This is a genomic window from Phaeobacter italicus, assembly GCF_019801785.1.
In the GTDB taxonomy this organism is placed as follows: Bacteria; Pseudomonadota; Alphaproteobacteria; order Rhodobacterales; family Rhodobacteraceae; genus Phaeobacter; species Phaeobacter italicus.
Genome location: NZ_JAHVIJ010000004.1, coordinates 447,997 through 503,478 on the forward strand (window position 1 = coordinate 447,997; position 55,482 = coordinate 503,478).

Genomic DNA, 55,482 nt, shown 5'->3' on the forward strand with positions numbered 1-55,482 from the left:
CAATTCTTGCGCAGCGAAAAATGTGCATCGGTGCAGGGGTTTTATTTTGGCAAGCCAATGACCCGCGACGAAATGCGCCGGATTGTAGAGGCCAGCGAACAGGCAAAAATCGCCTAGCGCCCCGACGCAACCGGGCGAAAGGGCAATTGCCCTCTCCCCGCTGATCACCGATAACGGGGGCCAACGCGCAACACCCGGAGCATCGGCAATGACCACGACACCTTTTGGCAAGGGCTGCCATCTGCACCTGATCGACGGATCGGCCTTCATCTTCCGCGCCTACCATGCGCTGCCGCCCCTCACCCGCAAATCCGACGGGCTGCCTATCGGGGCGGTTGCAGGGTTCTGCAACATGCTGCACCGCTACGTCGAAGGAAACACAGGACCGGATGCACCGACCCATGTGGCCGTGATCTTTGACAAGGGCTCGCACACCTTCCGCAATGATCTCTACGATCAATACAAGGCCAACCGCGAAGCCATGCCTGAGGATCTGCGCCCGCAAATCCCGTTGACCCGCACTGCGACCGAAGCCTTCAACATTGCCTGCAAGGAGCAGGAAGGCTTTGAGGCGGACGATATTATCGCCACCCTTGCCTGCCAGGCCCGCGACGCAGGTGGGCGGGTCACTATCATTTCCTCTGACAAGGATCTGATGCAGCTCGTCGGTGGTGGCGTCGAAATGCTGGATGCGATGAAAAACAAACGCATCGACAGTGACGGCGTGTTCGAGAAATTTGGCGTTGGCCCTGACCGGGTGGTCGACGTGCAGGCGCTGGCTGGCGATTCTGTTGACAACGTCCCCGGCGCCCCCGGTATCGGCATCAAGACCGCAGCGCTGCTCATCAATGAATACGGTTCGCTGGAAGAGCTGTTAGACCGCGCCGAGGAGATCAAGCAACCCAAGCGCCGTCAGACATTGATCGAAAAGCGCGAGCAGATTGAGCTCTCGAAAAAGCTGGTACAGCTCGACAGCAACATGGAACTTGGCTTTAGCCTTGATGATCTGGGTGTGCGCGATCCAGACCCAGACACGCTGCTGTCCTTCCTCGCGGAAATGGAGTTCCGCACCCTGTCAAAGCGTGTCGCAGAACAGCTGGGCAAGGAGGCGCCGGTCATCGCAGACGCCCCCGCTGCCGCCCCTTCCGGAGGTGCGGCCCCAGCTGATGCACCGTCGGTTACGGACCTGCCGTTTGATGCCAGCGCCTATGAATGTGTCCGCGATGCAGAGGCACTGCAGGTGTGGATCAACCAGATCCGCGAACGCGGTTGGGTTGCGGTGGACACCGAAACCACCGGACTGGACGAAATGAAGGCCGATCTGGTCGGCATCTCTCTCGCAGTTGAGCCCGGCGCGGCCTGCTATATCCCCCTCGCCCACAAGGCAGAAGCAGGCAGCGATGACCTGTTTGGGTCCGACACACTGGCCGAAGGACAGATGGATTTTGCGACCGCTCTGTCCATGCTGAAACCGGTGCTTGAGGATCCTGCAATCCTCAAGATCGGGCAGAACATGAAGTATGACGCCAAGATCTTCCGTCGGCAGCATGGCGCCGGGTTCGAGGATGGCATCACCGTCGCGCCTTATGATGACACCATGCTGCTGTCTTATGCTCTGTTTGCAGGGCAGCATGGTCACGGCATGGACACGCTTTCTGAACGCTACCTGAGCCACAGCCCGATCCCAATCAAGAGCCTGCTGGGCACCGGTAAATCCGCCATCACCTTTGACCGTGTCCCGATCGCGGATGCCGTGGCCTATGCTGCTGAAGATGCCGACATCACATTGCGTCTGTGGAAGCTCTTCAAACCGCAGCTGCACCAGCAACGCGTCACCACCGTGTACGAAACCCTTGAACGCCCTCTCTCGCCGGTTCTGGCCAAGATGGAAATGGAGGGGGTCAAGGTCGACCGGGACACGCTGTCGCGCATGTCGAACGCCTTTGCCCAGAAGATGGCCGCCCTCGAAGCCGAGATTCACGAACTGGCAGGAGAGACGTTCAATGTCGGCTCTCCCAAACAGCTGGGTGAAATCCTCTTTGACAAGATGGGGCTGGAAGGTGGCAAAAAGGGCAAGACCGGCGCCTATGCGACCGGGGCCGATATCCTTGAAGATCTGGCGACCGAACACGATCTGCCAGCCCGCGTTCTGGATTGGCGGCAGCTGAGCAAGCTGAAGTCGACCTACACCGACGCCCTGCAGGACCACATTCACCCGGAGACCGGCCGGGTGCACACCTCCTATGTCCAGACCGGTGCAAATACCGGGCGCCTAGCCTCAACCGACCCGAACCTGCAGAACATCCCGATCCGTTCCGAAGAAGGTCGCCGCATCCGTGAGGCCTTCGTTGCCGAAGAAGGCAATGTTCTGCTCGCGCTGGACTACAGCCAGATCGAACTGCGCATTCTGGCCCATGTCGCTGGGATCGACACACTGAAACAGGCCTTTGCCGAAGGTCAGGACATCCACGCACTCACGGCCTCCGAAATGTTCAACGTGCCGCTGTCTGAAATGACGCCGGACATCCGCCGACAGGCCAAGGCAATCAACTTTGGCGTGATCTACGGCATTTCAGGATTTGGTCTGGCGCGCAATCTGCGGATCCCCCGCGCTGAGGCACAAGGCTTCATCGACCGCTATTTCGAGCGCTTCCCCGGTATTCGGCGCTACATGGATGACACTGTCGCCTTTGCCAAAGAGCATGGCTATGTGCAGACCCTGTTTGGTCGCAAGATCCACACCCCGGAAATCGCAGCCAAGGGCCCCCGGGCGGGCTTTGCCAAGCGCGCGGCCATTAACGCCCCGATTCAGGGAACCGCCGCTGATGTCATTCGTCGCGCGATGATCCGGATGCCTGAGGCGATTGCCCATCTGCCTGCACGCATGCTCTTGCAGGTACACGATGAACTCTTGTTCGAGGTTCCGGAATCCGCTGCCGAAGACACCATTGAAGCAGCCCGCAAGGTAATGGAAAGCGCAGCTGATCCTGCCGTGCACCTGGACGTCAAACTGGTCGCCGACGCAGGCCAGGGCAAAAACTGGGCAGAGGCGCATTGATCGGCCTCCCCTGATACAACAAACGAAACGCCCCAGCCGAACGGATGGGGCGTTTTTATTTGGCTGGAAATGTCTGGATCAGTTGGCGGGGGCTTTCACCAGCATCGCCACAAACCGCCGCACCGCAGGTGCCACCACCAGCACGACGACAAAGGCCACCGGCCAACTAAAACTCCAGGCGCCCATCCACAGCCCCGGCGCTTCCGGGCTGAACCCCACGGCTTTGAGCGTTGCAACACAGGTAACGACGCAGGACATGATCCCCGACAGGATCAGGCCAAACAATACAGGGGCGAGGCGGGCAGGCAGCATCGGGCACACTCCGGAACATCTGAGGTCGCCCCTGTTATGCGCCTACCGGCGTCACATATCAATTCACGAATGTGTTGTCACCCTGTGACCACTCAGCGCATCCAGCCCAGACTGTCCTCAGTGCGTTTGGTCGACGGCGTATACTCCGCGCTCACCCAGCCGGTGTAGCCGCTTTCGTCAATGGCCGCAAAAAGTTGCTCGAAATCCACCGGCCCGGTTCCGGGTTCGCAGCGTCCAGGCGCCGCACCGATCTGCACATGCACCGCCCGCTCACCAAAGGCATCCCAGACCTTGGCCGCATCACCGTGGATCATCTGCGCGTGATAGGCGTCATACTGCAGGCCAACGTTCTGCCGGTCGACCGCCTCCAACACTTCAACGGCCAGATTGTAGTCATCCAGAAAATACCCCGGCTGGTCGCCGCTGTTCAGCGGTTCAATGGTGAACTGCTGCCCCGGCGCATAGTCTGCAGCCCATTTCAGATTGTCGATCAGGGTCTGTTTGGCGACCTCGCCCTTGGCGTAGCCGGACATGATGTGGATCATCCGCGGCCGCAGCACATCTGCATAGCGCAGCACGCGCCGGATATCGCGCTGGAACCGATCCGTGCCCATTGGCAACGCCGCATAACCGGGCATGCCACCCGTATAATTGGGAGGGGGCGCATTGATCAGCAACAATTGCTGGCCATTCGCCAGAAGCGCACGCTGGGTCTCTTTCGCGGCAAGTTCATAGGGAAACAGGATCTCAACCGCATCAAACCCCGCTGCAGCAGCGGCGGCAAAGCGTTCGAGATAGGGCAATTCAGCAAACAGCAGCGAAATATTGGCTGCAAACTTGGGCATGTCAGACCTCCTTTGGTGCCGTCCACAAGAACGGCAAAAACGTCACATGAGGAGATTCGGATGCAGTTGCTCCATCATCCGGTTTCACCGGACCAGTCGTCCTGCGCCCCCCAGCGCGTAGGCCCAATCTGCCCCAGATCCCGCAGGTTTTTGAGCAAGTTTTCGGAAGAATTTTTGATAAATTGATGAAACATTGCGGCAAGGCGGCAACAACCCGCCCAACCCAGTCATCTCAGGCAAGCCTACGCCGATTCTGTGAACAAACACAATCAGTTCACACGATTGGCGCAGATCAATTCAGCCCTCCTCGGACAGCAGCTCTTCGGAGGGGATCACAGCAAAGAAGCTGCCGCCCGACCACAGGCCAAACCAGCCGTCATGGTGTTCGCCCAGATCGACAAGCCGATAAAAGCTCTTGCGGTCGATAAGCGCCTCCAACCCGTCCCGCACCATGATGTAGGGGGATGGCTCTCCGGATTGGGGATCCCGCATAACGCGGATCGGATGATCTGGTCCGGCATCAACCTCGTCCTCGACATGGGTGACAAACCGCAGAACCTGCTCGCGACCCTGGCCGCTTGGCTCAAAATCCACAGCAACAAAGGGGGCGTCATCGACAGTGATGCCAACCTTTTCCACCGGTGTAACCAGAAAATACTTTCCGTCCTCAAGCTTCAGGATGGATGAAAACAGCTTGACCAGTTCAAAGCGCCCAATCGGTGTACCGAGGTAGAACCACGTCCCGTCCCGCGCGATACGCATATCCAGATCGCCACAAAATGGTGGGTTCCACAGATGCACCGGCGGTTTGCCGCCCTTGCCCGCCTTTTTGGCAGCAGCGGCAAGCCCCTCGGCATTTGGTGTTGGAGATGCACCATTTGCACCATTTGTCTGGGCCGATGCTTCGGCTGTCTTCTCGGATGTCACGGGATTTTGTCCGCTCATTGCTTTTGCCATTTTCCGTCAACGCGATACACTACCATCATATATTCGCCGTAAAGGGAAAGTCATGTCCGAACCCGACGATCTACTGGCCGAAATTGAAGCCCTCGAAGACAAACTGACCCAGGCCCGCGCCTCGATTACCCGGCGTTTTATCGGGCAGGAACGGGTGGTTGATCTGACGCTCAGCACCTTGCTCTGTGGTGGGCATGGCCTGCTGATCGGCCTTCCGGGACTGGGCAAAACCCGTCTCGTTGAAACGCTGTCCACAGTCATGGGGCTGTCCGGCAACCGGGTTCAGTTCACACCGGATCTGATGCCTGCTGATATCCTTGGCTCTGAGGTACTGGAAACAGCATCGGATGGCAGTCGCGGCTTCCGCTTTATGCCCGGGCCGGTGTTTTGCCAGCTGCTGATGGCAGATGAAATCAACCGCGCCAGCCCGCGCACGCAGTCGGCGCTGCTGCAGGCCATGCAGGAACGCATGGTTACGGTTGCCGGGGCAGATCGCCCCTTGGGCACCCCGTTCCATGTGCTGGCAACGCAAAACCCGATCGAACAGGAAGGCACCTATCCGCTGCCAGAGGCGCAGCTGGATCGTTTCCTGTTCCAGATCGATGTGCCCTATCCCACACGCCAGACTGAACGTGATATCCTGCTGGCAACAACCGGCGTGGAAGAAGGCGCTGCCCATCAGGTCTTTACGGCTGAAGACCTGATCGCAGCACAAACCCTCTTGCGGCGGATGCCGGTTGGCGACGCGGTTGTAGAGATGATCCTCGATCTTGTGCGCGCCTTCCGTCCACAAGAGCCAGACGCCTCCGAGCAGGTCCGCCAGACAGTGGCCTGGGGCCCAGGTCCACGGGCGGCACAGGCGTTGATGCTTGCGGTTCGGGCCCGGGCGCTGCTGCAGGGGCGCCTTGCACCGAATGCAGATGATGTTCTGGATATGGCCCAGCCTGTCCTGAGCCATCGGATGGCGCTCAACTTTGCCGCCCGCGCCCGTGGCGAGAGCCTGGCAGATCTGATTGCAACGACTGCGCAGTCCCTGTCCCGTAGCGGAGCCGCCGCGTGAGCAGCCCCCCCGCCTCTCGGGTCACGGATCCACAAGGCGCCAGCCCGCTGACGGCAGGTGAACTGCGCCACCAATCCGAGGTCGCAGCAAGCCACCTGCCGCCCCTTCTGGTAGAGGCGCAGCATCTGGCGGGATCTGTTCTGTTGGGCGAACACGGGCGCAGGCGCGCGGGAATGGGGGATGATTTCTGGCAATATCGCCCCGTCCAACTGGGCGATAGCCGCCGCATGATCGATCATCGCAGGTCCGCCAAGGGCGATCAGCAGTTTGTCCGCGAACGGGAATGGCAAATCGCCCAGACGGTCCACCTCTGGGTCGATCAGGGGGCTTCCATGCGTTACGCGTCGGACAAGGCGCTGCCACGCAAGATTGACAGGGCCCGCCTGCTTGGGCTTGCAACCTCCATCCTCATGCTGCGCGGTGGCGAACGGGTCGGGCTGACCGGTGGGATGCTGCCACCCAGGCGGGGCAACGCACAGGTGATGCGCCTGGCCGAACACCTGAGCCAGGATCAGGCCACCGATTACACCCCACCCGAAGATCGCGCCATGATGCCCCATGCGCGCGTCCTGTTCATCTCTGATTTTCTCGGTCCATTTGACCCCATACAGCACGCGCTCGCCAAAGCCGCCGATCGCGGTGTGCAGGGGGTACTCTTGCAGGTGCTGGACCCGGCAGAAGAGGAGTTCCCGTTTCACGGGCGCACGATCTTTCACAGCGTCGCTGGCGGGCTCAGCCATGAAACACTGAAAGCAGGCGCGTTGCGGCAACGCTATCTCGACCGGCTGGCGGAACGGCGTGACGCCCTTGATCATCTCTGCCGCACGGCAGGTTGGCGGCTTGGCCAGCACCACACCGGAGACAGCGCGCAGACGGCTCTGATGTGGCTCTATCACGCGATGGAGAGGAACAACGCATGACCACGATTGCGGGCATCGGTTTTGCATCGCCCTGGCTGTTGCTGGCGCTGCTGGCGCTGCCGTTGCTGTGGCTGTTGCTGCGGGCCGTGCCACCTGCCCCCCGCAAGCGGCTGTTTCCTGCAGTGACCCTGCTCCTTGGGTTGCGCGATGACGACAGCCTGTCGGATCGCACCCCCTGGTGGCTGTTGTTGTTGCGGATGCTTGCTGTTGCGGCTGCCATTGTCGGGCTGGCCGGCCCGGTTCTGAACCCGACAACAGAACCGTCTGGGCGTGGCCCCCTGCTGGTCGTGCTTGATGGTAGCTGGGCGGGCGCACCCAACTGGGAGCGAACCCGCGATGAAATGGATCGCCTCTTGGCAGAGGCTGGACGTGCTGATCGCGCTGTCGCTCTCATGCGGCTGACAGCGCCCGAGGCCCCCGTCTTCCAAAGTGCCGCAAGCTGGCGACGAAAACTCGCGGGCGAGGCACCTTTGCCTTGGCAGCCGACAACAGAACAACTTGCCACTGCGCAGGCACAGATCGATGCGATCGAAACCGATTTTGACACCGTCTGGTTTAGCGACGGGCTCGACTATGCCGAACGCGAAGCGTTGATTTCGCAACTTGCCCAACGTGGCACTTTGATCGCCTATGAACACCCGCAGGCCACAACCGCCCTGCGCCCTGTTGGCCATGTCGATGGTATGATGGAAATCTCTGTGACAAGCAGCCAGGCCGTCCCCAATCAGGTCGTGACTGTTCTGGCCCGTGGCCCGGATCCGGGTGGGACAATGCGCACATTGGGCTCTGTCACTGTCGATTTCGACGACACCGCGACGCTTCAAGATAACGGCGCGACCGCCACCGCCCGTCTGGCCCTGCCATCTGAGCTGCGCGCCCGCATCCGGCACTTCGAAATTCAAGGCCAGAGAGGCGCGGGCGCGGTTGCCCTGTCAGATGACAGTCTGCGTCGACGTGAAGTGGCGCTCATCTCCTCACAAAGCGGCAATGAAGGGCTCGCGCTTTTGTCGCCGCTGCACTATCTGCGCAAAGCGCTTGAGCCGACAGCAGACCTTTTGGACGGCGCATTGAGCGATCTGATCCCCGCCAATCCGGATGTCATCGTTCTGGCCGACACAGCCCGTCTGCCCCCGGATCAGGAAAGCGCCGTGATCGGTTGGGTGGAAGAGGGCGGCCTGCTTCTGCGCTTTGCCGGTCCACGCCTTGCCGCAAGCGATACAGCCCGCACAGAGGAAGAACCCCTATTGCCTGTCCGCCTGCGGATTGGGGGGCGCAGCATCGGTGGCGCAATGAGTTGGGGAGAGCCAAAGACCCTGGCTCCCTTTTCGGAAACCTCGCCATTTTTTGGTCTGACCATCCCCGCGGATGTCACAGTCAGCTCTCAGGTTGTTGCCCAACCGGATCCGCAACTGGCCAGCCGCGTCATTGCTGAGCTGTCGGATGGCACGCCGCTGGTCACCCGGAAATCCCTCGGTGATGGGCAGATCATTCTCTTCCATGTCACTGCCAACGCCGAATGGAGCAGCCTGCCGCTGTCCGGCCTGTTCGTGCAGATGATGGAGCGACTGGCAATCTCGTCAGGGGCCAAACCGCCCGCTGCCGGCGATCTGGAAGGCACCACATGGGCCCCGCTGCAAGTGCTCGACGGGTTTGGCACGCTGGCGGATGCCGCTGCTCTGCCAGGGGTGTCAGGGCCAGACCTGGTGGAAAAACCTGTTGGCCCCGACCTGCGCCCCGGCCTTTATCAAAGCGGAGAGCGCAGCATTGCCCGCAACGTCTTGCGCGCCGACGAGCTGCTGACACCTGCGGAATGGCCGGCCTCCGTCGCGATCAGCCGCTACGCCACTGCGCCTGAGCGCCCTCTTGGCGGTCTTCTGATCAGCCTCGCGCTGCTGTTGATGTGTATTGACGTGGTGGCTGCACTCGCGCTCTCTGGTTTGCTGCTCAAATCAGGCGTGTCGCGCAGGCTGTCCTCGTTCCTTCTGGTGGCTACGACGGGCGCGGCCCTTGCTGTTGTGCAGGTATCCGGCGCATGGGCACAGGGGAACGCCGTCCCGATTGATACCCAGCCTGATGACATCGCGCCCCTACACGCGTCAGAGCTGACTTTGGCGCATGTTCTGACTGGCGACCGGCAGGTCGACGCCGTTGCACTGGATGGGTTGAGGGGCCTGTCGGACACACTGCGCTTTCGCACCTCGGTCGAACCCGCGCCCCCTGCCTCGGTTGATCTGGAGCAGGACGAGCTGTCGTTGTTTCCCCTGCTTTACTGGCCGGTCACCGCTGACCAGCCCATGCCCTCGGGCAACGCCTATGACAAGCTGAACGCCTATCTGCGCACCGGCGGCATGATCCTGTTTGACACCCGCGACGCCGACATCACGCGATCCGGTGCCAGCAGCCCTGCGGGCCGCAGGCTGCAACAGCTGGCTTTGCGGTTGGACGTTCCTCCACTGGAGCCCGTGCCAAACGATCATGTCCTGACCCGTGCCTTCTACCTGCTCCAGGACTTTCCCGGTCGTCACACCCGTGGAGCCGTCTGGGTCGAAGCCGCACCAGCGGACGCAGAGCAGATCGAAGGTATCCCCTTTCGCAACCTCAACGACGGGGTAACCCCGGTTGTGATTGGTGGCAACGATTGGGCTGCGGCGTGGGCCGTAGATGCAAATGGTCGCCCTCTGCTGCCCGTCGGGCGGGGTTTTGCAGGCGAACGACAGCGCGAACTGGCGCACCGTTTCGGGGTCAATCTTGTGATGCATGTTCTCACCGGCAACTACAAATCCGATCAGGTCCATGTGCCTGCACTGCTTGATCGGTTGGGGCAATAGGGGGCCGCAATGACACAGACGATCCTCTTTGATCCCTTGCTGCCCTGGACTGTGATCTGGGTGCTATCTGCCCTGTCACTTGCTGCTGTGGCGCTGGCACTCTGGAAACGGCTCTCGGGCTGGGCTCTGCGTGGCGCTGCCGCGTTTGTCCTGCTGGCCGCGCTATGCGGACCGGTTTACCAGACCGAAGACCGTGCGCCCCTCAAGGATATTGTTGTCGTGCTGGAAGATCAGACAGCGAGCCAGCAGCTGTCCAATCGCCCAGAACAGACCACCGCGACCCGCGCCACGCTGGAAGCGGCCCTTGCAGCACGCCCCAATACGGACATCCATTGGGTCACCGTCGACGGGGTCGAACCGCGCGAAGGTGCAACCGACAACAGCGGAACCACATTGATGGGCCACCTGGCCGAAGCCCTTGCCAATTTGCCGCGCGGGCGCATAGCCGGAATGATCGCAATCAGCGACGGTCAGGTCCATGACATCGACCAAAGCCCCGCTTTGCCGGCGCCGTTTCATGTTCTTCTCAGTGGACAGCCCGATGACTGGGACCGCCGCCTTATCGTGCGCAACGCCCCAAGCTTTGCCATCATCGGGGAGCCCGTCACGCTAACCCTGCGGATCGAAGATCAGGGGGCGGCACCATCGCCTGGGGGCCTTGCGGAACTGGCGATTTCCATAGGCGGGGCAGAACCGCAACGCTTTAACTTGCCGGTTGGGGTAGATTTCGATCTACCTCTCACTCTTCCGCATGGCGGTCGAAATGTGATCCAGTTTTCGGTCCCGATGGCCGAGGGTGAGCTTACTGACCGCAACAATGCAGCGCTGGTGCAAATCAACGGTGTCCGGGATCGGTTGCGCGTGCTCTTGGTATCGGGCGAACCCCATCCAGGTGGACGCACCTGGCGCAACCTTCTGAAATCGGACAGCGCGGTGGATCTGGTACATTTCACCATTCTGCGGCCACCGGAAAAGCAGGATGGGGTGCCTGTCGACGAACTTTCGTTGATTGCCTTTCCCACCCGCGAGTTGTTTCTGGAAAAGATCAATGACTTCGACCTGATCATCTTCGATCGCTACAAACGGCGCGGCATCCTGCCTGCAATCTATCTCGACAATGTTGCAGATTACGTCCAGCGCGGCGGAGCGGTTCTGGTCGCAGCTGGACCGGATTTCGCCAGCGCAGACAGCATTTACCGCTCCCCCCTGTCCAGCATTCTGCCCGCCAGCCCATCGGCACGGGTCATCGAACGCCCCTATCGCCCGACTGTCACGGATTTGGGTCAACGCCATCCCGTCACCGCCGACATGACCGACGCCGAGAGCTGGGGACGATGGTTGCGTCAAGTGGATGTGAATGTCCCCGAAGGGGATGTCCTGATGAGCGGACTGGACGACCGTCCCTTGCTGGTGCTGAACCGCGTAGGGGACGGGCGCGTGGCGCTGCTTGCATCCGATCACGCCTGGCTCTGGAGCCGCGGCTACGAAGGCGGAGGCCCTCAGCTTGAGCTGCTGCGCCGTCTGGCTCATTGGATGATGAAAGAACCTGAGCTGGAAGAAAACGTCCTGACCGCAGACGCAACGGGCCAGCGCATGCGCATCGAACGCCGCAGCCTGCAGGACGATGTCGGCGACGTCACAGTGACTGCGCCAGATGGCTCTACCGCCATCGTCAAGCTGCGCGAGATCGGGCCGGGCCGTTGGGAAGGTCGCTATGAAGGAAAAGAGCCAGGCCTCTACCGGTTGGAAGAAGGCGCGCAAAGCACAGTGATCGGCCTTGGCCCAGCCGCACCACGCGAGTTCGAGCAGACCATCGCAACAGCCGACGTGCTGGCCGAGGTCGTCAGCCAGACCCGCGGTGGCATTCGCAACATTTCGGATGGTATACCGATCCTACGCAATGTCAGGGAAGGCAGAACCGCAGCGGGCCGGGGGTGGATCGGCCTCACGCCACGCGATGCCTACCGCACCGTTTCGGTCAACCAAACGCCCCTTTTGCCGGCCTGGCTTGTGCTGCTGCTTGCCTCGGCCATGATCCTCGCTGGATGGCTGCGAGAAGGACGCCGCTAGGGACACCGGTCTGGCGCGTGATCTAGCCTCGCGTGCCCAGAGGTTGAACCGGCATGATCCTGACCCGCACCCGGTCTGACTGCCCATTGCGATCCACCACGACAAATGTCGAATACCCTTCCCCCGGTGAAGGAACCTCCAGAACGCGGCGGCGCACACCCGTTCGGACAGGCCTGTCATTGGCCATGATGACAAACGGCGCCTCACCTCCCCGCAGCTTTAGGGTCAAGGCGTCAGCGGACGAAACCAACTCTGCGCCATCCGGGGGAAACACCACCTGAAGCGGTTCAATCCGCCCGATGGCTCCCTTGCTCTCTCCCGCTGCGCTGAACCGGCGAAGCGGAAGCGGAAGCTCAGCCGTTGCCGCCACCAATGTCTGCGGCGGCGCGGCTGGCAACGGTGTAAAGCTGACGCCCATTCGGCCAAAGGCTTCAAACAGCAACGGCGCCGCCAGCTCTGCTCCAAAGGCACCCGGTACGGGCGTGCCGTCAGCGCGCCCCAGCCAGACGCCGATGACGTATCGCCCATCCCAGCCAATCGCCCAAGTATCGCGATGCCCGTATGATGTCCCGGTCTTATAGGCCAGCATTCTGGCCGGCGCGCCCGGGGGTGGCGGCAGATCCCGCAGGATATCACCCAGCTGCCAGGCTGCCACCTCTGACAAAATCCGTGCACTCCGCTCGGGCGGCTGGTCCTGCTGGTGATGCAACACAATACCCTGCCCCCCAGCGGCGATCAGCGCATAGATCTGCACGAGGTCACGCAAGCTGACACCAACACCGCCAAGCGCGACCGCCAGCCCCGGCTGGCCACCGGGCAGCACAGGTCTTGCGCCGCTCCTGCGCATTGCTGTCATCAACCGCGCGGGGCCCAGGTCCTGCAGCAGGCTGACAACCGGGGTATTCAGCGACAGCTGAAGCGCCTGACGCACCCGCAGATCCCCACGAAAGCGGCCGTCAAAATTCTGCGGTGCATAGCCATCGATATCAATCGGGCCGTCGTGGATCATGGTCTCGGGATGTGCCATGCCCTGATCAAAGGCCAACCCGTAGACCAAAGGCTTCAGGGTCGAGCCGGGCGAGCGCGCCGCGCGGGTCATGTCGACATAGCCACGCCTTCCCCCGTTGTGGTAACCGGGCGAGCCGACAGAGGCGAGGATCTCACCGCTTTGATGATCGGCCAGAACAAGCGCCGCAGACAGGTTTGCCCCGTGACGCTCCACCGTTTCCCGCAACAAACCTGCCAGCCGCCGTTGCATGCCCCCATCAATGGTAAGATCAAGTTGGCGCTGATCTGGTCGCTCTGCCAGCGCCAGATCAGCGAGATGCGGCGCCTCCAGCGGGAAGGGGTAAATTTCATCTGGAATCGGCTCTAACAAGGCGGTTTTTGCCTGCTCCGCCGTAATCACCTCTGCAGCGGCCATGCGGTTGATCACCCGGTTGCGCGCGGCCAGCGCAACACCCGGCGCCCGATCAGGCCGACGCGTTTCAGGAGACTGCGGCAAGGCGACAAGCAGCGCCGCCTGCGACGGAGTCAGCCTCCGGGGGGCCTTGCCAAACCACGCATAGCTCGCTGCGCGCACGCCCTCGATATTGCCGCCAAAGGGGGCGTGAAGCAGATAGAGCTGCAAGATCTGCGCCTTGCTCAACCGCTGTTCCAAAGCCAACGCAACACGGATCTGGCGCAGCTTCCCGGCCCATCGCCCCGTCCCGCCATTCTCAAGCAGACGCGCCACCTGCATGGTCAAAGTAGAGCCGCCAGATACAACCTCGCCGCGCCAGACCGCCTGCATTCCAGCGCGGAGCATGGCCCGCAGATCCACTCCGCTATGGCTGTAGAACCGCTTGTCTTCATAGCGTAGCAGCATGGCAAGATAGGTCGGATCGACCTGATCAGACGCCACATCCAGACGCCAAATGCCATCCGCTACCGGATAGGCCCGCAACAGCGCACCGTTGCGGTCCCGTACCTCTCGCGCGGTTTCCGCCAACACCGGCGGCAGAACAGTCCGGCTGACCCAGCCCTGCAGCCCGAGGGCCGCGATCCAGACCGCAAGGCCCATACCGAACAGAGCCCAGCAAATGGCGCCGCGTCGGTTCACCGGATCAGCAACCGTCCGGTCGCGGTGCGGGCCCGGAACTCTGGCCTGTACATATCCTCGACCGAAGCCGCAGGATGGTGGAACATCCCCGGTGTGACGGCACGGGCGACATAGGCAAGCGTAATGATGCCTGCCTTATCGCCCCGATCTCCGCGGCGCAGATCCACCGCTGCAAGGAACCGATCTGATCGAAACTCTGTATGTTGCGCAGTCGACAGCTCCAGCCAATCCAATCCGCTCAGATCTCCTGATCGCAGCAGACTTGGGTTGTCGATCTCGACTCCGGCCGCAAGCGGATCATTGATCATCAATCGCGCACCCACCGGCTCGAATGGCACAATGCGCAACACGGTCACAAACCGATCTCCGACAGCGTGCTCTGCGTACTCAATCGGCACGCCATCCAGCGTGTAATAGCTGCGCTCGATGCTGTAGCCTGTTCCGCCTACCGGGGCGGGGACTTCTGGCACGCCAATCGTGGTGAGCGTGATGTCGATCTGCCTGCCACTGGCTGCACTCAACGACAGGGGCAACGCCGCATTTCCCCCGTCGCGGACCTCGACAAAGGGGCCGTCAACGGGCTGACCATTGACCAGAAGCCCGCTGTCTTCTGCGCGGTTCACCAGCGCCTGCGCCGCCATCAATGTCCACGCGCTTTCCTGGGTCGAGAGCGACCGTCCATCCGGTGCAAGGCTCTGGGCCAGGCGATCCGTCGACAGAACGTCCGATCGTGCCTCAGTCACCAGCGCCAGAACACCGGCCCGATCACGCAAGGCACTGCCATAATCGGCACGCCACAGGGTGACATCCGGTGTCTGTGTCCGCAGCATATCACCGGCCTGCCGGAACAACCTGTCCGCACGGCGCTGATCACCGTAAGCGGCAAGCGCTGTACCCAGCTGGGCAACGGCCAACGGGGTGGCAAAAGCCTCGGCCTTGACGTCGGCGTAATAGCGCAGATCGCCCATCGCCGCCTCGCCTTCGCGTGCCAGGACCAGCAACCCATAGGCCAGGGCCTCGCCTCCGCTGTCGAAATCAGCGGCATAATTCACCCGGTTGCGCAGGTTGTCCAATGCCTGCTGCATCCGTTTTTCAGGCACGGCGTGGCCCGTGCTTCGCGCCCGACTAAGAAAGTCGGTCACATAGGCATCAAGCCAGAAATCTCCGCTTTCGGCGCGCCACAACCCAAAACCACCATTGCTGGCCTGGCGGGTCAGCACCTCTTCGATGGCCTGATCGATTTGGGTCGCAACGCTGTCACCCTGCGCCACTCCGGCGGCCTGAGCCACAGAAGACAGATACAACAACGGCAGCGCGCGGGATGTAACCTGTTCAGTGCAGCCATATGGGTAACGGTCCAAAGAGTTCAGCACCCCCGGCACATCAAAGCGCGCCAGCGGACCACTCGACAACATGGCCCGTGCAGTGCCCGGACGCAGACCGGAAAACACATCGGAGGAGAAGTCGAAACTATCCCCGCCCGCCAGCACAAACCGCCTGGTCATCGCGACCTCGGGATCATTTGCCCGCACCGGCATGCGCAGGCGCTGAACCACCGTGGCCCCATCGGGGCCGGTCAGCGCCAGCTCGATCTCCGGATTACCAACCGCGCTTGCCGCAACGGGCAGGATCAGGCTCTGGCTGCCCTGTTCTGCAAGCACCACGCGGCTGGGCAAGTTGCCCAAGGCAAGCCCGTCACCCAGAACCCGTGCCGCAACAGACACCTCACCAGAGGGGCCGTCGGCATGAGTGAGGTCAATCAGGATACGGCTCTGATCGCCGGGTGCCAAAAAGCGCGGCGCAGAGGCGCTCACAACGATTGGGTCGCGAACCAGCATATCCTGTTCTACCTGCCCGACCGCGGACTGTGTCCACGCCACAGCCATCAGCCGGACCGTGCCATTGAAAGGCGGCAGGTCAATCGGCACATCAACCGTTCCGTCAGCCGCGACCTTGAGTGGCCCGGAGAACACAGCCATCAGATCTTGGGTCGGGGGCGGAGACTGCATCTGCATGCCTGATCCGGCATCCCCACCGGAACGCACCACTCCCAACGCCCCGTTTCCAGTTTCAATCAGCCGCCCATACAAATCGCGCAACTCCACCCCCAGACGCCTTTGGCCATAGAAATACCCCACAGGGTCAGGGCTACGGAAACCGGTCAGGTTCAGGATCCCAAGGTCGACAGCTGCAACAGTCAGCCAGACGTCTTCACCTGCCTGGGCACCCTCAACAGTGACACGGGTCAATTGCGTTGTCCGCGGGCGCGCAACGTCGGGGACGTTGATCGACACGGCCAGCTTTTGTCCCGGTCGCTCAACAACGGCATGAACCACGCCCAGCGCCCGCACCGGGGTCTGATCTGCCTTGCCCTGCAAAGGTTGCACCAAGGCAGCCGTGACATAGGCACCGCTGCCCCACTCCTCTGTCACGGTGAGCGGTATCAGTGTCTCACCCGCAGATACCTCAATCAGCTGACGGCTGATAAGCCGATCTGACACCACGGATATCATCGCCATTCCGCCGTTGCGGGCATTCAGGCGCAGGCGGGCGGCATCACCTGGCTGATAGCTTTCCCGATCCAGTGACACGTCCAGTCGATCAGGCGTATCCGCGCCATCAGCGGGCACATACCAACCCGCGTGGAACAAGGAAGAGGACGCCACATAGCTTTGGCCTTCGTGCTCGACCACCAGCTCGTATTCGCCCCACTCGACCGGTTGCGCCAACTCGACAGGATCACGGCCCAGCGTGATCTCACCCGTCGCAATCCGCGTCCGTCGGGTGGTTGGTTCCCAGTTCCAGTTCCCGTAAAGCTGATACCACTGATACCGGGTTTCAATCCGATTGAGTGTCCATGTCGCCTTCAGGGGCGCAGCCTCTTCCGGCCCGGGGATCGCAATCAGCTGAAAGCGCGCGTCCTGCCCGTCTGGCACCACATCTTCAAACAGCGGCTTGATCCCAATCAAGGGCTCTGATGCAGGCACCGGCAACTCCAGGCGCCGTTCAACCGGACGGGCGCTGCCATCCGACAGGCGTGTGATAACCTCAGCCAACAGGGGCTGGCCCAGTGTCTCAAGCTGCGGCAGGCTCAGTTCAATCTCTGCCAGCCCGGCCCCGTCTGTCGTCTGTCCACTGAAAAACCGGCTTTGTGGGGGCAGGCGGTCATCGTGACGGCCAAACCGGTAACCCGGCCACCCAGCCAGACCCTCCGCAGCGCGCAGCCGGACCTCTCCCTCGATTGAAAGATCGCTTCCAGGTGCACCAAACAGATACCGGGCGTTGATCGAAAGCTGAAGAACACCTCCGGGCCGCAGCTGCCCTGCGTCCGCAACCTCCTGGGTGAAATCGATCCGCTCCGGCAGGAAATCCTCAACCAGCACCTGCTGACTGGCAAGGGGCTTGCCGTCTGGATCAGCCAAAATTGACAACCGCCAGGTGCCACGCGGCGCAGTTGCCGCGACTGGCAGGGAAAAGACATGCCCCCCGATTTGCCCCCGCTCAGAGATCTGCCGCGAATATTCCACACCGTCCGGACGACGCAGCACAGCAATCAACGGCACCTCTGGCAGGGCCTGTGCACGTGGATCGCGTGCCAACGCCGTGGCGTGAATGACCTCTCCCGCCCGATAGGCGCCCCGATCTGTAAACAGGAACACATCGACCGGGCCGGGTGCGGCCCGCCCATCGACACCTCGGTCAGACAGATCAAAGGCGGCATCCCGTAGCGAAAGGAACGCGAAATCCGCAACGCCTCCTGCTGTATCAACCTCTGGTCCGACCTCGGCCATCACCACAGCTGGCGCCGCCGCGCCGGTCCCACGGATCAAACCGGGAGCAAACCGCGCATAGCCCTGCTCATCGGTCACTGTTCTGCCCAGGATCGCATTCGCGTTCGAGACAAGCTGCACAGACACGCCAGCCCGTGGTGTGGCGTCAGACAGGCTTTGCACCTGCACATGCAACCCATCACGTCCCATCATGCTGCTGAGCCCCAGATCCGTCAGCACAAACCACTGAGTCGCCGCGGGCGTGTCATAGGGGTCGGCCCCCGGCAATTGTGCACTCAGGGCGTAGATGCCAACCGGCTGCCCATCCAGCGCCTCTCCCAGTGGCAACCGCGTTGTGACTGCCTGATTAAGATCTTGGCCAACATCGGCCGTGCCGGTCCAGATTTCCTCTGCAATATCCGCCGTGAATTGCTCTTCCTGCCACTGCGACAGGGGGCGGGCGAAATAGTCCTCTTGCAGGGTCCGCAATAGATTGCGGTCACTCACCCTGCGCAGGCGCAGGTCAAGCTGGGTGGCATTGACCGTTTCAACCGGCAGCGCCACCTGATCGCCCTTCGGCAAGACATAGGACCGCCCGGAGAAACGCACTGCTGGACTGCGGTCGCGCACGTAGTGGGTCAGCGTGACGTCCTTGTTCAGCACCTCCCCCGTTGCCGCGGGCAGACCACGACGCAAAGTCAGTTGATAGCGCGTGCCATGTACCACGCCGTCAATGCAAAGCTGGCGACCATCGGCATCCGCGACCAGGCGGGGATCCGGCAGTTTCACATAGTCATCATAGTTCACGCCCAGTTTTCGCAGCTCTTCTGAGAAGGTCACGCAGATCCTTGGCGCTGCGCTGTCACTTTCAACCGAACTGTCCGTGACCCGAAAACCATAAGCCGCAATCGCCTTGTCCAGGCGCTCTGCCAGCCGCGGGCTGGGGGCCAGGTCGTTGGCAACACGCAACACCGACACTGCCGCGCGCCCCCTCTCCAGCTGTTCCAAGGCGCGGGCTGCCACCATCAGCGCCTGCGCCTGTGCGCCATTGCCCTGAGCGCGGAAATAACTGTTCAAAGCCGCCGAAAGCGCGGCCTCTCTGGTGCGGCGCAAAGCAGTCCCTTTGCCCTCTTGGCGCATAAGACTGCGGGCATAGGCCTCCCACAGATCACCCCGGTCACTGATGGCTACCGCCTCTGCAATCCAGCGCAGGGCAACCGCAGGCGAGGCCTCTGCCGCTGCTGCCGCCAGATCCTCTACTGTTGCGCCCCCGGCCGGGAACCGCAGCCCCAGCCCAGCCGCCTGCTGACGCGCCGCCGTGAAATCAGCAGGATCCAGACCGGTCAGCTGCGCTGCGCGCTGTTCGGCCTGCCGCTGTTCGGCCTTGCCCGCCCGGATCAGCTGCGCCGAAAACGCCCCTTCGAAGGGCGCAGATTCGGTCATCGAGGATTTGGGAAAACAAGCATCCGAGCGACTGTTGAAAACAAACCCGACACAGGCCTGCTGTCCACTGCAGGCGCGGGCACAGCTGGCCATATCCGTATCAAATAAAGGCCCCAGATCAGCGCCGAAATGATCGGTGTCGCGCTGCAGAACAAACCGCCCCTCGGGCAAGGGTGAGTCGGCCAAAACCGCGGACGACGCAGAAACAAAGCTGAAGAAAAGAAGAAGATAAGTCAAAAACATGCGCACTGGAAAACCCTCCGAAACTGTTCAGAGGCTGGCACGCGGTTAACGCCATAGCAAGACCTCCCGCCGTAACACCAACGCTAATCTCAATTTAATATCTCAGCCTCATTTTGAATCGGGCTGATGCGCTGGTTGCAATGTGGAGTTTGCAGGGATGAGCCTTGCCGACAGATTGAAAGAAGAAAGACGTGCCCGCCTCGCGGCGGAGCGCCTGCTTGAGCTGAAGCAGGCCGAACTTTCTGCAGCCAACCGCAAGCTGGGCCGCCATGCTCTTGCTTTGACTAGAGAAATTGGCGCAACGAAAGCCGAAGTCGAAAAAACCAAGGACGAAAATGCCAAGGTCAAACTTGACCTGTCCACCGCCAATGAAAAGGTGGAGCGCGCCGAACAGCGACTGTGGGATTCGATTCAGGCGATTCAGGATGGATTCGCCTTTTTTGATTCTGACGGCAAACTGATCAGCGCAAACGCCGCCTATCTTGAGCTGTTTGACGGCCTTGAAGAGGTGGAGCCGGGTGTTTCCTATGTCCGGCTGCTGCAAATTCTTACCGACGAAGGTCTCATCAACACAGGCGAGCGCGACCCGGATGACTGGCGCGCGGAGATGACCGAACGTTGGCTGCATCCCACCCCCGAACCGGTTGTGGTGCGCATGTGGGATGATCGCTATCTGCGTCTCGTCGATCAACGGGGCAACTCCGGCGATATGGTCAGTATGGCCCTCGATATCACTGCCTCTGTCCAATATGAGGAAGAGCTGGAAGCCGCCCGCGAACGCGCAGAGGCGGCCAACCGCGCCAAATCGGCCTTCCTTGCCAACATGAGCCATGAAATCCGCACTCCCATGAACGGGGTGGTGGGGATGGCAGAATTGCTGAGCGACACAAACCTCAGCGAGGAACAGCGCCTTTACGCCAATACGATCAAAAACTCTGGCGAGGCACTGTTGGTCATCATCAACGACGTGCTCGATTATTCCAAAATCGAGGCCCAGAAACTCATCCTGCATCCGGAACCATTTGATCTGGAACGCAGCGTGCATGAGGTTTTGATGTTGTTGCAGCCAACTGCGCGCGAAAAGGGGCTGAACCTCATTCTGGACTACGACCTGTTCCTCCCCACCAGCTTTGTCGGGGATCCGGGTCGCATCCGCCAGGTTCTGACAAACCTTGTCGGAAACGCCGTCAAATTCACAACCGAAGGCCATGTCAATCTGCAGATCACCGGGATCTCAAGTCCGGAGGATGAATTCTGCTCCATCCACGTCGCCATCGAAGACACCGGTATCGGCATCCCCGCGGAAAAGGTTCAGCACATTTTCGGGGAATTCAATCAGGTCGATGACGAACAAAACCGCCAGTTCGAGGGCACTGGCCTTGGTCTTGCAATCACCAAGCGCCTGATCGAACTGATGGGAGGCGAAATCTGGGTCGATAGCGAAGTCGGCAAGGGATCTTGCTTTGGCTTCCGTATCAAACTGCCCCTCGCCGCCGAGAGCACGGCCGCCATCCCGACAATGCCGGCTTCGCTGCGCAAGGTGATGGTTGTCGATGCGCCCTCCGTGATGCGCGACATCCTGAACAAGCAACTGGCCCTTCTGGGGCTTGAGGTTGTGCTGATGGACAATGGCGCCTCTGCGCTGGCCTATCTTGACCCCAGTATCGACCTGATCGTCTGCGACGAACTTCTGGCAGATGAAGAAGCGGTGGACTTCTGCCGCAAGGTCCGCGCTGGCCCCTATGCCTCTGTCCCGATCCTCATGATCAGTGGCGATCCAACAGCGCCCAGCAACCCAGAGGTTCTGGCCGCTGCAGACAGCATTCTGCTCAAACCTCTGCAGCGGGAAGAACTGTACATCCGCCTGTCCGCCCTGCACGGCGACGCGGCGGCGATTGCCAGCCTGCCACCCGCACCCGCTCCGGAGCCAACGGCCAACGTGCGCCCGCAACAGCAGGAGCAGCCAAAGCTGCAGGCGATTTCAGATCAGGCCGCTTCCCCGCAACAGCCTGCGACACAGCCAGCCAACACCGATCCGGTGCCGCTCACTCCGGTTGGGGCGACCGGCGCCCGGCGCATGCGGATCCTCGCCGCCGAAGACAACCGCACCAACCAGCTTGTCTTCCGCAAGATGGTCAAGGAGCTGAACATAGAGCTGCAGTTTGCCAACAATGGCGTAGAGGCCGTTGAAGGCTATCAATCCTTCCAGCCTGACCTGATTTTCATGGATATCTCGATGCCCGTCATGGACGGCAAGGAGGCCACCCAGAAAATCCGCGAATTGGAATACGGATCAGGCAGTTATACGCCAGTGGTCGCCTTGACGGCCCACGCCATGACCGGGGACGCCGAAGGCATATTGGCCGCGGGGCTCGATCACTATCTTACCAAACCCCTGCGCAAGGCTCTGATCCACGAGCGTATCCATGCCTACCTCCCGGCAGAAGCGGCGCCGCTTGCAGACGCTGCAGATACCCAGTCAGGCGCAGCCTGAATGCCAACGCAGCCCCCTCGCCCCTGATCACACGAAAAAAGCCAGGCAATAGCCCGGCCTGTTTGCGTTTCATCTGCCCAGGAAACGGCTGATCCTGTTCTCACCCGGCCCGCAGAAACACGGGCTGATCCGGCTTTGACAGGTCGGGCATGTGCCGATAGCCGCCAGCATCAAATTCCAAAAGGGACGCCGCCTCTGTCAGACGGTTCTGAATGATATAGCGGGCCATCGCACCACGGGCGCGTTTGGCATAGAAACTGACCACCTTTGGTGTGCCGTTCTTGTCTTCCATAAAGACCGGAGTAATCACCCGAGGTTTCAACGCCCTCAAATCAACAGCGCCGAAATATTCTTGGCTGGCGCAGTTCACCAGCAGGTCACTGCCCATCGCTTCGGCCTGCGCATTCAGCGCCTCCGAAATCCGGCTGCCCCAGAACTCATACAGGTTCTTGCCCTTCTCGGTCTTCAGGCGCGAGCCCATCTCCAGGCGATAGGCCTGCATTGCATCCAGCGGGCGCAGCAGACCGTAAAGACCGGACAGGATACGAAAATGATCCTGTGCCCAGGTCATTTCATCCGCATCAAGCGAGCCAGCTTCCAGCCCCTGATAGGTATCCCCGGCAAAGGCCAGCGCCGCCGGGCGGATATCATCCGGGCCCGGATCCGCGGCAAAGCTCTGAAACCGCTCGTGGTTCAGCTTCGCCAGATCCTCGCTGATGTGCATCAGCTTCATCAAATCGCCAACCGACAGATCCCGCGCATGGCCCACCAGCTCTTGCGCAGCATCGTGCATTGCGGGCCAGGTCATATCGACCTCCCGCGCGCTCCAATCCAGCTTTTTCGCCGGAGAAGTCACTACCAGCATGTTCTGCCCCCGTTTGGTTCTGGGTGATACTTAGGTCGCGCCGCGCAAGACGTCCAGAAACGCCCCGGCAAAACGTTCCGCGCGGCGCTCTCCTAACAGCCTTGTGATGGCCGCTTCATCCTGCGGGCGCATCTGCGCGAGCTTGGCCAGCTGAGCCGCAGAGCAGCTGAGCGGCTTTTGCGTGCCGCAGTCGCCCCGCCCCAGCTGGGCCTGAACCTCCAGCAATTGGTCATAAACCGATCCGGCATCCCGCCCGGCCAGCTTGCGCCGCATCGGATGCAGCTGCGCTGCCTCACCGGTGATGACGGACAGGAACGCATCGCCATACCGTTCCAGTTTCTTCGCGCCGACACCGCCAATGCGCGCCAGCTGGTCGAGCGTGTCAGGGCGGGTTTCGGCCATCTCGATCAGGGTTCGGTCGTTGAAGATCACATAGGCCGGTACCTTCTGCGCCTCTGCCAGGGCACGACGTTTGGCTTTCAGCGCCGACAGCAGCGGCGCATCCTCGTCCGAAACCAGCGCCTTTACCGCCGGGCTGCGTTTGGCCGACGTGATCGTATCGCGCCGCAGCGCAACCTCCTGCTCGCCTTTCAGAACCGGCAGCGCCGCTTCGGTCATACGCAGCGCACCATGGCGTTCGGGATCCGGACGCACCAGATCATGTCCCATCATCTGACGAAAAACCGCCTGCCACTGGCGTTTGCCGTATTCCTTGCCACAGGCAAAAACCGACAGCTCGTCGTGGCGTTTTTCCTTTACCCGGTCGGTTTCATTGCCGACGAGGATGTCGATCAGATGGCCCGACCCATAGGTTTCATTTGTGCGCAATATTGCCGACAGAGCCTTGCGCACGGCGGTGGTGCCATCGAACACGTCAACGGGCTGATCGCACAGATCGCAGTTGCCGCAAGGCTCGGCCTCTTCACCGAAATAGGCAAGCAGGCTCTGGCGGCGACATTTCAACGCCTCAGCCAGTCCCAAAAGCGCATTGAGCCGGGCATGATCCGCACCCCGACGTTCCGGTGGCGCAAGCCCTTCATCAATCTGGCTGCGGCGCAGGCGGATGTCTTCGGGGCCAAACAGCGTCAGCGTCTCGGCAGGTGCGCCATCCCGCCCCGCCCGGCCGATTTCCTGATAATAGGCTTCAATCGACTTCGGCAGATCTGCATGGGCAACCCAACGAATATCCGGCTTGTCGATCCCCATGCCAAAGGCCACCGTGGCCACGACGATCAAACCATCTTCGCGGGCAAAACGGGTCTCTACCACGCGACGGTCCTCGGCCTCCATGCCACCATGATAGTGGCAGGCCACATGACCTGCGTCCCGCAACCCCGCCGCAAGCGCCTCTGTCTTGGCTCGGGTCCCGCAATAGACGATGCCAGACTGTCCTTTTCGGGCCGCCGCAAATTCCAGGATCTGGCGGCGCGGGCTATCCTTGATGCCAAACGCCAGATGAATATTGGGGCGGTCAAACCCCCGAAGAAAGCTGCGCGGCGCATCGCCATCGAACAGCTTTTCAACGATTTCCTCGCGGGTTTCCTGGTCCGCTGTTGCGGTAAACGCGGCCAAAGGAACATCCAGCGCGCGACGCAGCTCTCCGATCCGCAGGTAATCGGGACGGAAATCATGGCCCCACTGGCTGACGCAATGGGCCTCGTCCACAGCAATCAGGTTAACGCCGATCCGGCGCAGCATGCCCATCGCAGCCCCAGAGGCCAATCGTTCCGGTGCCATGTAAAGCAGCTTTAGCCGCCCGTCTTCAATCGCCTGCCAGACCGCCTCTGTTTCTTCGTCGGTATTGCCAGAGGTGAGCGCGCCCGCCGCCACCCCAACCTCCTGCAGGGCACGGACCTGATCGCGCATCAGGGCAATCAGCGGCGAAATCACCACCGTAATCCCATCACGCATCAGCGCGGGCAGCTGATAGCACAGCGACTTGCCCCCACCGGTCGGCATGATCGCCAGCACGTTTTCCCCGGCGGTGACGGCATCGACGATCTCTCCCTGTCCGGGCCGGAATGCATCAAACCCGAAAATTTCGCGCAACAACGGCGTTGCGCCATGGGCTGTCGCACCGACGGGTGCGGTCATTTCCGGCTGGAGTGCGGACATGGGGGCTTGGGGCCTCGTTTTGCTGGTCTGCTCGTCTTGGCAGGCACAATCCCACAGGAGGAATCGGGCGGCAAGAGCCACGCGGCAACACTTCGCACCCTGAAAACGCAAAACCGCCGAGGATCTCTCCCCGGCGGCTGGCAATCACGTCACTGGCGACACGCTGGCCGTCAGTAGAACATCGCAATGTTGTTGGTCAGGATGATACGCAGCGCATAAACCGCGATCAGCACCACCAGCGGCGCCAGATCAAGCCCCTGCATATTTGGCAGAATGCGACGGACCGGGCCGTATAGCGGCTCTAACAGGCGGTTCAGGCCATACCAGATCTGCGCCACAAACTGCTGATTGAGGTTCAGAACCTGGAAGTTGATCAGCCAGCTCATGATCACATGAGCGATGATGAAGAACCAGACGATGTCCAGGATCAGCATCAGAATTTGAAACAGCGACAGCATCTCATCTTTCCCTTTTTGGAGCTTGTCCACAGGTAAGCCCGCCCGCGCAAAATCGCAAGGCTGCCGCGAGGTTGCGGTTGACGCGCTGTAAACACAAGGCAACACCCTGCGACCATTGCCGCAGGAGTTTCGGATTCATGTTTCCCATTTTTCGCCTGATCAAAGACGTTCTGGTTGCCCGTCGGATGCCGCCTCTGGACCTCACAGAGACGCATGTCTCGCGCCATATCTGTTGGCCCTGGGATCTTGATATCTGGCTGGAACTGAACAATGGCCGCGCCATGACGCTCTATGATCTGGGGCGCACCATGCTGGCGCAGCGGGTCGGGTTGATCACAACCCTGCGCAAACGCCGCTGGGGGCTGACTGTTGCAGGCACCACCGTGCGGTTCCGCCGCCGGATCCGCGGTTTTGAACGGTTCGAGATGCGCACCCGTACGGTCGCCTGGGATGATCGTTTCATCTATCTGGAACAATCCATGTGGAAATCGAATGGCGACTGCGCCAGCCACGTCATGCTGCGCACCGCCGTGACCGACTCGCGCGGGATCGTTGCCCCAACAGAGGTGCTCGCCGCCCTTGGCCGCACCGACCAATCCAGCCCGGAAATGCCCGACTGGATCAGGGGCTGGTGCGCAGCCGACGCAGGGCGCCCCTGGCCCCCGATGCAGGACCAGACCGCCAAGCCCTGATGCTCGGCAGGGCGCTGCCGTTCCTGCAGCTCGCGCTTGCCTAACCCTGCTCTGCCCTGTCATACCGATAGGTAAAGGTCACAAATGACCACATCCCCCGCCCGGCTGCGGTCTTGGGGTGGTGAGTATCGGTAGCAGGCAGGGTAAGGGCAGGCAGAGCATGACGCAGATTTCCATGCGCAAACGCATCTGGGGATGGTGGGCTTTTGACTGGGCAAGCCAGCCCTATCACACGCTGCTGATCACGTTCATATTCGGCCCCTTCTTTGCCGCTGTCGCAACAGATGCATTCATGGCGCAAGGGCTGGCAGAAGAGGCCGCAAAGGCTCAGGCGCAATCCACCTGGTCCCTGTGCCTGACCATCGCTGGGCTGACCATCGGGATCTGTGCACCGTTTCTGGGCGCCTTTGCCGATATCTCCGGACGGCGGCGACCTTGGGTTGTGTTGTTTTCCTTGATGTATGTCATCGGAGCTGCCGGGCTCTGGTTTACGGATCCTGCAGGCTCCAACCTCTATCTGATGCTGTTTGTCTTTGGGATTGGGTTCCTGGGGGCAGAGTTTGCGCTGATTTTCGTGAACGCGCAGCTGCCCTCCCTTGGCCTGCGCGAAGATGTCGGCACCCTGTCAGGGTTCGGCTTTGCCATCGGCTACCTCGGTGGTGTTGTTGCCTTGGTGATCATGCTCGCCCTTTTTGTCGAAAGCGCCAACGGCCGAACACTCATCGGGCTGACCCCCGCCTTCGGGCTTGACCCTGCCCCGCGCGAAGACACCCGTATCGTTGGCCCAATCACGGCTCTGTGGTTCGCCGTCTTCATCATCCCCTATTTCCTCTGGGTCCGCGACGGTTCTGCGACCGGCAATCGCGCCACGATGCAAGAGGCTGTGGGCTCTGTTTTGCGGTCCGTGAAAAGCCTGCGCAACCGCCTCAGCCTGGCGAGCTATCTGGGTTCCTCCATGCTTTATCGGGATGCGTTGAACGGGCTCTACACCTTCGGGGGGATCTACGCACGGCTGGTGCTGGACTGGCAGATCACCTTGATCGGGATTTTTGGCATTGTCTCAGCCATTTCCGCCGCGTTTTTCTGCTGGGTCGGCGGGTTCGCAGATCGCAGGTACGGCCCCAAGCCCGTTATCCGCACCTCAATCCTCGTGCTGACCGTCGTCTGCCTGATCGTGGTCAGCATGTCACGGGAACAGATCCTTGGCATTCCCCTTGCCGAAGGATCCAAGCTACCGGATATCGTCTTCTTTGCATGTGGCGTCCTGATCGGCGGGTTTGGCGGTATCCTTCAGGCTGCAAGCCGCAGTCTCATGGTGCGTCACACGACGCCCGAAACCGCGACCGAGGCCTTCGGCCTTTATGGTCTTTCGGGTCGCGCCACGGCCTTTCTGGCACCGGCCCTGATCGGCATTGCCACCACCATGACCGGCAGCCCCCGCCTGGGCATCACGCCGATCATCTTGCTCTTCCTTGCGGGGCTGTTCGTGCTGCGCTGGGTCAACGCGGAAGGAGACCAGAGTTGAAGTTCAGTCGATACATCACCCTCACCGCCCTCCTGTTGGCCGCCTGCGGGCCCGCCGCAGACAGCCGCTCACCCACTGTAAACCCGGTGGTCAGTCGCTCTGCCGACTCGGGCGTACCCGCCAAACAGCTTTTCGGGGCCAAGCGCAGCGGCTCCGCCCAGAATCCCGCACCACACGGCTCTTACGCCAAAGGCTGCGTTGCCGGGGCGGAACAACTGCCCCAAACCGGCCCCACCTGGCAGGCCATGCGCCTGTCGCGCAATCGCAACTGGGGACATCCTGAAACCATCGACTTCATCAAGGATCTGAGCCGCGTCGCCGCCAGCCAGAACGGCTGGAACGGGCTGTATGTCGGTGACATCAGCCAGCCGCGTGGGGGGCCCATGCTGTCGGGCCATCGCAGCCATCAGATGGGTCTGGACGCGGATATCTGGATGCTGCCTGCCGATCGTCTCGATCTCTCTGTGGCCGAACGCGAGAAGATCTCCTCCATCTCCCTGCGCCGCGCCAAGGGCGCCTATACCAACTCCAACTGGACCTCTCAGCATCACGCCATCCTGCGCGCCGCCGCCAAGGATGACCGTGTCGCGCGGATCTTTGTGTTTCCGGGCGCCAAGGTGCAGATGTGCAACGATGAAAAGGGCAACCGGGACTGGCTGCGAAAAATCCGCCCCTGGTTTGGCCATCACTACCACTTTCATGTGCGCCTGAAATGCCCGCCCGGTGCGCAGGGCTGCGTCAATCAGGATCCACCGCCTCGCGGTGATGGCTGCGATGATGCCCGCGAATGGGTCAGCAACATCCTGAACCCACCACCGCCCAAACCCCGCGACCCCAACGCCCCCAAGCCCACGCCACGGCGCGAACACACTCTATCGGATCTGCCACAACAATGCGCCGCCGTACTGCAATCAAACTAGGTCTTGGCCTGGCTGCCGCGACGGGCCTGTCCCTCTTTGGGGCGCAGGTCTATCGCCCGGTGGCCTCGGCCGCGCAGCCAGGTGCTGCGCAGCTGGTCGCAAGCTACCGCTGGACACACCCGGCCAAGTGGTTTGGCGGTTTTTCCGCTCTGGCGCTGTCAAAGGATGGCCGTCAGATGACAGTGATCAGCGACCGCGCCACCATCGTCACCGCAAATATTGCGCGGTCGGATGACGCGCTGGAACCCATCACCGGCATCACCCCGGTAGAAACCCACAAGCTGCGCGCCTCAAACGGAAAACTGCTGCGGGGACGCATTGTCGATTCCGAAGGGCTCGCCATTGGCAAGGACGGCACGCTGTTCATCTCGTTTGAGGGGGTTTCCCGTGTCGTTCGCCACACCCGCGGCGACAGCCGTGCCGAAGTGCTTCCCCGCCCCAAGGCATTTCGCCGCCTGCCACTGAACAAGGCACTGGAGGCCCTCGCAATCGACGACAAGGGCCGCCTCTATACCCTTCCTGAACGGGCCCTGACCAAGGCCGGCACGATCCCGGTCTGGCGTTGGAATGGCCGCCGCTGGGAGCGCCCCTTTGACCTGCCAAGCCGCGGGGCATTCCTGCCGGTCGGGGCTGACTTTGGCCCCGATGGCAGGCTCTACCTGCTGGAGCGGGACTTTGGTTTCATTGGCTTTCGCAGTCGCCTACGCCGCTTTGATGTGGATGACACCGGTATCAGCGGCGAGGTGACGCTTCTGCAAACCGGTCTGGGCCTTCATGACAACCTCGAAGGAATCTCTGTCTGGCGCGACAGCAGCGGCGCATTGCGGGCCACTATGGTGTCCGACGACAATTTCCAGTCGCTCCAGCGAACGGAGCTGGTCGAATACCGCCTGCCAGAGTGAGCAGCCGCTTCTGTGCCACTGCACGCACCTGACCTGGCGCCCCCGTCAGGACAAACCCCTTGCCACAATGCCCCCATCTCCGCTAAACGGCCTGATCTTTCGCAGCGCGAAACAAGTCTCCGCGACCTTGTCTAAAAAACGGACTACAAAATGACACGTTCCTATCTTCCTGGCGTTTTCGCCATGGCCGCCGTCGTCGTGGCCTCCAACATTCTGGTGCAGTTCCTGTTCGGTCAATGGCTGACCTGGGGCGCCTTTACCTACCCGATCGCTTTTCTCGTCACCGATATCACCAACCGCGTCTACGGCACCGGCCCCGCGCGCAAAGTGGTCTTTGCAGGCTTTATCGTCGGCGTCATCTGTTCGCTGATCGGCACCCAGATCGTGGGTGAATTCGGCCCGTTGGTCACCCTGCGTATCGCAATCGGCTCCGGCCTTGCCTTCCTGACCGCCCAGCTCCTCGATGTGTCGATCTTTGCCGCGCTGCGCAATGGCGCCTGGTGGCGTGCGCCTCTGGCCTCAACCCTGATCGGTGCATCTGTGGACACTGCGCTGTTCTTCTCCATCGCCTTCTCCGCCACGCTGACCTGGATCGAGCCGGGCAATGATGTGTCCTGGGCCGGTGAAATGCTGCCAATTCTGGGCTCTGGTCCGGTCGCCCCGCTGTGGGTATCGCTGGCCGTTGCTGACTGGGGCGTCAAGATCGGCCTCGCTCTTCTGGCGCTGGTCCCGTTCCGCCTGATCGTTGGCCGCCTGCTGCGCAAGGAAGCAACAGCCGGCTGACCTGGAATGGCGCTCTGGCGATTTTTGTTTTGACAAAACGCCAGAGCGTGCCACCCTCTGTCTCAACCGAAACAGTGAGAAAAGGAGGTGATCCAGTGTCTAAGAAGGTATTGGAGCAATGCGCAGCAACAACCGGAGCGGCCCGCCTCTGAGGCAGCCCTCTCTGGCAGCAGCCATCCGGCTGGGCAAGATGCCCTAACCTGCCTTTGCTCTTACAACTTCATGAAAGGGCCGCCCGATCTTCGGCGCGGCCCTTTTTTCATGGACGCCTGCCATGTCCCAGAACACTGTCCTGCGCCGCAGCCACTTGGAGCCCGGCCAGCGAGAAGGTAAGATCGCCCCATGTTGCGGATCACCGATGAAATCTCCCTTCAGGACTGGGAAATGACCGAAAGCTTCGTACGGGCCTCGGGGCCCGGCGGGCAGAATGTGAACAAGGTCGCCACTGCGGTCGAACTCCGCTTCGAGGCCGCCCGCTCCCCCGCGCTCACCGCTGCGGTCAAGTCCCGGCTCAAACGGCTGGCAGGCCGGCGCTGGACCAAGGAGGGCGCGATCATCCTGCAATGCGACGAAACCCGCTCGCAGCAGCGCAACCGCGATCTCGTGCGCGAACGGCTGGCCGAACTGGTGCGCAAGGCCCTCGTCGCCCCCAAACGCCGGATCGCCACCAAACCCACCCGCGGATCTGTGCGCCGCCGTCTGGATGCAAAACGCCAACGCAGCGACATCAAGGCGACGCGGGGTAAAATCGACCTCGACTAACCCGGCGATTGCACTGCCCCGCGTTCCCGGCCAAGCTGCCGCAAAGTCAACTCGGGGAGGACAACACCATGCGGCTGAACGGGAAACGTGCCATCGTGACAGGCGGCGCATCTGGATTCGGGGCGGGAATCGTCGACAAATTCCTGCAAGAAGGCGCGCAGGTGATGATTGCCGATATTAACGCCGATGCCGCCCAATCAGCGGCTGAAACAGCCTGCGCCACATACGGCGCCGATCGCGCCATTGCCCAGGCAGTTGATGTCTCCGCCAGGGCCTCGGTTGACGCGATGGCCGAAACCGCGCTCCGGGTCTTCGGCCAGGTGGATATCCTCGTCAACAACGCAGGTGTCAGCCACCTGCCAACCCCACTGGAAGAGGTCAGCGAAGACGACTTTGACCGCGTCTTTGCCGTCAACATGAAGTCGGTCTACCTCACGGCCCGGGCCCTGGTGCCGCATATGAAATCCCGTCAATCCGGGGCAATCCTCAATGTCGCCTCGACTGCGGGGGTGTCACCGCGTCCCAATCTCAACTGGTACAACGCATCCAAGGGCTGGATGATCACCGCGACCCGCACCATGGCGGTAGAGCTTGCCCCCTCTGGCGTCCGCGTCAATGCGATCAACCCGGTTGCGGGCGAAACCCCCTTGCTGAAAACCTTCATGGGAGAGGACACACCCGAAATCCGCGCCAAATTCCTCTCCACCATTCCTATCGGCCGGTTTTCCACCCCCGAAGACATGGGCAATGCCGCCTGCTACCTGTGCTCGGACGAGGCCAGCATGGTCACAGGCGTCGCGTTGGAAGTCGACGGCGGCCGCTGCATCTGACCCCGCAGCCAGACGCAGCCCCGTCCGTCATCTTTCCCCAAATACTCCCGCCGGAGGCATCCCACCCTTCGGCACATCACAAAGGATGAAGGCATGAAACCCGGTCCCCTGAACCTGATCACCGATGTCCCCGGCCTGAAGGTTGGCAATGCCCAGGACCGGACGCTGAAATCCGGCACCACGGTACTGACCGCCAATCAGCCCTTCACCGCCGGGGTGCACGTCATGGGCGGCGCGCCGGGGACACGGGAAACCGATCTGCTGGCGCCCGACAAATCCGTCGCGCAGGTCGATGCGCTGGTGCTCTCTGGCGGGTCCGCCTTTGGCCTTGATGCCTGCTCCGGCGTGGTCGCGGGTCTGCGCGATGACGGGCGCGGCTTTGCCGTTGGTCCTGCGCGCGTGCCGATTGTGCCGGGGGCCATACTTTTTGATCTGCTGAACGGCGGTGACAAATCTTGGCAGCACAACCCCTATGCCGCTCTTGGGCGCGCCGCCTATGACGCGGCTGCGGTCGAATTTGATCTGGGCAGCGTGGGCGCGGGCGCCGGCGCGCTGGCTTCGCGCGTCAAAGGCGGGCTTGGGTCTGCATCTTTTGTGCTGCCGGGCGGGGTGACTGTCGGCGCACTGGTGGCCGCCAATCCCCTTGGCTCCGTTACAACACCGGGCGATCGCCATTTCTGGGCCGCGCCCTTCGAGATTGGCAATGAATTCGGCGGGGTTGGTGCCGATCCACGCGGCGGGTTTGCAAGCCCGGACCCCAGCCTCAAGGTCGCGTCCATGCTGGAACTGGCCGCCGCGGCAGAGCTCCCGAGCGAAGGCAGCAACACCACAATCGCCATCGTCGCAACGGATGCCCCGCTCAGCAAATCACAATGCCAACGCCTCGCCATCGCCGCCCATGACGGGATCGCACGGGCCATCGTGCCTGCTCATTCGCCGGGGGACGGGGATCTGGTGTTTGCGCTCAGCACCGGTGATGCCAGCACAGCCACCCCCGGCGGAGAGCTTGAGGCAGATCTGGGCGACATCTGCCACGCCGCCGCGCTGTGCCTCAGTCGGGCCATTGCACGGGCCGCCGCCGAGGCGCGCGCCGAACCGGGGGATCTGCTCCCTGCCTGGAACGATCTCCGCTAAACCCGCGTTTCATGGTCACAATCCCGCCAACGCGCCTCTGCCTGGGCTTCCGTGGCTTGACCTATGTCCTTTGCGGGCCAATTGGTGGGACCAACCGGTACCACGCGGGAATGCGTCAACACGTCCGTTTGACTCTTCCCGCCGCCGGGCGCGTATTGACCAAGCCAACTCAATTTTGGAGCAAGCGAAATGAAACTTATGACTGCTGTTGCGGCTCTCGGCCTGCTGGCCGCCCCTGCCTTCGCCGAAGGTGACCCGGACAAGGGCGAAAAAGGCTTCAACAAATGCAAATCCTGCCACATGGTCGTCTCTGATGCAGGCGATGTGATCATCAAGGGTGGCAAGACTGGCCCGAACCTGTGGGGTGTCGTTGGTCGCACCGCTGGCTCGGTTGAGGGCTTCAACTACGGTGATGACATCGTTGCCGCGGGCGAACAGGGCCTGGCTTGGGACGCTGAAAGCTTTGCCGCCTACACCGCAGACCCCAAGGGGTTCCTGCGTGAATACCTGGACGATTCCAAAGCGAAATCCAAAATGTCCTTCCGCCTGAAAAAAGGTGCCGAAGACATCTATGCCTTCCTCGCGCAGCACGGCCCGGCTGAGGCAGAGACCGCCAGCGAAGACGCAGCCACCAACTGATCCCGGCTGTCATCCATCTGCAAAAGCCGCGCGCCCCTGGCCGCGGCTTTTCGCACAATTGCCATATCGCAAATGCTGGTTTATCAGCCAGTCAGGATCGGCGCAGAGCCACTGCGCACCTGCCTTTCACGCTCAACCTGCTCACTTTCGTCACACCTGCATCGGGACATGATGGGACACGATTTTCTGCTGATGACCTGCCTTTTTGCACGCTCCCTGCCGCACGGCCCAACGTCTCACCTGCGAGAGGGCCACTGATGTCGCATATGATCCCGGCCTGGGTTGATGGCACGCTCACCCCGGTGGAAAAACTGGCCGCCCATCAAAAAGGGCTAAAGCACAAGGCCGTCTCTGTCTTTGTGGTCAAAGGTGGTGAAATCCTGATGCAGCGCCGCGCGCTTGGCAAATACCATACGCCAGGCCTGTGGGCGAACACCTGCTGCACCCATCCGCAATGGGATGAACCCTCCTCTGCGTGTGCCGTGCGTCGCATGAAAGAAGAGCTGGGCATCACCGGACTATATCCCGAATTCCGCCACCACCTCGAATACCGGGCGGATGTCGGCAACGGGCTCATCGAACACGAGGTTGTCGATGTCTTTCTCGCCCATGCCCACCGGCCCGTCAAACTGGCCCCAAACCCCGAAGAGGTCATGGAAACCCGCTGGGTGGATTATCACGACCTTCTCGCCGAAGTGCAGCGCCATCCGGATCGCTTTACGCCCTGGCTCAAGATCTATCTCAACAGCTACTCAGACGTGATCTTTGGCCCCGACCTCAGCCTTGGCAGCGCCGAGGACAGCTGAACTCAGGCTCTAACAAGGGCGAAATGGCGCAACCTCTCCCGCCTTTGCCCTGTTGCCATCTGAACCCGGCTCCTGCCATGTTGCGCCACAAGCAACACAGGCAGGCTGCTGCCGCCAACTGCGCGGCCAACCGGGGGATGGACAAGATGACCGTATTGATTTCAGGCGCAGGAATTGCCGGGCTGACCCTTGGCCTCACCCTGCACGACCTGGGTGTGCCTTTTCATATCTACGAAGCCACCCAAACGCTGAAACCCATGGGCGTGGGCATCAACCTTCAACCCAACGCAGTGCGCGAGCTGATCGATCTCGGGCTGGAGGACGCCCTCTCTGCCATCGGAGTTCGCACCGCCCAGCTCGGGTTTTATTCCAAACTCGGCAAGACCATCTGGGAAGAACCCCGCGGGCAGGCCGCCGGCTACAACTGGCCGCAGTACTCCGTCCACCGCGGGGAACTTCAGATGATGCTCTACCACGCGCTGGTAGAGCGGGCAGGCCACGATGTCATCACCACGGGCGCGCGTGCGACGGGGTATGACCGCACCAGCGCGGGCGTTCGTCTTCACATCGAGGGCGGTCGCAGCGCAGAGGGCACCATGCTGATTGCAGCCGACGGCATCCACTCTGCCATCCGTGCCCAGATGTACCCCAACGAGGGCGCACCGATTTGGAATGGCCGCATCCTGTGGCGCGCGACAACCCGTGCCCTTTCCTTTCATGGCGGCGCCGCGATGGCGATGATCGGCCACGATCACCTGCGTATTGTTGCCTACCCGATCAGCCAGCCGGACGATGCAGGAATCGCCACGATCAACTGGATCGCAGAAAAGCAATTCGACCCCGCCGCGGCCTGGAACCGTGAAAGCTGGAACCGCGCGGCAGATATCGCCGATTTTCTCCCGGATTTTGCCGATTGGCAATTCGACTGGATCGACATCCCGGCTCTGATCCGGGGGGCCGAGATCGTGTATGAATACCCGATGGTTGATCGCGATCCTCTGCCCACCTGGCAGGACGGTCCGGTCACCCTGATGGGGGATGCCGCGCACCCCACCTACCCCGTTGGCTCCAATGGGGCGAGCCAGGCGATTGTCGATGCCCGGATCATTGGCGCACAGATGCTTGCGCTGGGTGTCACACAGCACGCGCTCGCCGCCTATGAAACAGCCGTGCGCCCGGTGACCACCGCAGTGGCCACCGCCAATCGCGCAGGCGGCGGGCCGGATGGCGTGCTGCAACAGGTCGAAGACCTCTGCGGTGGTGATTTCACCGACATCAACACCGTGATCCCGCACGAAGACCTGGCCGCCCATGCCGCCAAATACAAATCCATCGCGGGCTTCTCCATCGAAGAGCTGAATGCCCGCCCGGCAACACTGCCGTCCGGTGCAAGGATCGGCTGACACCGGCCAGGTGCGACGAAAAACGCCGCGCAATGCGCGGCGTCACGCCCAACTGTGGGGGCCTTTCCCTGAAAGGGCGCAAACAGGCGGGAGATCCTGCCGCCTGCAGCAAAGTGTTACACGCCGATGACCGCCTCAACCGCGCGTTTCCAGCGCGCATAGGCCGCATCCCGCACGTCAGCCTCCATCTGCGGTGTGAACTGACGGTCCAGCGCCCAGGTCTCGGCAAAGCCCGCCTGATCCGGATAGACCCCAGCACGCATCCCAGCCAGCCACGCCGCCCCAAGCGCCGTGGTTTCCTGCATCACCGGACGGTCCACAGCGGCCCCCAGAAGGTCAGAGAGGCTCTGCATCGTCCAATCGCTTGCGCTCATCCCGCCATCGACGCGCAGCGTGACCTGGGTATCACCATCCCAATCCGCCCGCATCGCTTCCCACAGATCGCAGGTCTGATAGGCCACCGATTGCAGCGCTGCGCGGGCAAATTCCGCGGGGCCCGAACCACGGGTAAGACCAAACATGCCGCCGCGACAGTCCGGCTTCCAATATGGCGCACCCAGCCCGGTGAAGGCTGGGACAAGGATCACGTCCTGACCGGGATCAGCCTGCATCGCCAGATCGCCAGTCTCTGATGCATTGGCAATGATCCCCAGACCGTCACGCAGCCACTGCACAGCGGCCCCCGCAATAAAGATGGAGCCCTCCAGCGCGTAGGTCGGTGCACCATCCAGCTGATAGGCGATAGTGGTCAGCATCCGGTTCTGCGACACAACAGGCGTGTCGCCGGTGTTCAGCAACGCAAAACAGCCGGTGCCATAGGTTGATTTCATCATCCCCGGCTGGAAACAGGCCTGCCCGATGGTGGCTGCCTGCTGATCGCCAGCCACCCCCAGAATGGCGATCTCTCCGCCCAGAAACTCTTCCTTGGTGGTGCCGAAATCGGCGGCACAGTCCCTGACCTCCGGCAACATATCGCGCGGCACGCCGAGGAAGCCACAGATCTCGCTGCTCCAGCGTCCCTTGCGGATGTCATACATCAGCGTGCGGGCCGCATTTGTCGCGTCGGTCACATGCGACGCACCGCCAGTAAGGCGCCAGATCAGAAAGCTGTCGACAGTGCCAAACAGCAGATCACCGGCCTCGGCCCGCGCCCGCGCATCCGGCACGGTGTCCAAAATCCACTTCAGTTTGGTGCCGGAGAAATAAGGATCCAGCAGCAGGCCGGTCTTCTGCCGCACACTGTCCTCATGGCCCGCGCTGCGCAGCTCTTCGCAGATTGCGCTGGTGCGGCGATCCTGCCAGACGATTGCGTTGTGGATGGGCGCGCCGGTGTGGCGATCCCAGACCACTGTGGTCTCGCGCTGGTTGGTGATGCCGATACCTGCGATATCGCCAGCCTTGACGCCCTGCTCTGCCATCACCTTGCGGCAGACATCCAACGTCGTGCGCCACAGGTCTTCTGGATCGTGTTCCACCCACCCGGCCTGCGGGAAATGTTGGGTGAATTCCTGCTGGGCAGAGCCCACTGCCTGCATCTTTTCGTCAAACAGGATGGCGCGGGTCGAGGTCGTGCCCTGATCGATCGCCAGAATAAATGTCATCTCTGCCCCTCCCTGGGTCGTGTCGGAGCAGAGATTAGACGCAAAAGCGGTACCGCTACCAGCCCCTACTAATCGATTAGTTTGTCCAATCCGCCTCAGACCGGATCAACAGCGATATTGTCGATCAGCCGGATCCCATCAAGCCAGACCGCAACCAGCAGACGCGCGGGCCGGTCCGCGCGCTCCAGAGGGGCCAGAGTTTCACCGCAGCGCAAGTCGAGATACTCCAGCTCCCCAAAGCCCTCCTCGCTCAGACGGGCCTTGGCGGCTGGCAAAATATCGTCAAACCGCGCCCCCGCCTGCAGCTGATCTGCCAGCTCCCGCAACACCGGATACAGCTGCCCGGCCTTGCCCAGCGCCTCTGGTGACAGGCGCATGTTGCGCGAAGACATCGCCAGCCCCGAGGCTTCGCGCACGGTGGCGCATCCATGCACGGTGATGGGAATATCCAGATCGCGGGCCATCCGGGTCACGACCATCAGCTGCTGATAGTCCTTTTCCCCGAAAAATGCCTCATCCGCACCGCTTTGCAGGAACAGTTTGGCCACCACAGTCGCCACACCGTCAAAATGGCCAGGCCGGAATTCGCCCTCCATCACATCGGTCAGCCCCGTAACAGAGACGGTTGTGGCATAGCCTTCGGGATAGATCTGATCGGGATCCGGCACATAGATCGCATCCACACCATAAGGGGCCAGCTTCTCTGCGTCCGCCAGTTCAGTGCGTGGATATTTCGCCAGATCCTCGGCATTGTTGAACTGCTTGGGGTTCACAAAAATCGTGACAATCACCCGGTCGCAGGCCGCCTTGGCCGCAGCAACCAGCGACAGATGCCCCTCGTGCAGCGCACCCATGGTGGGCACCAGACCAATGCGGGCACCCTCGCGGCGCCATTCGGAATGCAACGCGCGCAGATCGCTCAGGCGGCGCAGGATCGGGGCAGTCATGATGGGATCAGTCCTTTTGCGGGGCCTTGGACGCTGCCGCCTTGGCAGCCATCGGGGCCTGGTCTGCAAACACATGCGCGGGCGCGGGGAAACGGCGCGCGCGCACGTCGGCTGCATACTCGGAAATGGCGGCCTCTGCCAAGGGGCCGAGATCGGCATAGCGTTTCACGAACTTGGGCTTGAAGGCGGTGAAAAAGCCCAGCATGTCATCAACCACCAGAATCTGACCGTCACAGCCTGCACTGGCACCAATGCCAATGGTGGGAATGACAACCTCTGCGGTGATCCGATCCGCAAGTCCCTGCGGCACCTTTTCCAGCACCACGGAAAATGCGCCAGCCTCCGCCACCGCATGGGCATCTGCCAGCACGGCATCGGCCTGCGCATCGCGGCCCTGCACCTTGTAGCCACCAAGCGTGTTGATCGACTGCGGCGTCAGGCCAATATGTGCCATCACCGGGATGCCACGTTTCACGAGAAAGCGGATGGTTTCCGCCATCTCCACGCCACCCTCCAGCTTTACCGCGCCCGCGCCGGTCTCCGCCATCAGGCGGGCAGCATTGCGAAACGCCTGCGCGGGGCCTTCTTCATAGCTGGCGAACGGCATGTCGATCACCATCATCGACTGGCTCAGCCCACGCGCGACGGCCTGCCCGTGCAGGATCATCATCTCCATGGTGACCCCCAGCGTCGACGTCAGCCCATGCAGCACCATGCCGACGCTGTCGCCGACCAGCACAAAATCGCAATGACCGTCCATGAACTGCGCCATGGGTGTGGTATAGGCGGTCAGGCTCACCAGCGGGGTGCCGCCTTTGCGGGCGCGAATATCCTCGGCGTTGGGTGCCATTTTGCGGGCCGTTGCACTCATGATGCTGTCCTCTCCGTTCGCATTGCGCACCGCTAGCAATTTACGCTGCGCGCTTCTAGGGGGCGAAATGTCCCGTCAACCTTGATTACCTGACGGAAAATGCGGAACAGTTTTCCTAAAGGTCACAAAATACGGCCACCACCAGAGGGAGACACCACCGATGACACGACTGCCATTCCTGTTTGCCGCCAGTTCCGCACTGGCCATTCTGGCGGGGGCCGCATCCGCGCGCGACACCGTCACCGTGGCCCTTCAGCTGGAACCGCCGCATCTTGACCCCACCAGCGCCGCTGCGGGCGCCATTGATCAGGTGCTTTATTCCAACGTCTTCGAGGGGCTCACCCGCTTCATGGGCGACGGCTCGGTTGTGCCGGGCCTTGCCGAGAGCTGGGAGATCTCAGAGGATGGGCTTACCTATACCTTCCGCCTGCAGGATGGCGTGACCTTCCATGATGGCACCTCGATGGACGCAGAGGATGTGAAATTCAGCCTCGACCGCGCCCGCGCCGAGGATAGCACAAACGCGCAAAAAGCGCTGTTTGCCGATATTGCCAGTGTGGATGCCGTTGACCCGCTGACTGTCCAGATCACCCTGTCACAGCCCAACGGCAATCTGCTGTTCAACCTCGCATGGGGCGATGCCGTCATCGTCGCACCAGAGAGCATCGACACGATCAAGACCGCCCCCGTTGGCACCGGTGCCTTCACCTTCACCAACTGGGTGCAGGGTGATCGCATCGACCTTGCCCGCAACCCGGATTACTGGGGCGAGGCCCCGGCGCTGAGTGCGGCGACCTTTAAATTCATCTCTGACCCGACCGCCGCCTTTGCCGCGATGATGGCTGAGGATGTGGATGCGTTCTCCGGCTTCCCCGCACCAGAGAACCTGCCCCAATTCGAGGCCGACCCAAGGTTCCAGGTTCTTGTTGGCTCCACCGAGGGTGAGACGATTCTGTCGATCAACAACAAACAGGCGCCCTTCGACAATCCCAAGGTCCGCGCCGCCGTGGCCCATGCGATCGACCGACAGGCGATCATTGATGGCGCGATGTTTGGCTACGGCACCCCGATCGGCACCCATTTCGCGCCCCACAACCCGGCCTATGTCGATCTGACCGGCACCAGCGCCCATGACCCGGAGAAAGCCCGCGCACTGCTGGCAGAGGCGGGTCTGGCCGATGGCTTCACCACCACGCTGCACCTGCCGCCGCCGTCCTACGCCCGCCGGGGAGGAGAGATCATCGCCGCGCAACTGGCCGAGGTCGGCATCACCGCCGAGATCATCAATGTGGAATGGGCGCAGTGGCTGGAAACCGTGTTCCGGGGCAAGAATTTCGGTCTGTCGATCGTCAGCCACACCGAACCGATGGATATCGGCATCTATGCCCGGCCCGATTACTACTTCCAGTATGACAACGCAGCCTTTCAGGACCTGATGGCAGAGCTGACCGGCACCACCGATCCCGACGCCCGCACCAAGATGCTGCAACAGGCGCAGGAGATCATTGCCAATGACTATGTGAACGGCTTCCTGTTCCAGCTGGCATCATTGAGCGTCGCCAAGGCCGATCTGCAGGGGCTCTGGGCCAATGCCCCGACACAAGCCACCGATCTGACGGCGGTGAGCTGGGCAAAATAAGCCCCAAAACCCCAGGATCAGAGCCACAACAGCAGCGCCCCAAGCGGGCGCTGTTTTCTGTTTCAGCCGCTCAACCCAGCCCCCGCCGCCGGCGCAGCATGGCAACCGACTCGCGGATCTGGTCGCGCACGGGGCCGGGGCGCGGATCATCGCGCAACGTGGTGAACCAATGCTCTGGCGGATTGCGCCCCAGACGGTGGCCCTTGAACTCCAGCCCGCGCAGGACCTCCTCAGCCGCTGGTGGCAGACGGTCGGGGATCTCATGCCCGTTCAGGGTTGCCCACACCCCGGTCCACAGTCGACCGACGGACCAGGGGTTATACCCGCCACCGCCCAACACCAGATAGCGCGGCGCAAGCGACCGCAGCGCCGCGACCACCGACCAATGGGCATTGTTGGACAGGTCCAGATGCGCCAGCGGATCCTCGGTGACCGCATCCGCCCCGCATTGCAGGACCACCGCATCCGGCGCAAAATCCGCCACCGCAGGCAGGATCAGCTCCTCACGGATATAGGCCATCTCACTGTCATTGAACCCACGAGGCACTGGCAGGTTCAGCGCGCTGCCCCCCGCATCATCGGCCAGCTGACCAGTCTTGGGCCAGAGATTTTCCTCGTGCGTCGAGATCATCAGCACGTCCGGATCGCCGGCAAAACCGTGCTCGACCCCATCCGCGTGATGGGCATCGATGTCCACATAGGCAATCCGCTGCGCCCCGTGATGGCGCAGGGACAGCATCGCCAGCACCGGATCATTGAGATAGCAGAACCCATTGGCCCGATCCGGCATGCCGTGATGTGTCCCGCCCGCCGGGTTGTAGACCACGCCACCGTCCCGCAGCAGCTCTCCCGCCAGGATAGAACCGCCAGCCGCCGTGGCTGGCCTGCGAAAGATCTCTGGAAAGACGGGGTTCGAAATTGTCCCGATGTTGAACCGCGCCTTGACCTCTTCGCTGACCTCTTGCGCGACCTCAGCCGCCTGCAGCGCGGCAATGTAGTCGGGGCTGTGCCAGCTGTGCAGCGCCGCAGGCTTGGCACGCGGAGAGGCGCGGTACTGGCTCAGCGGCAACCAGCCCATCGACCGCGTCAGGTCCATCACCGTGGACACACGCGGCACCCGCAGCGGATGCATCCGCCCATAGCTGGAGCCGCGATAGATCTCGGAGCCGATGAACAGCGGGGCGTCCGTTTCGGAAACGGCAATCACATCCAGCGCCTCATCAGCGACGCTCTCGGACATTGGGTCGGGGGCGAGGTTCAGGTCATCCAGCGAAATCTCAGTCATGAGCCCAGAGATAGCCCGGAACGCCCCCGCGCCAAACCCAAAGACCCAGGCCGCCCAAGCCAAGATCGAAAACAGACAAGGCACCTGCGCGATAGACGCACGAATGCCACCGCAACATGCCCCCTATACAGTTGGAAATTGGAAATTTTTCTGCTTTTGCAAGGGATCGGTGGCGCCCCCTCTGGACCCGCGCCCGACGCCCCCCTAACCTGCCGCTGATGGGACGCTACTTTGCCAAACGCCTGCTGTCGCTGATCGTCAGCCTTGTGGTTGCCTCTTGGGTGATCTTTTTCGTGATCGAAATTGCACCCGGTGATCCTGCGTCCTTTATGCTGGGGATCAACGCCCAACCCGACACGATCGCCGCCCTGCGCAGTGAACTGGGCTTGGACGAGGGGAAAGTCACCCGCTACATCAACTGGTTCACCGGCATGTTGCAGGGCGATTTCGGCACCTCCTACACCTATCGCACACCGGTTGCGCAGATGGTTGCAGACCGGCTCTGGGTGTCGCTGCCGCTGGCGATCTATGCGCTGACCCTCTCTACGCTGATTGCCCTGCCCGCCGGCATCTATGCCGCCGCGCGCCGGGGCAAATCAGGCGATATCGCGGTGATGGGGGCAACCCAGCTGGGGGTTGCGGTGCCGAACTTCTGGTTTGCGATGATGCTGGTGCTGGTCTTTGCCATCAATCTGCGCTGGTTCAGCGCCGGGGGATTTGTCGGCTGGGAGGCAGGGCCGCTCGCTGCGCTGCATTCCCTTACCCTGCCCGCCATCGCGCTCGCCCTGCCACAGGCGGCCATCCTGGCCCGTGTCATGCGCTCGGCGCTTCTCGACATTCTGGGCGAAGATTTCATCCGAACCGCCCGCGCCAAAGGTCTGAGCCAGCGGCAGGCGCTCTGGCGGCACGGGCTGCGCAACGCGCTGATCCCGGTTCTGACCATCATCGGGTTGCAGTTTTCCTTTCTGCTGGCAGGCGCGATCATCATTGAACAGGTGTTCTACCTCCCCGGTCTGGGGCGGCTGGTGTTTCAGGCCATTTCCGCCCGCGATCTGATCGTGGTGGAGAGCGTCGTGATGCTCTTGGTTTTTGCCGTGATCATGGTGAATTTCCTGGTCGATCTGACCTACGCGCTGGTTGACCCGAGACTGCGGGGGCGCGGATGACATACCAAACGACCCTCCTGACAGGACGGCACCCGAACCTGGGTGGGTGCAAAGCGCCCTCCCGGGGGGAGGGTCGGGCGCTGTCCGACCTGTCGGCCGGACGAGCCGTATCAACGCGAGGCCCCCGATGACCCGTAGTCTCTTTCTTGGTGGTATCCTCTCCGCACTGGTCCTGCTGGCAGCATTGCTGTCCTTCATCTGGACACCCTACGACCACACCGCCCTGAACATCCCCGCCAAATTGCAGGCGCCAAACGCGGAGCATTGGCTTGGCACAGATCACTTTGGCCGCGATATCCTGTCGATGATCATGGTCGGCGCGCGCACCTCTATTGCGGTGGCGCTGGTGGCGGTGGGGATCGGCATGGGGCTTGGCGTGCCTTTGGGACTGGCCGCTGCGGCCAAGCGGGGGTCCTGGCTGGACGAAGGCATCATGCGGGCCAATGATCTGGTTTTTGCCTTCCCGTCGCTGGTCATCGCCATCCTGATCACCGCGATCCTTGGCGCCGGTGCGATCAATGCGATCATCGCCATCGGCATTTTCAACATCCCAGTCTTTGCCCGCGTGACCCGTGGCGCGGCGCTGTCGCTTTGGCAGCGAGAATTCATCCTCGCCGCCCGTGTCGCTGGCAAGGGGGCGGCGCGGATTTCAGCCGAACATATTCTGCCCAATGTTGCCAACCTGCTGATCGTACAGGGCACCATCCAGTTCTCGCTCGGCATTCTGGCCGAAGCAGGTCTCAGCTATGTGGGCCTTGGCGCCCAGCCGCCGGTGCCCAGCTGGGGCCGGATGCTGGCCGATGCGCAGACTATGGTCAGCCTCGCCCCGCATATGGCGCTGGTGCCGGGCTGTGCGATCATCCTCACCGTTCTGGGCCTGAACCTGATGGGGGACGGGCTGCGCGACTGGCTGGACCCGAAATTGCAGGGGGGACGGGCATGACGCTGCTTGATGTGACCAACCTGTCGCTTTCCATCGGGGCGTTTCCGATCTTGCGCGATGTCTCTTTGTCGGTCGACCCCGGCGAGATCCTTGCCATCACCGGCGAAAGCGGATCGGGCAAATCGCTGACGGCGCTCACCATCCTGCGCCTGCTGCCCAACTGCACCCGCCTGTCTGGGCATCTCAGCCTTGAGGGACAGGACCTGTTGGCGCTGAGCGAAGAGCAGATGTGCGACCTGCGCGGCCGCAAGATCGGCATGGTGTTTCAGGAACCGATGACCGCGCTCAACCCGGTGCAGAGCATCGGCGATCAGGTGATGGAAACCATCCTCTTGCATAGCAGTGCAACCAGAACCGAAGCCGAAGCCGAGGCCCGCAGCCTGCTGGACCGGGTTGGCCTGCCTGCCGAACGCTTCCCGCTCAGCCGTTATCCCCACGAACTGTCCGGTGGGCAACGTCAGCGGGTGGTCATCGCGATGGCCATCGCCATGCGCCCCGCGCTGCTGATCGCGGATGAACCGACAACTGCACTGGATGTGACCACGCAGGCGCAGATCCTTGATCTGCTGCGCGATCTGGTGCGCGACTACGGCATGGGGATGATCATCATCACCCATGATCTGGCCGTTGTGGCGGACATGGCGGATCACATCGTGGTCATGCGCAAGGGAGAGGTGGTGGAAACAGGGAGCACCAAGCAGCTGCTTGCCACCCGGCGGCACCCCTATACGCAAAAGCTCTTTGCCGCATCGAACCACCAGGCCGATCTGCCGCCGCCGGTCACGACGGACCCGCAGAGCGTTCCGCTGCTCGAGGTACGCAACGCGGTGCGCGACTATCCCCTGCCCCGCAAACGCCTGTTTGCACCAGCAGAGCACATGCGCGCGGTGGACCACGTCAGTTTCGCCCTGCATCGTGGCGAGAGGCTGGGGCTGGTCGGTGAATCCGGCTGCGGAAAATCCACCCTGACCCGCGCCATCCTGGGGCTGGAACCGCTCCAAGGGGGCGAGATCCTGCTGGATGGCTCCCCCCTGTCGGGCAAGGGGCTGACGGCAGAGCAGCGGCGCAAGATGCAGGTGGTGTTCCAAGATCCCTTTGGCAGCTTCAACCCCCGCCACAAGGTGGCGAGGCTGATCACCGAACCCTTTCACGGGGTGTCGGATGCCCCTACCGGACAGGACCGTGACAACCGCGTGGCCGAAGCACTGATCGCGGTGGGACTCAATCCCGAGGATGCAGATCGCTACATCCATCAGTTCTCTGGCGGCCAGCGTCAACGCATTGCCATTGCGCGCGCACTCATCACGCGGCCAGAGCTGATCCTGTTTGACGAAGCCGTGTCTGCGCTGGATGTTTCCGTGCGGGCGCAGATCCTCGACCTGCTGGCCGAACTGTGCAGCGCCTATGGGCTGAGTTACCTTTTCATCAGCCACGATCTGCATGTGGTGCGCAGCATGACCGACCGCTGTCTGGTCATGCAAAAAGGTAAGATCGTGGAACACGGCCAGACCGAAGATCTCTTTTCCGCGCCACAACATCCATACACGAAATCCCTGATCGCGGCTGCCCCGGTGCTGCCCGATCTGGCAACGGGGGCGGCATGAGCTTTCGACTGACCTTGATCCTGCCACGCGAACGCGCGCGGCTTGCAGCGGCGCTGACCCGCTATTACTCCGAGATCGCCCCGGATCTGCGGATCGACCCTAGCGAACGCGCGGGCCAGATGCTGCACCGCAAGGATGTCACCGCGTTCTGGATCCGTCAGGAGGAGGATCGCATCGGCTTTGCCATCGTGCTGAACCTGCCCGATGACCGCCGAGAACTATCGGAGTTTGCGATTGATCCGGCCTATCGCAGGTTGGGCTATGGCCATGCAGCAGCCAGCCTGATTTTTGCTGAATTCCCCGGCTACTGGCGGATGGGCATCTCGGCCGGATCCCCCAATGCGGTGGCGTTCTGGGGCACCTGTCTCAGCGCGATCAAGGGCGTCGAGCAACTGCGCGACGGCGCGCCATTTACCGAACATCAGATCAAGAGTTACAGTTTTCACATCGCAGGAGCCCAGAATGACTGACGCAGCGCCGCTTTGGTTTGATCCCGCACTCTGCCTGATTGATGGCCGCTGGCAGGCGCCTGCCGCGGGCGAGACCCTGCCGCTGACCAACCCGTCGGATGGCAGCCCTCTGTGCCAGATCGCCCGCGGTGACGCGCGCGATATCGACGCCGCCGTTGCCGCAGCCCGCGCCGCCCTGGAAGGGGATTGGGGAGAGATGACCGCAACCGATCGCGGGCGTATCCTCGGCCGGATGGGCCAGATGGTGCTGGAGCGCTGTGAGACGCTCGCCCAGCTGGAGGCGATGGACGTCGGCAAGCCACTGACGCAGGCGCGCGCCGATGCCGTGGCGCTGGCGCGGTATCTGGAATTCTACGGCGGCGCGGCAGACAAGCTGCATGGGGATACCATCCCCTATCAGGCCGGTTACACCGTCTACACGCTGCGCGAACCGCATGGCGTCACCGGGCATATCGTACCCTGGAACTATCCGATGCAGATCATCGGGCGTTCTGTCGGGGCCGCGCTGGCGATGGGCAATGCCTGCGTTCTGAAACCCGCTGAGGAGGCCTGCCTGACCGCGCTTGCCTTTGCCCAGATCGCGGTAGAGGCGGGGTTGCCCGCTGGTGCGCTGAACGTGGTTCCGGGCATAGGTGCCGAGGCAGGCGCGGCGCTGGCGGGGCATCCGGGGGTTGATCATATCTCCTTTACCGGGTCGGTCAGCACCGGCGCGCTGGTGCAGCAGGCGGCAGGGGCCAATGTTGTGCCGGTCACATTGGAGCTGGGCGGGAAGTCCCCGCAGCTGGTGTTTGACGATGCCGATCTGGACGCCGCCCTGCCGTTTCTGGTGAATGCAGGGATCCAGAACGCAGGCCAGACCTGTTCCGCCGCCTCGCGCATTCTGGTGCAGCGGGGTGTCTACGATCAGGTGCGCGCCGCGATGGCCGAGGCCTACAGCAAGCTGACCGTCGGGCCGGCCTTGTCCGATCTGCGTTTGGGCCCGCTGATTTCCACCCGCCAGAAAGAGATCGTAGAGGGCTATCTGGCAAAGGGTACCGATCTGACGATCGCGGCCCAGGGTGTCCTGAGTGACGCGGCCAGCGACAGGGGCGCCTATGTGCGGCCCACGTTGTTTGCCGATGTCGCGGCGGATCATCCGCTGGCACAGGAGGAGATCTTTGGCCCGGTGCAGGTGCTGATCCCGTTTGAGGATGAGGCCGAGGCGGTCAGGATTGCCAACAGCACCGATTACGGTCTGGTTGCAGGCATCTGGACCCGCGATGGTGCGCGGCAGATGCGGCTGGCCAAACATCTGCGGGCCGGTCAGGTGTTTCTGAACAACTACGGTGCCGGGGGCGGGGTTGAGCTGCCTTTTGGCGGGGTCGGCAAATCGGGGCACGGCCGCGAAAAGGGCTTTGAGGCGCTTTATGGGTTTTCGCAGCTGAAGACCGTCGCGGCCTATCACGGCTAAACCGACATTGGTATTTAGGTCATAGGGTCTGCCCGATTGTTTCGCGTGCGAAACATTGGGGCAGATCTATTGCCGCAACTTGTTGGGAACTCCGCGATATTCACCCCCAAATGGGCGAAGTATTGCTAGACGATTACCGCCTGGCTGTCCTGTTCGCCAACGCCAAAGACCCGTTTGTAGCGCTGGATTTCATCCGCCGGGCCCATCGCCTTTTCAGGATTGTCAGAGAGTTTGACAGTCGGGCGCCCATTGGCTGAAACCGCCTTGCACACCAGCGAGAAGGGCGCCAGCGCATCATCCGGCACCAGCCCACGAAAATCATTGGTGAGCAGGGTGCCCCAGCCAAAGGACACTTTGGTCCGGTCAGAGAACTGCGCGTGCAGTTCCTTGATCTTGGCCACATCCAGACCATCAGAGAAGATCACCCGCTTGTCTTGCGGGTCCTCGCCGCGCTCCTGCCACCAGCGGATCGCCGTTTCCGCGCCACCGGCCGGGTCTCCGCTGTCGATGCGGATCCCGGTCCAGCCCGCCAACCAGTCAGGCGCGCGATCAAGGAAACCCTTGGTGCCATAGGTGTCGGGCAGAATGATGCGCAGATTGCCCTCGTGTTCCTCGTGCCAGTCGGACAGCACGTCATAGGGCGCCTGCGCAAGGGCTGCATCATTCTCTGCCAGCGCCGAATAAACCATGGGGAGTTCATGGGCGTTGGTGCCGATGGCTTCCACCTCGCGGCGCATGGCGATCAGGCAGTTGGAGGTGCCGGTGAATTTGTCGCCCAGCCCTTCCTGCATTGCCTGCACACACCAATCCTGCCAAAGGAATCCGTGCCGTCGGCGGGTGCCGAAATCAGCAATGCTGAGGCCGTCAATCTCGCGCAGCTGTTCGATCTTTTCCCAGACGCGGGTCATCGCGCGGGCATAAAGCACCTGCAATTCAAACCGCCCCATGCTGTTGATCACCGCGCGACTGCGCAGTTCCATCAGCACCGCAAGTGCGGGAATTTCCCAGAGCATGACCTCAGGCCACTTGCCCTCGAATGTCAGCTCGTACTGGTCGCCTTTGCGCTCCAGCTCGTATGGCGGCAGGCGCAGCCCTTCGAACCACTCCATAAAGTCGGGGCGGAACATCTGGCGTTTGCCATAGAAGGTATTGCCGCGCAGCCAGGTGCTTTCACCGCGGGACAGCGACAGCGATCGGATATGGTCGAGCTGTTCGCGTAGCTCCCCTTCGTCAATCAGCTTGGCCAGCGGAATATGTTTGGACCGGTTGATGAGAGAGAAGCGGACATTGGTATCGCGTCTGTTGCGATAGACCGACTGACACATCAACAGCTTGTAGAAATCCGTGTCGATCAGCGACCGCACGATCGGGTCGATCTTCCACTTGTGGTTATAAACGCGGGTTGCAATGTCCACAGGCGGGCCTCATCCATCGTGTTACACTGGTTGATAAAACAGCGCTGCCGCAGGGGCAAAGGAAATCAACCCGCAGCGCGGCTGGCGACCTGCTGGCAATGCTTGCGCAGAACCGCAATCAGATCTGAACGGTTGATCGGCTTGCTGAGAAAATCATCCATTCCGGCGCGCAAGCAGGCCTCTCTGTCGGAGTCAAAGGCATTGGCGGTCAGGGCGGTGATAATGGGCTGTGCGATTTCCATCTCGCGAATTGCTTCTGTCGCCTCAAGGCCGGTCATGACCGGCATCGACATATCCATGAGAATAACGTCTGGGCGGAAATCCACGGCCTGCTCCACCGCTTCGGAGCCGTCCATGGCAAATGCCAGCTCTACCGGTTCGTCCTGCAGATATTTCTCGATCAGGAGACGGTTGATGCGATTGTCTTCCGCCACCAGAATCCGCAGCCCATCCAACGCGTTGTCCTGATAATCGCTGATCTGCGCATTTTCGACGACCGCATCGCCAGTGGCCGGGTTCATCCGCAGATAGGCCGAGAACGTCGCGCCCTGACCCAGTTCAGAGCGCACGGTGATATCCCCGCCCATCGCCTCGCACAGAAGCCGCGAGATGGTCAGGCCCAGCCCCGTGCCGCCAAACCGGCGGGTGATGGCAGCATCTGCCTGGGAAAAACGCTCGAATATCCGGCTTTGTTGTTCCGGTGCGATCCCGATGCCGCTGTCTTTTACCGAAAAGCGCAGGGTCACGTGATCACGGGTGTGGTCAGCGTTCACAGAGACAACTACCGCGCCGTCGTCGGTGAATTTCACCGCATTGCCAACAAGGTTGAGGATCACCTGCCGCAGTCGGCGGTCATCACCGTTGAGAAGCTGCGGCACATCCTCGGCAATATCGAGATGAAGCTGGATGCCCTTTTCCTGGGCCTGCGGTTCGAACAGCTTGAGCGTTTGCTGGAAACAAGCGCGCGGATCGAAATCAACCTCGCTCAGCGTAACCTCTCCGGCGTCCATCTTGGACAGGTCAAGGACATCATTTATCAGCGACAGCAGCGTCCGGGCAGAACCCAGAATGGTGTCCGCGTAAAGGCGCTGTTCCTCGTCCAGCTCTGTTCGTTCCAGCATCTGCGCCATGCCGATCACCCCGTTCATGGGGGTGCGAATTTCATGGCTCATCGTGGCGAGAAATTCGGATTTGACGCGCGCCCCTTCTTCGGCTGCGATACGGGCATCATTGAGCTGCTGTTCATATTGCTTGGCTGCGGTCATGTCCCGTTCAACCGCGATGACGGTTTCAACCGACCCATCTTCACGCAGCATCGGAACCTGATTGGTTTCGAGCCAGATCAGCTGACCGTCCTTGCGGCGGTTGCGGATTTCCAGACGGAAGGGTTTGCCAGTCGCGCGGCCGGCTTCGAGTGCGTCAATGACCGCCTGATCCGTATCTTCGCCGTTCAGAAGCTCCCCCGGCAGTTTCCCTATGGCTTCGTCGTATTGGTAACCGGTGATGCGGCTAAAGGCTTCGTTCACCCAGGTGATGCGCCCATCAGAATCCATCAGGAAAACGCTGTCATTGGCGTTTTCGGCCACGACCGCCAACCGTTCAGACTGCAGCTGCTGGGCCTGCAACTTGGCGTTGATCTGCTCCAGCTGTTTGTTTTGCAGGGCCACCGCCAAAGTGTTCTTGCGACTGCGGTGAAACCTGTTGGTGATGAAGTTCACAAAGAAAATGACGCTCAGATAGAGGATCAGAAGACCAGCCAGCTGAAAGGCATGAAAGGCCTCGAACTCCGGCTCGCCAATCGCGCTCCAGACGACGCTGAGAAGGGCTGCTGCAGCAAAAACCAGAAGGCGCACAATGCCCGCCATCGGATGATGCGGCAGGCTGACCGTGGCATTGATCGCGGCCCCAATCAGGATACCAAGAGAGAACAGGGTTGCGGCATGGGTTTCATGCAGATCAGCAGGCCCCGGATCCATGAACAGCCCCGGCGCGCAGGCAACAAATGCAACGGATGCTGCCTGAATGAGGGCTGTGACAGTGGACAGACGCAGCAAAGGGCGCACCGGTGTCGGCCGTTCGACCGGTGAAATGCGGCGCAGGTACATCGTATCGATCGTGTCACCGACCACGGCCACCAGGAAACAGATCAGGCCGATGCTGGGTGACAACAAAATCCCGATGAGCGTCGCGAGAAGGACAAAGGTGCTTTGACGGAAGAGGTAATACCGCACACGCCCATTGGCGTAGCGGTTCATCAAACCGCGACGGCTGTAGCGACGGTGATAGGTTTCCAAAGGCCCATCAGTATTCTGGGCGGACCGCTGCACCAATTGTCAAATCCCTAGTGGCAATACCAATACCCAATATCAAGAAAGAGTTAACAACTTATCGCTGCATACTCTAGATTAACGCAACCCCCGCATTTTTCATTTTATCAATGGCCGCTTGAAGCGAGCCATCAAGATCGATCGCCCGACATGCCGCCAGATCCACCGTCACGTCATAACCCAGACGGGCCGCATCCAGCGCAGAAAATGCAACGCAGAAATCGGTTGCGAGCCCTGCCAGTGTAAGCGCGCCTATGCCCCGCTCTTGCAGGTAGCCGTGCAAGCCGGTTGGCGTGCTTTGATCGTTTTCAAAGAACGCAGAATAGCTGTCGATCTGACGGCGATATCCCTTGCGAATGATGAGATCCCCGGACAGACCCAGATCAGGATGGAACGCAGCGCCGGGGCTGTCGATCACGCAATGATCGGGCCACAGGACCTGCGGACCATATGGCATGTCGATCATCTCATAGGCGGCTTTGCCCGGATGGCTGGAGGCAAAAGAGCTGTGAGCGGCCGGGTGCCAGTCCTGGGTGTAGATCACGGCATCATGCCCTGCCATCAAGGCGTTGATCGGGGCGACCACCGCGTCCCCGTCCGGAACAGCCAGCGCACCGCCCGGGCAGAAATCATTCTGCACATCAATCACGATCAGGGCCTTGGTCATATCGCTCTCCGCTTGGACGTCATGAAGGTCAGACCTCTAGGGGTACGCGGAGGGGTGGCGTGCGTCAATTCTCGCCTGCTCTGGCGCTTGCAGGAAACAGAGCCGTTGTGTAAGGCCAAGGCATGTATACGATCGCTGCACTCTATCATTTCACCCGTTTCGAAGACCCCGCTGCGCTGAAGCCGGCCCTTTTGGAGCTGTGCGAGGCAAATGCCGTCAAGGGCTCGCTGTTGCTGGCGCAGGAAGGGATCAATGGCACCATTGCAGGCCCCCGCGCAGGGATCGACGCGGTGCTCGCCCATATCCGGGCCTTGCCCGGCTGCGCTGGTCTGGAATGGAAGGAAGCCGAGAGCGACCATCCCCCCTTTGGTCGGATGAAGGTCCGTCTGAAAAAGGAAATCGTCACCATGGGCCAGCCGGACGTCGATCCGCGCGCCAGTGTTGGCAACTATGTCGAACCTGAAGAATGGAATGACCTGATCCGTCAGGACGATGTCGTGGTGATCGATACCCGCAACGACTATGAAGTGGCGATTGGCACATTCGAGGGGGCAATCGACCCACAGACTGCCAGCTTTCGGGAATTTCCCGCCTGGTGGGAAGAAAACAAGGACCGCTTTCACAACAAACGGGTCGCCATGTTCTGCACCGGCGGGATCCGCTGTGAGAAATCCACCAATTTCCTGATGGGTCAGGGCGTCGAGGACGTCTATCACCTGAAGGGCGGCATCCTGCGCTACCTCGAAGAAATGCCCGAAGAAAACAGCACCTGGCAGGGTGAGTGTTTCGTCTTTGACAACCGGGTGTCTGTCGGCCACGGCCTGAAGGAAGGGCCGCATGAGCTGTGCAATGGCTGCCGCCGCCCGATCCTGCCCGAGGACAAAGCCCATCCCGCCTATGAGGCCGGTGTGTCCTGCCATCAGTGCATCGATGAGACCTCTGAAGCAGACAAGGCGCGTTTCCGCGAACGGCAGAAGCAGATGCGCCTGGCCCGCGAGCGCGGCGAAGACCACCTTGGCCATCTCCCGCTGAGCGGATAAAGCCACCGCTGTCGCCAAGACGCTGCAGACCGGTTTTCCTGCACCCTGCGCCGGCGGCCTTATTCAGCCCCACAGACATGCCCCCCCGCAGCAATTGCCGGGGGGTTTTTCTGTCGTGACGTAGGGTTCTGTTTCCTGCTCCCTCGCGTCAGACTTGTCAGCAAGGGCCCCAGGCCCGCAGCCTGTCGACACCCTGCCCCAATCCGCCCCGAGACAGGAGCATGAACATGCCGCCAAGACGCCCCATAGCCCAGTTGCCCACCCATGAGGTCGCCAATACGCCGCCCCATCTTGGGGATCAGGATCTCTGGTCGCAGGACATCGTGTTGCAGGAAGGGGTTCTGCGCGAAGGGGCGGCCGGATCTGTCGCGAAACTCGCCCAATTTGGCAAGGATGCAGGCCGCGCCGAGGTGATGGAACAGGCGGATGAGGCCAATCGCCATGCCCCCGAACTGCGGGCGTTCGACCGATACGGTATGCGCATCAACGAGGTGCGGTTTCACCCTTCTTATCACGCGCTACAGGACCTGGCCGTCAGCAACGGCCTGTCAAACCATGCCTGGCGCAACCCTGGCCCGGGCGCCCATGTGACCCACGCGGCGCTCAACTACATGCTGAACCAGATGGAAGGCGGCGTCATGTGTCCGCTCGCCATGAGCTACGCGGCTGTCCCGGCCCTGCGCACCACCCCCGATGTCGCCGAGGACTGGGTTCGCGGGCTTTTGTCCCAGCGCTATGACCAACGCGATATCCCTACATCCGAAAAAACCGGCCTGCAAATGGGGATGTTCATGACCGAAAAACAGGGGGGATCGGACGTTCGCGCGAACAGCACTCAGGCCGTCCCGGATGGCGCAGGATACCGGCTGACAGGGCACAAGTTCTTCTGCTCGGCCCCGATGTCCGATGCCTTCTTGACCCTGGCCTATGCGCCCGGCGGTCTGTCCTGTTTCCTCGTGCCCCGGTTTACCCCGGATGGCGCGCGCAACAGATTTTATCTGCAACGCCTCAAGGACAAGCTCGGCAACCGGTCCAACGCCTCAAGCGAGATGGAGCTGCAGGACACATGGGGGATCCTCGTGGGGCCAGAGGGGCGCGGCGTGCGCACCATCATCGACATGGTTCAGGGCACAAGGTTTTACTGCGCCTTTGGCTCTGCCGCATTGATGAGACAAGGCCTGCTGCAGGCGGTGCATCACACGCGCCACCGCGCCGCCTTTCAGCGCCGCCTGATCGACCAGCCGCTGATGCAGAATGTTCTGGCTGATCTTGCATTGGAAACCGAAGCCGCCCTCACCCTGTCCTTGCGCCTGGGCCGGGCCATTGACGAAGCCGAAGCAGGCGATGCACGTGCCGGCAAACTGGCCCGGATCGGCACTGCCATTGCCAAGTTCTGGATCTGCAAGCGGGCAATCCAACATGCGGCTGAAACAATGGAATGCCATGGCGGCCCCGGCTACATCGAAGAAAGCCCGATGCCCCGCCTCTATCGCGAGGCACCGGTTAATTCGATCTGGGAAGGCTCCGGCAACGTGATCTGCCTCGATGTTCTGCGCGCTCTGCACAAGGATCCAGAAACCGGCGAGGTCTTTCTGGAGGAGCTCTCCGCAGCCCGTGGCGGCAACCGCGATTTCGACCAGGCGCTTTCGCGGCTGCAAAATGATCTGCCATCCATGGTGGCAGACCCTGCATCCGCCCGGCACCTCAGCGAACAGATGGCGGTTCTGTGGCAGGCCTCCCTGTTGATCCGCCATGCGCCGAGCTTTGTGTCAGATGGCTTTTGCAGCTCGCGACTTGGCAGCCGCTGGTCGGGCGTTTTCGGAACGCTCCGGGGCGATGCGGTGTCACGTGCCTTGGTCGATCGGGTCGCGGCTGTGTAGGTCGCGTCTGTCTGAACCGCGCCCGAGTGCCGTGCTGTGCTGCCGTTTTTGGTGCTTGCCCTTGGTGGAACGCAGAGTGCCCCGCGGAAGCGAGGTTATGGGCATTGATATTTTGTGGTATATTGGTTGCGGGAGTAGGATTTGAACCTACGACCTTCAGGTTATGAGCCTGACGAGCTACCTGGCTGCTCCATCCCGCGGTGTTTGTTGTTTTTGGAATTGTATTGAGGATTTTTCTAGGT

The 55,482-nt window shown here is 61.7% G+C and carries 41 protein-coding genes and 1 tRNA gene (1 of these 42 only partly in view); 26 read left to right on the forward strand and 16 right to left on the reverse strand.

The annotated features are described in order from the left end of the window. Both KUV39_RS12480 and polA read left to right on the forward strand, forming a co-directional pair. Nucleotides 1–117: the final stretch of a putative bifunctional diguanylate cyclase/phosphodiesterase gene (locus KUV39_RS12480; protein WP_222459899.1), read on the forward strand. 1,935 nt of this gene lie to the left of the window's left edge; the window shows 117 of its 2,052 coding nt (coding positions 1,936–2,052); its start codon lies off the left edge, out of view; its stop codon occupies nt 115–117. A 91-nt stretch (nt 118–208) separates the two neighbouring features. Beyond that, on the forward strand, nt 209–3,058 hold the full coding sequence (polA, locus tag KUV39_RS12485; protein WP_222459900.1) for a DNA polymerase I: 2,850 nt from the start codon (nt 209–211) through the stop codon (nt 3,056–3,058). A 78-nt stretch (nt 3,059–3,136) separates the two neighbouring features. Here polA and KUV39_RS12490 read toward each other — a convergent pair whose 3' ends face one another. From KUV39_RS12490 to KUV39_RS12500, 3 genes are all read right to left on the reverse strand, one after another. After that, nucleotides 3,137–3,370, reverse strand: a complete 234-nt coding sequence (locus tag KUV39_RS12490) for a DUF2798 domain-containing protein (protein WP_008561402.1) — start codon at nt 3,368–3,370, stop codon at nt 3,137–3,139. Nucleotides 3,371–3,462: 92 nt separating this feature from the next. Beyond that, a complete protein-coding gene (locus KUV39_RS12495; RefSeq protein WP_008560089.1) occupies nt 3,463–4,215 on the reverse strand; it encodes a hydroxypyruvate isomerase family protein in 753 nt (250 codons plus the stop codon). A gap of 297 nt (nt 4,216–4,512) precedes the next feature. Then, on the reverse strand, nt 4,513–5,172 hold the full coding sequence (locus KUV39_RS12500; RefSeq protein WP_222459901.1) for a DUF1285 domain-containing protein: 660 nt from the start codon (nt 5,170–5,172) through the stop codon (nt 4,513–4,515). A gap of 52 nt (nt 5,173–5,224) precedes the next feature. Here KUV39_RS12500 and KUV39_RS12505 point away from each other — a divergent pair, with 52 nt between their 5' ends. The 4 genes from KUV39_RS12505 to KUV39_RS12520 are packed head-to-tail and all read left to right on the forward strand — an operon-like array spanning nt 5,225 to nt 12,050. Next, nucleotides 5,225–6,232, forward strand: coding sequence for an AAA family ATPase (locus tag KUV39_RS12505; protein WP_046211650.1), 1,008 nt, complete (start codon nt 5,225–5,227; stop codon nt 6,230–6,232). Beyond that, on the forward strand, nt 6,229–7,152 hold the full coding sequence (locus tag KUV39_RS12510) for a DUF58 domain-containing protein (RefSeq protein WP_336512823.1): 924 nt from the start codon (nt 6,229–6,231) through the stop codon (nt 7,150–7,152). The genes KUV39_RS12505 and KUV39_RS12510 overlap by 4 nt, the downstream gene beginning before the upstream one ends. Further along, on the forward strand, nt 7,149–9,980 hold the full coding sequence (locus tag KUV39_RS12515) for a DUF4159 domain-containing protein (protein ID WP_222459902.1): 2,832 nt from the start codon (nt 7,149–7,151) through the stop codon (nt 9,978–9,980). The genes KUV39_RS12510 and KUV39_RS12515 overlap by 4 nt, the downstream gene beginning before the upstream one ends. A 9-nt stretch (nt 9,981–9,989) precedes the next feature. Further along, nucleotides 9,990–12,050, forward strand: coding sequence for a hypothetical protein (locus KUV39_RS12520; protein ID WP_222459903.1), 2,061 nt, complete (start codon nt 9,990–9,992; stop codon nt 12,048–12,050). A gap of 22 nt (nt 12,051–12,072) precedes the next feature. On the opposite strand, the gene pbpC is transcribed toward KUV39_RS12520, so the two are convergent. Next, entirely contained in the window at nt 12,073–14,112 is a 2,040-nt protein-coding gene (gene pbpC, locus KUV39_RS12525; RefSeq protein WP_222459936.1) for a penicillin-binding protein 1C, read from the reverse strand. Nucleotides 14,113–14,147: 35 nt separating this feature from the next. Then, a complete protein-coding gene (locus KUV39_RS12530) occupies nt 14,148–19,607 on the reverse strand; it encodes an alpha-2-macroglobulin family protein (protein WP_222459904.1) in 5,460 nt (1,819 codons plus the stop codon). 157 nt (nt 19,608–19,764) lie between these two features. Here KUV39_RS12530 and KUV39_RS12535 point away from each other — a divergent pair, with 157 nt between their 5' ends. Next, nucleotides 19,765–22,101 (forward strand): response regulator, encoded by a 2,337-nt coding sequence (locus KUV39_RS12535; RefSeq protein ID WP_222459905.1) that lies wholly within the window; start codon nt 19,765–19,767, stop codon nt 22,099–22,101. Between the two features lie 100 nt (nt 22,102–22,201). On the opposite strand, the gene yaaA is transcribed toward KUV39_RS12535, so the two are convergent. The 3 genes from yaaA to KUV39_RS12550 form a co-directional block, all read right to left on the reverse strand. Continuing rightward, the gene (yaaA, locus tag KUV39_RS12540) at nt 22,202–22,966 is read right to left on the reverse strand and encodes a peroxide stress protein YaaA (protein WP_222459906.1); all 765 of its coding nucleotides are present in this window, start codon (nt 22,964–22,966) and stop codon (nt 22,202–22,204) included. A gap of 30 nt (nt 22,967–22,996) precedes the next feature. Beyond that, a complete protein-coding gene (gene recQ, locus KUV39_RS12545) occupies nt 22,997–25,081 on the reverse strand; it encodes a DNA helicase RecQ (RefSeq protein WP_222459907.1) in 2,085 nt (694 codons plus the stop codon). A gap of 170 nt (nt 25,082–25,251) precedes the next feature. Continuing rightward, nucleotides 25,252–25,539, reverse strand: a complete 288-nt coding sequence (locus KUV39_RS12550; RefSeq protein WP_037303032.1) for a YggT family protein — start codon at nt 25,537–25,539, stop codon at nt 25,252–25,254. Nucleotides 25,540–25,676: 137 nt separating this feature from the next. On the opposite strand from KUV39_RS12550, the gene KUV39_RS12555 reads away from it, so the two are divergent. The 11 genes from KUV39_RS12555 to KUV39_RS12605 all read left to right on the forward strand — a co-directional run bounded on the left by KUV39_RS12555 (nt 25,677) and on the right by KUV39_RS12605 (nt 35,935). Continuing rightward, nucleotides 25,677–26,231, forward strand: coding sequence for an acyl-CoA thioesterase (locus KUV39_RS12555; protein ID WP_222459908.1), 555 nt, complete (start codon nt 25,677–25,679; stop codon nt 26,229–26,231). Between the two features lie 160 nt (nt 26,232–26,391). Continuing rightward, a complete protein-coding gene (locus KUV39_RS12560; protein ID WP_222459909.1) occupies nt 26,392–27,756 on the forward strand; it encodes an MFS transporter in 1,365 nt (454 codons plus the stop codon). Then, nucleotides 27,753–28,676, forward strand: a complete 924-nt coding sequence (gene mepA, locus KUV39_RS12565; protein WP_046211656.1) for a penicillin-insensitive murein endopeptidase — start codon at nt 27,753–27,755, stop codon at nt 28,674–28,676. The genes KUV39_RS12560 and mepA overlap by 4 nt, the downstream gene beginning before the upstream one ends. Next, nucleotides 28,649–29,578, forward strand: a complete 930-nt coding sequence (locus KUV39_RS12570; RefSeq protein WP_222459910.1) for an esterase-like activity of phytase family protein — start codon at nt 28,649–28,651, stop codon at nt 29,576–29,578. The genes mepA and KUV39_RS12570 overlap by 28 nt, the downstream gene beginning before the upstream one ends. Before the next feature lie 150 nt (nt 29,579–29,728). Continuing rightward, entirely contained in the window at nt 29,729–30,361 is a 633-nt protein-coding gene (locus tag KUV39_RS12575; RefSeq protein WP_222459911.1) for a queuosine precursor transporter, read from the forward strand. 342 nt (nt 30,362–30,703) lie between these two features. Continuing rightward, complete coding sequence (gene arfB / locus KUV39_RS12580; protein WP_008562128.1) at nt 30,704–31,123, forward strand: alternative ribosome rescue aminoacyl-tRNA hydrolase ArfB; 420 nt, start codon at nt 30,704–30,706, stop codon at nt 31,121–31,123. 68 nt (nt 31,124–31,191) lie between these two features. Next, complete coding sequence (locus tag KUV39_RS12585) at nt 31,192–31,953, forward strand: SDR family oxidoreductase (protein ID WP_046211660.1); 762 nt, start codon at nt 31,192–31,194, stop codon at nt 31,951–31,953. A gap of 93 nt (nt 31,954–32,046) precedes the next feature. Continuing rightward, nucleotides 32,047–33,087, forward strand: a complete 1,041-nt coding sequence (locus KUV39_RS12590) for a P1 family peptidase (protein WP_222459912.1) — start codon at nt 32,047–32,049, stop codon at nt 33,085–33,087. Between the two features lie 189 nt (nt 33,088–33,276). Beyond that, on the forward strand, nt 33,277–33,726 hold the full coding sequence (locus KUV39_RS12595; protein ID WP_037302634.1) for a c-type cytochrome: 450 nt from the start codon (nt 33,277–33,279) through the stop codon (nt 33,724–33,726). Between the two features lie 257 nt (nt 33,727–33,983). Further along, complete coding sequence (gene idi, locus KUV39_RS12600) at nt 33,984–34,532, forward strand: isopentenyl-diphosphate Delta-isomerase (protein ID WP_008560181.1); 549 nt, start codon at nt 33,984–33,986, stop codon at nt 34,530–34,532. 146 nt (nt 34,533–34,678) lie between these two features. Continuing rightward, nucleotides 34,679–35,935, forward strand: coding sequence for a flavin-dependent oxidoreductase (locus KUV39_RS12605; protein WP_222459913.1), 1,257 nt, complete (start codon nt 34,679–34,681; stop codon nt 35,933–35,935). Between the two features lie 116 nt (nt 35,936–36,051). Here the strand turns inward: KUV39_RS12605 and glpK are convergent, their stop codons facing one another. The 3 genes from glpK to panB form a co-directional block, all read right to left on the reverse strand. Further along, nucleotides 36,052–37,536, reverse strand: coding sequence for a glycerol kinase GlpK (gene glpK / locus KUV39_RS12610; RefSeq protein WP_050673986.1), 1,485 nt, complete (start codon nt 37,534–37,536; stop codon nt 36,052–36,054). A gap of 95 nt (nt 37,537–37,631) precedes the next feature. Next, the gene (panC, locus tag KUV39_RS12615; RefSeq protein WP_209035522.1) at nt 37,632–38,483 is read right to left on the reverse strand and encodes a pantoate--beta-alanine ligase; all 852 of its coding nucleotides are present in this window, start codon (nt 38,481–38,483) and stop codon (nt 37,632–37,634) included. A 7-nt stretch (nt 38,484–38,490) separates the two neighbouring features. Further along, on the reverse strand, nt 38,491–39,354 hold the full coding sequence (gene panB, locus KUV39_RS12620; protein ID WP_222459914.1) for a 3-methyl-2-oxobutanoate hydroxymethyltransferase: 864 nt from the start codon (nt 39,352–39,354) through the stop codon (nt 38,491–38,493). 160 nt (nt 39,355–39,514) lie between these two features. On the opposite strand from panB, the gene KUV39_RS12625 reads away from it, so the two are divergent. Continuing rightward, nucleotides 39,515–40,993, forward strand: coding sequence for an ABC transporter substrate-binding protein (locus tag KUV39_RS12625; RefSeq protein ID WP_222459915.1), 1,479 nt, complete (start codon nt 39,515–39,517; stop codon nt 40,991–40,993). Nucleotides 40,994–41,063: 70 nt separating this feature from the next. Here the strand turns inward: KUV39_RS12625 and KUV39_RS12630 are convergent, their stop codons facing one another. Then, nucleotides 41,064–42,233, reverse strand: coding sequence for an acetoin utilization protein AcuC (locus KUV39_RS12630; RefSeq protein WP_222459937.1), 1,170 nt, complete (start codon nt 42,231–42,233; stop codon nt 41,064–41,066). Nucleotides 42,234–42,496: 263 nt separating this feature from the next. Here KUV39_RS12630 and KUV39_RS12635 point away from each other — a divergent pair, with 263 nt between their 5' ends. The 5 genes from KUV39_RS12635 to KUV39_RS12655 all read left to right on the forward strand — a co-directional run bounded on the left by KUV39_RS12635 (nt 42,497) and on the right by KUV39_RS12655 (nt 47,911). After that, a complete protein-coding gene (locus tag KUV39_RS12635) occupies nt 42,497–43,444 on the forward strand; it encodes an ABC transporter permease (RefSeq protein WP_008559376.1) in 948 nt (315 codons plus the stop codon). Nucleotides 43,445–43,571: 127 nt separating this feature from the next. Further along, entirely contained in the window at nt 43,572–44,387 is an 816-nt protein-coding gene (locus KUV39_RS12640; protein ID WP_222459916.1) for an ABC transporter permease, read from the forward strand. Next, the gene (locus KUV39_RS12645) at nt 44,384–45,991 is read left to right on the forward strand and encodes an ABC transporter ATP-binding protein (protein ID WP_222459917.1); all 1,608 of its coding nucleotides are present in this window, start codon (nt 44,384–44,386) and stop codon (nt 45,989–45,991) included. The genes KUV39_RS12640 and KUV39_RS12645 overlap by 4 nt, the downstream gene beginning before the upstream one ends. Beyond that, complete coding sequence (locus KUV39_RS12650) at nt 45,988–46,461, forward strand: GNAT family N-acetyltransferase (protein WP_222459918.1); 474 nt, start codon at nt 45,988–45,990, stop codon at nt 46,459–46,461. The genes KUV39_RS12645 and KUV39_RS12650 overlap by 4 nt, the downstream gene beginning before the upstream one ends. Next, the gene (locus KUV39_RS12655; RefSeq protein WP_222459919.1) at nt 46,454–47,911 is read left to right on the forward strand and encodes an aldehyde dehydrogenase family protein; all 1,458 of its coding nucleotides are present in this window, start codon (nt 46,454–46,456) and stop codon (nt 47,909–47,911) included. Before KUV39_RS12650 ends, KUV39_RS12655 begins: the two co-directional genes overlap by 8 nt. 125 nt (nt 47,912–48,036) lie before the next feature. Here the strand turns inward: KUV39_RS12655 and pncB are convergent, their stop codons facing one another. The 3 genes from pncB to pncA form a co-directional block, all read right to left on the reverse strand. Next, complete coding sequence (gene pncB, locus KUV39_RS12660) at nt 48,037–49,326, reverse strand: nicotinate phosphoribosyltransferase (RefSeq protein ID WP_222459920.1); 1,290 nt, start codon at nt 49,324–49,326, stop codon at nt 48,037–48,039. A 65-nt stretch (nt 49,327–49,391) separates the two neighbouring features. Further along, the gene (locus KUV39_RS12665) at nt 49,392–51,653 is read right to left on the reverse strand and encodes a PAS domain-containing hybrid sensor histidine kinase/response regulator (protein ID WP_278830202.1); all 2,262 of its coding nucleotides are present in this window, start codon (nt 51,651–51,653) and stop codon (nt 49,392–49,394) included. A gap of 73 nt (nt 51,654–51,726) precedes the next feature. After that, nucleotides 51,727–52,320, reverse strand: a complete 594-nt coding sequence (pncA, locus tag KUV39_RS12670) for a bifunctional nicotinamidase/pyrazinamidase (protein ID WP_222459921.1) — start codon at nt 52,318–52,320, stop codon at nt 51,727–51,729. Nucleotides 52,321–52,442: 122 nt separating this feature from the next. Between pncA and trhO the strand changes: the two genes are divergently transcribed. Next, nucleotides 52,443–53,360 (forward strand): oxygen-dependent tRNA uridine(34) hydroxylase TrhO, encoded by a 918-nt coding sequence (trhO, locus tag KUV39_RS12675; RefSeq protein WP_046211671.1) that lies wholly within the window; start codon nt 52,443–52,445, stop codon nt 53,358–53,360. Between the two features lie 227 nt (nt 53,361–53,587). Then, nucleotides 53,588–55,240, forward strand: a complete 1,653-nt coding sequence (locus KUV39_RS12680; protein WP_222459922.1) for an acyl-CoA dehydrogenase family protein — start codon at nt 53,588–53,590, stop codon at nt 55,238–55,240. 123 nt (nt 55,241–55,363) lie between these two features. On the opposite strand, the gene KUV39_RS12685 is transcribed toward KUV39_RS12680, so the two are convergent. Beyond that, nucleotides 55,364–55,440: transfer RNA gene (locus KUV39_RS12685), tRNA-Met, on the reverse strand. Between the last annotated feature and the right edge of the window lie 42 nt (nt 55,441–55,482).

Bases quoted from the DNA above. Each gene is read 5' to 3' on its own strand.
- KUV39_RS12595 (WP_037302634.1), top strand. From the start codon at position 33,277: ATGAAACTTATGACTGCTGTTGCGGCTCTCGGCCTGCTGGCCGCCCCT.
- KUV39_RS12515 (WP_222459902.1), top strand. From the start codon at position 7,149: ATGACCACGATTGCGGGCATCGGTTTTGCATCGCCCTGGCTGTTGCTG.
- KUV39_RS12495 (WP_008560089.1), bottom strand. From the start codon at position 4,215: ATGCCCAAGTTTGCAGCCAATATTTCGCTGCTGTTTGCTGAATTGCCC.
- KUV39_RS12550 (WP_037303032.1), bottom strand. From the start codon at position 25,539: ATGCTGTCGCTGTTTCAAATTCTGATGCTGATCCTGGACATCGTCTGG.
- KUV39_RS12535 (WP_222459905.1), top strand. From the start codon at position 19,765: ATGAGCCTTGCCGACAGATTGAAAGAAGAAAGACGTGCCCGCCTCGCG.
- KUV39_RS12650 (WP_222459918.1), top strand. From the start codon at position 45,988: ATGAGCTTTCGACTGACCTTGATCCTGCCACGCGAACGCGCGCGGCTT.
- yaaA (WP_222459906.1), bottom strand. From the start codon at position 22,966: ATGCTGGTAGTGACTTCTCCGGCGAAAAAGCTGGATTGGAGCGCGCGG.
- KUV39_RS12625 (WP_222459915.1), top strand. From the start codon at position 39,515: ATGACACGACTGCCATTCCTGTTTGCCGCCAGTTCCGCACTGGCCATT.
- KUV39_RS12645 (WP_222459917.1), top strand. From the start codon at position 44,384: ATGACGCTGCTTGATGTGACCAACCTGTCGCTTTCCATCGGGGCGTTT.
- KUV39_RS12635 (WP_008559376.1), top strand. From the start codon at position 42,497: ATGGGACGCTACTTTGCCAAACGCCTGCTGTCGCTGATCGTCAGCCTT.
- KUV39_RS12490 (WP_008561402.1), bottom strand. From the start codon at position 3,370: ATGCTGCCTGCCCGCCTCGCCCCTGTATTGTTTGGCCTGATCCTGTCG.
- KUV39_RS12575 (WP_222459911.1), top strand. From the start codon at position 29,729: ATGACACGTTCCTATCTTCCTGGCGTTTTCGCCATGGCCGCCGTCGTC.
- pncA (WP_222459921.1), bottom strand. From the start codon at position 52,320: ATGACCAAGGCCCTGATCGTGATTGATGTGCAGAATGATTTCTGCCCG.
- KUV39_RS12500 (WP_222459901.1), bottom strand. From the start codon at position 5,172: ATGGCAAAAGCAATGAGCGGACAAAATCCCGTGACATCCGAGAAGACA.
- KUV39_RS12680 (WP_222459922.1), top strand. From the start codon at position 53,588: ATGCCGCCAAGACGCCCCATAGCCCAGTTGCCCACCCATGAGGTCGCC.
- idi (WP_008560181.1), top strand. From the start codon at position 33,984: ATGTCGCATATGATCCCGGCCTGGGTTGATGGCACGCTCACCCCGGTG.
- KUV39_RS12560 (WP_222459909.1), top strand. From the start codon at position 26,392: ATGACGCAGATTTCCATGCGCAAACGCATCTGGGGATGGTGGGCTTTT.
- pbpC (WP_222459936.1), bottom strand. From the start codon at position 14,112: ATGGGCCTTGCGGTCTGGATCGCGGCCCTCGGGCTGCAGGGCTGGGTC.
- KUV39_RS12520 (WP_222459903.1), top strand. From the start codon at position 9,990: ATGACACAGACGATCCTCTTTGATCCCTTGCTGCCCTGGACTGTGATC.
- KUV39_RS12590 (WP_222459912.1), top strand. From the start codon at position 32,047: ATGAAACCCGGTCCCCTGAACCTGATCACCGATGTCCCCGGCCTGAAG.
- KUV39_RS12555 (WP_222459908.1), top strand. From the start codon at position 25,677: ATGTTTCCCATTTTTCGCCTGATCAAAGACGTTCTGGTTGCCCGTCGG.
- KUV39_RS12505 (WP_046211650.1), top strand. From the start codon at position 5,225: ATGTCCGAACCCGACGATCTACTGGCCGAAATTGAAGCCCTCGAAGAC.
- KUV39_RS12605 (WP_222459913.1), top strand. From the start codon at position 34,679: ATGACCGTATTGATTTCAGGCGCAGGAATTGCCGGGCTGACCCTTGGC.
- trhO (WP_046211671.1), top strand. From the start codon at position 52,443: ATGTATACGATCGCTGCACTCTATCATTTCACCCGTTTCGAAGACCCC.
- panC (WP_209035522.1), bottom strand. From the start codon at position 38,483: ATGACTGCCCCGATCCTGCGCCGCCTGAGCGATCTGCGCGCGTTGCAT.
- KUV39_RS12640 (WP_222459916.1), top strand. From the start codon at position 43,572: ATGACCCGTAGTCTCTTTCTTGGTGGTATCCTCTCCGCACTGGTCCTG.
- recQ (WP_222459907.1), bottom strand. From the start codon at position 25,081: ATGTCCGCACTCCAGCCGGAAATGACCGCACCCGTCGGTGCGACAGCC.
- KUV39_RS12655 (WP_222459919.1), top strand. From the start codon at position 46,454: ATGACTGACGCAGCGCCGCTTTGGTTTGATCCCGCACTCTGCCTGATT.
- polA (WP_222459900.1), top strand. From the start codon at position 209: ATGACCACGACACCTTTTGGCAAGGGCTGCCATCTGCACCTGATCGAC.
- KUV39_RS12585 (WP_046211660.1), top strand. From the start codon at position 31,192: ATGCGGCTGAACGGGAAACGTGCCATCGTGACAGGCGGCGCATCTGGA.
- KUV39_RS12530 (WP_222459904.1), bottom strand. From the start codon at position 19,607: ATGTTTTTGACTTATCTTCTTCTTTTCTTCAGCTTTGTTTCTGCGTCG.
- glpK (WP_050673986.1), bottom strand. From the start codon at position 37,536: ATGACATTTATTCTGGCGATCGATCAGGGCACGACCTCGACCCGCGCC.
- panB (WP_222459914.1), bottom strand. From the start codon at position 39,354: ATGAGTGCAACGGCCCGCAAAATGGCACCCAACGCCGAGGATATTCGC.
- KUV39_RS12570 (WP_222459910.1), top strand. From the start codon at position 28,649: ATGCGCCGCCGTACTGCAATCAAACTAGGTCTTGGCCTGGCTGCCGCG.
- KUV39_RS12630 (WP_222459937.1), bottom strand. From the start codon at position 42,233: ATGTCCGAGAGCGTCGCTGATGAGGCGCTGGATGTGATTGCCGTTTCC.
- arfB (WP_008562128.1), top strand. From the start codon at position 30,704: ATGTTGCGGATCACCGATGAAATCTCCCTTCAGGACTGGGAAATGACC.